Here is a 56,132-nt window from a genome sequence, read left to right on the forward strand (position 1 = left end):
TCAGCATCCGGGACATCGCGGGCCTGTACATCTACGAGAACACCCTCCGCGGAGTGGAGCTGACCGGAGCCGAGGTGCGCGACTACCTCGAGTTCTCGGCCCGCTACTTCGTGCAGACCGCCGAGGGCGCCGTGTTCGACCCCGAGACCGGCACCAACGCGACGACCGAGGACCGCCCCGACGGCATCCCGGACTACAACTACGACGCGATCTCGGGCCTGGACTACGTGATCGACGTCTCCCAGCCCGCCGGCTCGCGGATCCGCGGTCTCGCCCACGCCGACGGCACCCCCGTCGCCGACGACGAGCGCTTCGTGATGGCGGTCAACAACTACCGCCAGAGCGGCGGAGGCGCCTACCCGGCCGTCGCGCAGGCACCGCTCGTCTACGACGAGCGTCTCGAGATCCGCCAGCTCCTCATCGACTGGTCGACCGCCCGCGGCGTGATCGACCAGGCCGACTTCTACGACCCCAACTGGTCGCTGACGACGGAGCCCGCCGCCGAGGTCCCGGTCACCCCGGCGCCGACCGAGCCCGGCACCCCGACGGAGCAGCCCACCACCGCTCCGTCGCCGCATCCCACCACCACGGCGGCCCCCGTCGCGGGAGGCTCCGGCCCGGGCTCGCTCGCGAACACCGGCGCCGACGCGGCCGGCCTGATCGGCGGAGCCCTCGTGCTGCTGCTGTCGGGTCTCGCGCTGGTCGTCGCGCGACGCCGCCTCGCGGCCTAGCCGAGCAGGGCACGGGCGGCGGTCGGCGGGGTCTCCCGCCGACCGCCATTCGTCGTTCCGGAGGATCGCGGGACGATCGGGCCGCGGACCGGCGGCTCAGTCCCCGCGGCGTCGCGACCGGCGGGCCCGCCAGGCCGAGAACGCTCCGGTCGACCAGAGCGCCCAGATCACCAGCAGGGGCTGGAAGACGAGCCGCACCGCGCGCGCCGCGTCCGTCTCGAGGCCGAACGCCGGCGTCCGCGTCAGCAGCTGCGAGATGTTCCCCGGGAAGACCGCGACGAAGAACGCGGCCACCACGACTCCCACGATCACGCGCCACCGCACGAGCACGACGAGCACGAGCCCGAGCGCGATCTCGACGACGCCCGACGCGACGACCACCAGGTCCGGGTCGGCCGGCAGCCACGGCGGGACCTGCGCCTGGAAGGCCTGACGCGCGACCGTCAGGTGCGCCGTGCCGGCCGTGACGAGCAGCAGGCCCAGGAGGATGCGGGCGAGAGTGCGCGGGAGGGAGCGGCGTCCTCCGTCGTGAGCTGTGGCGGCGGTCATGCCCCCAGTCTGCGCTCGGAGCCCGCTCGCGCCGACCGCGAGCGCGTTCCGGCGGCGCCCCGTATCCTCGTTACCGCCCCGTCCGCAGACCGTGAAACGAGTTCCATGAGCACCCTGCCCCGCCTGATGGCCTTCGACCTCGACGACACCCTCGCCGCCTCGAAGTCCCCCGTCGACCCGGCGATGGCCGACCTCTTCGTGAAGCTGCTCCAGGCCACCGAGGTGTGCATCATCTCGGGCGGCCAGATCGGCCAGTTCCGGATGCAGGTGCTCGACCGCCTCGAGGGCGCCGACCCCGAGGTGCTCGCGAAGCTGCACCTCATGCCCACCTGCGGCACGCAGTACTACCGGTACGAGAACGGCGACTGGGCGCAGATCTACGCCGAGAACCTCACCGAGGACGAGAAGTCGCGCGCGCTCGCCGCCGTCGAGGAGAAGGCGAAGGAGCTCGGCTACTGGGAGTCCGAGACCTGGGGCCCGATCCTCGAGGACCGCGACTCGCAGATCACCTTCTCGGCCCTCGGCCAGTCCGCGCCCGTCGAGGTCAAGCAGGCCTGGGACCCGGACGGCGAGAAGAAGAACACCCTCCGCGAGGCCGTGCAGGCCGTGCTCCCCGACCTCGAGGTCCGCTCCGGCGGCTCGACGTCGGTCGACATCACCCGCAAGGGCATCGACAAGGCGTACGGGATGAACAAGCTCACCGAGCTGACGGGCATCCCTCTCGACGACATGATCTTCGTCGGCGACCGCCTCGACCCGGACGGCAACGACTACCCCGTCAAGGCGATGGGCGTCGAGTGCTTCGCCGTCGAGGGCTGGCACGACACCGCCGCGTACCTCCGCTCCTACGGCCTGTAGCCGCTCCGCGCGAGACGTTCCGGGATCCCCTGCTGCGGCGGGGGATTCCGTGCATCCGGGGGTCGTCGCAGGCCTCGGGCGCTGGACGTCGTGGGCGGTGCGCGTCCAGCTGCCGTCAGGCGTCGGCGCCCCCTCGCGGGTCCTGTGCACCCGCGCGTCCAGGCGCTGCGCAGGCGGGCACCGTCAGGCGTCCGGTGCTCCGTCGGGGCCTCGGGCGCAGCGCGTCCGGGCTCGGCCGGTTCGGGGGTCTGCGCGTCCGGGCCCTGCGCGTCCCGGCCGCTGTCAGACGTCCTCGTTCAGCGATCCGGACGCCGTGCCGTCGAGGGCGAGGCGGAGCCGTTTCGGCAGGTTCGCGACCACGATCGCGTGCGACTCCTCGATGAGCTCGAGCACCAGCTCGGGCTCGACGGTCCCGCCGGCGTCGACCGTCACCCAGTGCTTCTTGTTCAGGTGGTAGCCGGGCTCGATCCCGTCGACCCCCGCGACCAGGTGCACCACGTTCTCGGGCAGCGCCTTCACGCTCACGACCGGCCGCCCGAACCGCTCCGACTCGAGCGCGAACACCTTCCCCGCGACCTTCCACACCCGGATCCCCTCCCCGAACGGGAACCCCGCCTCCGCTCCCGGAAGCCCCTCGAGAAGCCGCTCCACCGCCCCGCCGTCCATCCCCCCATCCTGCCGCAGCCCTCTCGCGCCGCCTAGATCACCCGCCACCCGAGGCCGGCCTCGCGCCGAACGCACGTCCCACGTCCAGGGCCCGAAGCGGCTCGCGCCGAAGGCGCGGCCCGACCCTCCAGCACCCGCACCACGCTCGCTCCGAAGGCACGGCCAACTCCTCCACCCCGAGCAGGCTCGTGCCGCAGGCACGGCCGCCCGCACTCCCCCCGAGCAGGCTCGTGCCGCAGGCACGGCCTCACGCACTCCCCCCGACCAGGCTCGTGCCGCAGGCACGGCCCCCCGCTCAAGCCCCCCGCGGCCGCTCGTGCCGCAGGCACGGCGCCCACCCCACCAGCACAGGGCTAGGCGGCGTCCGGGTGCGGTTCTGGCAAGGCGGAGGAGGAAGCCGTAGCGGCGCTACGGCGCCCGACGACAACGCCGCCAGAACCGCACCCGGGCGGCGCCTAGTCGTTGCCGAGGATGATGATGGCGGCGGTAGGGGGTAACGCGTCCTCGTGGTACCGCTCGATCTCCTCGATGGCGATCGGGTCGGCCTGCTGGAGGAACTGGGTGAGGCGGGTGACCTCCTCGGTCTCGCCGATGGAGTCGGCGGCGCGGCGGAGGGCGTAGAGGGAGAGCAGGAATCCGCGGTTGGGTCCGTGGCGCCAGGGGATGGGGCCCTGGCCGCGCCAGCCGGCTCCGCGGAGGAGGTCGAGGCCGCGGTGGTAGCCGACGCGGGCGTAGGCGTAGGAGGGGAGGGCGGCGTCGATGCCCCAGACGCTGTCGGCGAGCAGTGCCCAGGCCAGCGGGGAGCGCGGGTGGGCGGCGGCGAGGGCGGCGAATTCGACGGCTCCCGGGTTCGCGTGCTTCGCGAGGGCCGCGGTGACCGCGGGCTCGTCGGGGAGGAGGGTCGGTTCGGGGCCCAGCAGGTTCTCGCCACTCATGCCTCCCAGGCTATCCCGCTCGCGGCTGTGCGGGTCCGGGGTCCGGCCGTCCGGCGCACGACGGTCGTCCCTCCACAGGGGCGTCAGCGGAGGGAGCCGGGCGGTTCGCCGGTCGTCGCCGTCGTGCGCGGGGGTGCCGCCGATAGCATCGACCCATGGCGACGAACCGCAGTGAAGTCGAGGCCTGGCTCACGGACATGGACGGCGTGCTGGTGCACGAGAACAAGGCGCTCCCCGGCGCGCCCGAGCTGATCCAGGAGTGGACCGATTCGGGCACGCCGTTCCTGGTGCTGACGAACAACTCGATCTTCACGCCACGGGATCTGGCGGCGCGGCTGCGCGGGTCGGGGCTGCACGTGCCGGAGGAGCGGATCTGGACGAGCGCTCTGGCGACGGCGGACTTCTGCGCGTCGCAGAAGCCGGGCGGGAGCGCGTTCGTGATCGGCGAGGCGGGGATCACCACCGCGCTGCACGAGGCGGGCTTCATCATGACGGAGACGGCGCCGGACTACGTGGTCGTGGGCGAGACCCGCAACTACAGCTTCGAGGCGATCACGAAGGCGATCCGCCTGATCGTCGCGGGTGCGCGCTTCATCGTCACCAATCCCGATGCGACGGGGCCGAGCGCCGAGGGCGTGCTCCCGGCGACGGGGGCTATCGCGGCGCTCATCACGAAGGCGACGGGCAAGGATCCGTACGTCGTCGGCAAGCCGAACCCGATGATGTTCCGCTCGGCGATGAACAAGATCGGCGCGCACAGCGAGAACACCGGGATGATCGGCGACCGGATGGACACCGACATCGTCGCGGGCATCGAGGCGGGCCTGCACACCGTGCTGGTGCTGACGGGGATCAGCGACGAGGCCGAGATCGAGCGCTATCCGTTCCGCCCGGACGAGGTGCTGAGCGGGGTGCACGAGCTCCTGTCGTCGGAGCCGCTGGAGTCGGAGTTCCCGCCGGATTCGGCGGTCTGAGTCCCGGCGGCCCGGCAGTGGGCCGGGCGCCGGTTCCTGACACGGCACCGCGGCTCGCGGGGGTCAGAAGCGGACGTGCTGCAGCACCCAGGCGTGCATGGCGACGGCTGCCGCCGCCGAGGCGTTGATCGACCGGGTCGAGCCGAACTGCGTGATCTCGAGCACGGCCTCCGAGGCGGCGATCGCCTCCTCCGAGAGGCCGGGTCCCTCCTGCCCGAACAGCAGGAGGCAGCGCTCGGGGAGCCGGTAGGTCTCGAGCGGCACGCTGCCGGGGACGTTGTCGACGGCGAGGAGGGGCACGTCCGCCTCCGCGGCCCACTGCACGAGGTCGGCCACCGTCTCGTGGTGCTGGACGTGCTGGTAGCGGTCGGTGACCATCGCGCCGCGCTTGTTCCACCGCCGCCGGCCGACGATGTGGACGCCCTCCGCGCCGAACGCGTTCGCGCTGCGGACGATCGAGCCGATGTTCATGTCGTGCTGCCAGTTCTCGATCGCGACGTGGAACGGGTGCCGCGTGCGGTCGAGCTCCGCGACGATCGCGTCCATCCGCCAGTAGCGGAAGCGGTCGACCACGTTGCGCGCGTCGCCACGCTCCAGCAGCTCCGGGTCGAGGCGGTCGTCCTCGGGCCGCTCGCCCTGCCAGGGGCCGACGCCGTTCGTGGTGAGCTCCACGGAGGCGGTGGGTCCGGTCGCGGGGGTCGCCTCGTTCTCCTGCACGACGAGCGATCCTACTGGGCGCTCCGCGGCTCGGCCGGGTGCACCGGGCCGGTGCCCGGCGGCGTCCTCCGAGGCCCGAGCGACGGCGCGCGTCAGGCCGCGGGGGTGCCGGCGAGGGAGCCGGTCAGCTCGCCGCCGCCCGCCCGGTCGACGAAGCAGTAGTAGCTGCGCTCGCCCGCGTCCCACTGCTCCTGGGTGACGGGGAACGCACCGGCGACCTGCACGTCGCCGTAGGTCTCGGCCGCGGCGACGTCCACGACGCCCTGCGCCTGGCAGAGCGAGGAGACGGTGACGGCCAGGGCGTCCTGGCCGGGGAACACCGCGTCTGTCAGCTCCGCGGTGGCGACGAGCTGGGCGGAGTGAGCTCCCGCGCAGTCCACGACGGTGAACTCCTCCGCCCAGACGGAGTCGAAGGGCTCGACGCACTCGCCGCCGAGGAGCGCGCTCCAGGCCCAGGTGCCGACGGGCAGCGGTCCGACGGTAGGGAGGGTCGCGGTCGGAGTGGGCGAGGGGGTCGGCTCCGCCGTGGGCGTCTCGCTGACGACCGGGGCGGCCTGCGGCTCGGCCCGGCCGCCGGCGCTCCCGACGGCGATGCCGATCGCGAAGAGCCCGGCGAGGAGGATCACCGCACCCGCAGCGATCAGGCCGATCAGGAGCCGGCGTCGGCTGAGCGTGCGCCATGCGGGCGCTCCGGCGGGCGCCGAGTCGCGCTCGCGGCTCTCGGGTCGGGACCGGGCGGAGCGGCGCTTCCGCGGCGGAGCGGCGTTGACGTGGGCGGCCGCGGGAGCGGTGCGGAAGGGCGCGGGCTCGGCGCGGTCGGCGGGCTCGGCGGCCGGCTCGAGGTTCCACGAGTAGGCGCCGGCGGTCTCGCGCCACAGCTCCTCGTCGCCGCCGTCCTCGTCGGGCTCGTCCTGCGGAGCGACGACCTGCTCCCACACGGGCGGCTGGTCCCAGTCCCCTCGCGGGTCGGGCCACTCGTAGACGGCGGGCGGAGTCGGCTCGCGCGGAGTCGGCGGGGTCGCGCCGACCGGGCGTCCGTCGGCGGGGTAGGGGACGCCGGAGCGGCCCGCCGGGTCGACGTCGGTCGAGGACCCGGCATCGGGCTCGTCGTCCGGCCGGTGGGCGCTGCGGAGTCCGGCGGGGGCGGTCGGCAGGTCGGCTGGAGGGTCGGTGTGCGGCAGGACCGGGCGCACGGAGTCCGCCCCGCGGCGGTGCACCTCGGTGCGGCCGGCATCGGTGGAGGCGTCGGAGCCGGAGCCGTCGGCGTTGTCGTCGCGGAGGGGGGCGAAGAACGCGTCGAAGGCGTCCTCGTCGGACACGTCCGCGTCGGAGGCACTCGTGTCGCGGGCAGTCGTCCCACCGGCACCCGCCTCGCGGACACCCGTCTCGCGGGCACCCGTCTCGCGGGCACTCGCCTCGCGGGCACCAGCCTCGTGCACTCCCATGGCGCGGGCTCCCGTGTCGGAGACTCCCGCGTCGTCGCCCGGAGAGCTCCGTCCCTCGGCGGAGACGCCGTCGCGGTCGGAGGAGCGCTCCGGCTCCACGACCGTTCCGCGGTCGGCGTCGGCGTCCTGCTCCTCCACCCGAGCGGAGTCGTCCGCGGGTTTCGGGAGGTCGCCGTCGGCCTCCTCGGCGGCGGGCGTCGCGCTCAGCACGGGCTCCCCCGGCCACAGGCCGACCGGAGCGGCAGGGGCACGGCGCGGCGCAGTGTCGGAGTCGCGGTCGCTCGAAGACGGTCCGGCCGCGTCGGCGGAGGAGGCCGACTCGCTCGCAACGCTCCGCTCCTCCGCTGACGCGTGGGCCTCGTCGGCTGCGGGCTCAGCAGGACCGGACGTCCGCTCCGCGCGCGACTCCTCCACGGGAGGGACGGGGCGGGGCGAGTCGAAGATGCTCTTCAGGCGGCCGCCGCTGAGCTGCTGGAGCAGCCACTCGCTGCTGCCGACGGGACGCTCCGGCTCGGGTCGCTCCGACTCGGCACGCTCCGGCTCGGAGGTCTCCGATCCGGCAAGCTCGGGCTCGCGGCCCTCCGGCTCCGGGTGCTCGCCGCCTCCCGGGCCCCCGCCGCGTCCCCCCTCGTCGACCATCAGCTCAGGCCGAGGTCGGCCAGACCGATCGCGGCGAAGTACGGGTAGCCGGCGTCCTCGATGATCTCGCGGGCACCGGTCGCGCGGTCGACGACGACGGCGACTCCTGCGATCTCGGCGCCGACCTCGAGCAGGGCCTCGATCGCCTTCAACGGCGAGCCGCCGGTGGTGGACGTGTCCTCGACGACGACGACGCGCTTGCCCTCGAGGTCGGGGCCCTCGACCTGCCGGCCGCGGCCGTGGTCCTTGGGCTCCTTGCGCACGACGAACGCGTCGTAGGCGAGACCGCGGACGGCGCCCTGGTGGAGGATCGCGGCGGCGATCGGGTCGGCGCCCATGGTGAGGCCGCCGACGGCGTCGACGCGCTCGATCGGCGCGATGAGGTCGAGCATGACCTGCCCGATCAGCGGCGCGACGCGGTGGTCGAGGCTCACGCGGCGCAGGTCGACGTAGTACGACGCCTTCTTGCCGCTCGTGAGGGTGAAGTCCCCGTGGAAGACGGCGTCGGAGCCGATGTACTCGATGAGCTGCTGGCGTGCGTCGGTCACGCGCCTACTCTACGGGGCGACCCCTCCCCCGCTCGGGAGCGCGCCCGCTGCGGCGTGCTCGCCCGCCTCGTCGCCTCCTCCGCGGAACTGTGTCATGTAGAGCTCGTAGTAGGCACCGCGCTGCTTCAGGAGCGCCTCGTGCGCGCCCTGCTCGACGATCCGGCCCGACTCCATCACCAGGATGGTGTCGGCGTCGCGGATCGTGGAGAGCCGGTGCGCGATGACGAACGAGGTCCGGTCGGTGCGGAGCGCGTTCATCGCATGCTGCACGAGCAGCTCCGTGCGGGTGTCGACCGAGGAGGTGGCCTCGTCGAGGATCAGCAGCGACGGGTTCGCGAGGAACGCGCGCGCGATCGTGATCAGCTGCCGCTCGCCGGCCGAGACGCTGCCGCCGTCGGCGTCCAGCACCGTGTCGTAGCCGTCGGGCAGCTGGCGCACGAAGCGGTCGACCATGGTGGCCTTCGCCGCGTCGACGATCTCCTCGTCGGTCGCGTCCAGGCGCCCGTAGCGGATGTTCTCGCGGATGGTGCCCTGGAAGAGCCACGCGTCCTGCAGCACCATGCCCACGCGCGAGCGCAGGTCGCCGCGCGCGAGGCTCGTGATGTCGACGCCGTCGAGCAGGATGCGCCCTCCGGTGAGCTCGTAGAAGCGCATGACCAGGTTGACCAGCGTGGTCTTCCCCGCCCCGGTCGGACCGACGATGGCGACCGTCTGCCCGGGCTGCGCCGAGAAGGTCAGGTCCTCGATCAGCGGCTGCTCCGGGTCGTACGAGAACGAGACGCCCTCGAACTCCACGTGGCCGTCGGTGCGCTGCGGGAGCGACGCGGTCGCCGTCTCCGGCTCCTGCTCCTCGGCGTCGAGCAGCTCGAACGTGCGCTCGGCCGAGGCGACGCCGGACTGCAGCATGTTCGCCATGCTCGCCAGCTGGGTCACCGGCTGCGTGAACTCGCGCGAGTACTGGATGAACGCGGTCGCGTCGCCGAGCGTCAGCTGACCTGAGGCGACTCGCAAGCCGCCGACCACGGCGATGAGCACGTAGGAGAGGTAGGAGACGAAGGTCATCGCGGGCATGATCATGCCCGAGACGAACTGGGCGCCGAACGAGGCGGTGTAGAGGCTGTCGTTGCGGCGGTCGAACTCCTCGAGCATCTCGCGGTCGCGGCCGAAGGCGCGGACGATCTCGAGCCCGGAGAAGGTCTCCTCGATGTGGCCGTTGAGCGCGCCCGTGTTCTTCCACTGGGCGGCGAAGAGCTTCTGGGAGCGGGCGCCGATCACGCCCGCGATCACGCCCGAGAGCGGGATCGAGATCAGCGCGATCAGCGCGAGCTGCCACGAGACGATGAACATCATCGCGGCGATGCCGATGATGGTGAGCACCGACTGCACCAGCTGCGAGAAGGCCTGCTGCAGCGCGGTCTGGATGTTGTCGACGTCGTTCGTGACGCGCGACATCACGTCGCCGCGCTGCCGGGTGTCGAAGAAGCGCAGCGGGAGGCGGTTGAGCTTGGCCTCGATGTCCTGACGGAGGCCGAAGACCACCCGCATCACGAGGCCGTTGAGGATGTAGCCCTGCGCCCACATGAGCACCGACGCGACGACGTACATCAGCAGCACGATGATGATCAGGCGGCCGAGGACCACGAAGTCGATGCCCGCGCCGGGCACGATGTCGGTCTTGGCCAGCATGTCGGCGAAGGTGCCGTTGCCCGAGGCGCGCTGCTGCTCGATGATCTGCTCGAGCGGGACGCCGGCGGGGAGCTGGGAGCCGATCACGCCGTTGAAGATCGTGTCCATCGCCTGCCCGAGGATCTTGGGCGCGATGACGGTGAGGACGACCGACAGCGAGACCAGGGCGACCACGAGGACCATCCGGGCGCGCTCGGGGCCGAGCAGCGAGAAGAGGCGCTTGGCCGAGGGCCAGAAGTTCTGCGCCTTGCGGGCGGGCGGCCCGTCCCCGAACATGCCGCCGTCGCCCTCGCCGGGCTCGAACTCGGGCTCGGGGGACGTCGTCTCCTCGGGGGCGGTGGTGTCGCGTGTGCGCGCCATCTCAGGACACTCCTTCGACGCTCAGCTGGGATTCGACGATCTCGCGGTAGGTCGCGTTCGTCTCGAGGAGCTCGTCGTGCGTGCCGCGGCCGACGACGCGGCCCGCGTCGAGCACGACGATCTGGTCGGCGTGGCGGATGGTCGACACCCGCTGGGCCACGATGATCACGGTCGCGTCGGTGGTGGCGTCGGCCAGCGACTCCCGCAGCCGCGCATCGGTCGCGACGTCGAGCGCCGAGAACGAGTCGTCGAACAGGTAGACCCGCGGCTTCGCGACGAGGGCCCGCGCGATGCAGAGCCGCTGGCGCTGCCCGCCGGAGACGTTGGTGCCGCCCTGCGAGACCGGCTCGTCGAGCCCGTGCTCCTTGCTCCGCACGAAGTCCTCGCCCTGGGCGATGCGCAGCGCCTCCCACAGCTCGGCGTCCGTCGCGTCGGGGCGGCCGAAGCGCAGGTTCGAGGCGATCGTCCCCGAGAAGAGGTAGGGGCGCTGGGGCACGAGCCCGATCACCTCGGCGAGCTGCGCCCGGTCGAGGGAGGAGACGGGCACGCCGTCGATCGTGACGGTGCCCTCCTGTGGGTCGAACAGGCGCGGCACGAGGCCGAGCAGGGTGGTCTTGCCGGCGCCGGTGGAGCCGACGACGGCCGTGGTGCGGCCCGGCTCCGCGACGATGTCGATGCCCGAGAGCACGGGGCGCTCGGCCCCCGGGTAGCCGAAGACGACCCCGGAGAACTCGACGCGGCCGCGCGCGGGCGGCGGGACTCCGCCCTGGGGCGTGGTGAGGCTGGTGCGGGCGTCGAGCACCTGCTGGATCCGCTCGGCGCAGACGACCGCGCGCGGGATCATCATCACCATGAAGACGCCCATCATCACGGCGGTGAGGATCTGGAGGAGGTACTGCAGGAACGCGGTGAGCGAGCCCACCTGCATCTGACCGGCGTCGACCCGCTGCCCGCCGAACCACAGCACGGCCGCGGTGGCCAGGTGCAGGATCATCATGATCGCGGGGAACATCAGCACGAAGATGTTGCCGACCTTGATCGACACCTCGGTGATCGCCGCGTTGGCCTTGCGGTACCGCTCGGACTCGAACGGCTCGCGCACGAAGGCGCGCACCACGCGGATGCCCGTGATCTGCTCGCGCAGCACGCTGTTGATCCCGTCGATCCGGTCCTGCATGAGGCGGAACAGCGGCAGCAGCAGGAACACCAGGAAGCCGACCACGACGAACAGCAGCGGCACCGACACCCAGACCAGCCAGGAGAGGCCGGCGTCCTCGCGCAGGGCGAAGACGATGCCGCCGACGCACATGATCGGCGCGGAGACCATGAAGTTGAGGGTCATCAGCACGAGCATCTGCACCTGCTGCACGTCGTTCGTGCCGCGGGTGATCAGGGTGGCCGTGCCGAAGCCGCCGACCTCGAGCCCGCTGAGCGAGTCGACGCGGCGGTAGACGTCGCGGCGCAGGTCGCGGCCGACGGACATGGCGGTGCGGGCGCCGAAGTAGACGGCTCCGATCGCCGCGGCGACCTGCACGACGCAGACCCCGAGCATGGTCATGCCGGTGCCCCAGATGAAGTCGGTGTCGCCGCGGCCGATGCCCTGGTCGATGATCTCGGCGTTGAGGCTCGGCAGGTAGAGCGTGGCGAGCGTCGCGACGAGCTGCAGCACGACGACGGCGGCCACCCAGCGCGCGTAGGGCTTCGCGTAGGCGGAGGCGAGGCGGAGCAGGATCATGGGTCCTCCGGAGGGGCGGAGCAGGAGCGGGAGGGGAGGGGACCGGGCTGGGGAGCGCGGAGCGCCGGGGAGCCCGTCGGGCCCGCACGGCGCGGGCGGCGGCGGCGTCCGGACGGCACGACGAACGGCCGGTCGGGACGGCGCTAGACAACCATCGACCACCGACACCGGTTCCGCAATCCGCCGAGGGGATGACTCCCCGGCCCGCGGCCGCCGGGACGCGCGGAGGACGCGCAGGAGACGTGTCGGCGGCGGCTCCTACACTTCCAGGATGCGCATCGCCACCTGGAACGTGAACTCCATCCGGGCCCGCACCGGCCGCGTCGTCGACTGGCTCGTGCGCGAGGACGTGGACGTCCTCGCCATGCAGGAGCTCAAGTGCAAGCCCGAGCAGTTCCCGCACGAGGCCTTCGCCGACGCCGGCTACCACGTCGAGATGGTCGGGCTCAGCCAGTGGAACGGCGTCGGCATCGCCTCGCGCCTGCCGATGGAGGACGTGCAGATCGGCTTCCCGGGCATGCCCGGTTTCGCGAAGGAGGCGGCGGCCGACGGCTCCTACCCGCTCGAGGCCCGCGCGATCGGCGCCACGGTCGACGGCGTGCGCGTCTGGAGCCTCTACGTCCCGAACGGCCGCGCGGTCGACGACCCGCACTACCTCTACAAGCTCGAGTGGCTCGCGGCCCTCGAGGCGAGCACCCGCGAGTGGCTGGCCGCCGAGCCCGACCTGCCGCTCGCCCTGGTCGGCGACTGGAACGTCGCGCCGCTCGACAGCGACGTGGGCGACCCGAGCCTCGGCCCCGGATCCACGCACGTCTCGATCCCCGAGCGCGCCGCCTTCGCCGCCTTCGAGGACGCGGGCCTGCGCGACGTCGTCCGCCCGCTCGTGCCCGAGGGCTACACCTACTGGGACTACAAGCAGCTCCGCTTCCCGCGCAACGAGGGGCTGCGGATCGACTTCGTGCTCGGCTCCCCCGCGTTCGGCGAGCTCGTCACCGGCGCCTCGATCCACCGCGACGAGCGCAAGGGCGACGCCCCGAGCGACCACGTCCCGGTGGTGGTCGACCTCGACCTGGAGACGACCCTCGACGACGACCGCCCGATGATCTTCTGAGCATGGCCTCGTCGAAGAAGAAGCGCGCGCGGGCCCAGGCCGCCTCGGCCGGCGCCTCCCGCCCCGCCGCCCGACCCGCGACGGCACGCCCTGCGACCGCCCGCCCTGCGACCGCCCGCCCCCGAGCCGCGCACGACGAGTTCCGGTCCGACGCCTACCGCTCGGTGGGCGAGATCATCGCCGCCGGGAAGCCGCGCCGGCGCCGCTGGGACCTCGTGCTCTCGATCCTCGGCTGCCTCGCCCTCGGCCTGCTCACGATCGTGCTCGGCTACCTCGCCGCGATCCTCTCGGTCTTCCCCGCGCAGTGCGAGGGCCAGAACTTCGCCTGCGACTTCGACCGGATCGACTGGGGCGTCTCGATCGCGCTGATCGGGCCGCCCGCGCTGACGCTGATCGCCGTGGCCGTGACGGTCGTGCGCTACCTCGTGGGCCGCCGCGCGTTCCTCGTGCCGGTCATCGGATTCGTGCTCTGCATCGCCACCGCGTTCCTCGCCTCCTCACTCGTGACGAGCTCGATCCCGGGTTCGGCGCTGGTCTAGCACCGACCCGGGGGGCGCGTCAGCGGTCGGAGCGGTCGGCGCTGGTCCAGCACGGACCCGGAGGCGCGTCAACGGTCGGCGTGCTCGGCGCTGGTCCAGCACGACCCGGGGCGCCGACCGCCGGCGAGGTCAGCCGCAGGCGGGCTCGTCGTTCAGCGTCACCGCGGTGGGGTTGATCATCGGGGTCACCCGCACGGTCTGGTCGCCGAAGCCGGAGGCGTCGCCGGCGCTGAACTGCACGTCGAACGTCTCGGACTGGCCGGGCGAGAGCTGCACGGCGACCTTCGAGACGGGACGGCCGAGGTCGTCGAGGCTCTCGGGTCCGTAGCCCGTGCCGTCGGCCCAGGCCGCACTCGACACCGTGGTCCCGGGAGGGCCGTAGACGTAGATGTTGGTGACGAAGTCGCCCAGAGGGTACGCACCGCGCCCGCCGGCCGCGGCGACGTAGCCGGGCAGCGTCCGAGCGACCGCCTTCGAGATCGTGTTGGTCACGGTGACGGAGGTGGTGAAGACCGCGCCGGAGGCGGCGCACCGGCCCGCGCTCGACTGCGTGACCGCCGTGCTCAGGTAGTAGTCCATCTTCGAGCCGCCCGAGGCGTCCTGGAAGAACACTCCGGTGGTCGTGCCGTCGGTCGTCGTCTGCGGCAGGACCCCCGCGATCGGCGTGGGCGCGAGGAGCGCCTGCTCGTCGGCGTCGGAGCTGTAGGCGAGGATGCGGCTCTCGTCGACCGCCTTCACGATCGCCGGGAGCATCTTCGTGGGCTCCATCTCCCCGCCGAGGATCTTCCCCAGGACCGTCGCGCTCGCCTCCGAGAAGAACTCGTCGGTGCGCTCGGCCACGACCGACTCCGGGTAGCGGAAGTAGACCTCGTTGAGCAGGGTCGAGACGGTGTTCTCGCTCGTGAGGACCGTGCCGTCGGTGAGGGTCACCGGCCCGGTCGAGCCGAGGAGGTAGGAGAGGGCGACGGGGTCGATCGCGAGGACGCCGTCGATCCTCTGCTCGGGGAACTTCTGCGCCCAGAACTGGGAGGCGATCGAGGCGGCCGTCGGGAAGTCGGGGCGGCTGGTCGAGACGTTGAAGGTCGTCGCCATGTTCTCGCCGATGGTGTCGAGCGCGCTCTGGTCGACGGTGACGGGAGCCAGACCGCGGAAGTCGCCGCTGCCCAGCTGACGGCCGATCGAGATCGCGCCGCCGTCGACGTCGAGCTGCATCACCGACGACGCGCCGCCGCCCAGAGCCTGCGACTCCGCCAGGTTCTGGAACATCACCAGATAGTGGCGCGGACCGGACGCTCCGAGGGAGTCGGGGAGGATCGCGGTGAGCGGCTCGACCTGGTCCATCGCCGCGGTCGCGGTGGCCAGCTGCGGAGTGAAGGAGTCGAGCGCGGAGGCGACCTGCGGCACCAGCGGGCCGCGGTCGATGCCCTCGACGCGGGTCTGCGCCGCGTCGACGACCTCCTTGGCGACGGTGATCTTCTGCGACAGCTCGGTGATCGCCGCGAGGTCGACCCTGCCGTCGACGGGCTTGAGGATGTCGAGCGAGGTCGTGGAGAGCGGCGTGACGATCCGGCCGGAGACGTCGTCGGCGATCTCGGTCGCGGCGCGGACCGCGGACAGGTTCGGCCCGAGGACGGGCACCACCTCCATCACCCGCCACACCGGGTCCTCGGTCTCGTCGCGCGCCTCGCCGGTGAGGGTCGCGATCCGGCCCGCGGTCTCCTCCGCACCGGAGGTGTCGAACGTCGTCAGCCTGTCCGTCACCTGCGACACCAGCGGGATCGCCTCGGTCAGCTTGTCGCGGACGGTCATCGCCTTGTCGTAGGTGCGCACGCCGAGGAGCACCGCGACGACGGCGCCGATCAGCAGGACCAGGAGGACGATCAGCGTGATCCAGAGGCCGCGACGGCGGCGCGGCCTGCCGCGGGCGGAGCGGTCGGCGGACGTGGTGGTGCTCATTCGAGAGAGCCTAAGCGACGGTCGGCGGAGTGCGACCGGGCCCGCGCCACCGGCCCCGTCCCAGGACGAGGGACACGCGACGTGGATGCGCGGGCCGTCCGGCGCCTCCGCCGGGACCGAGCGGGAGGCGGGGATGCTGCTCCGCTCAGCCCAGCAGGAGGGACACCCCGATGAGCACGGGCACCGCGGCGACCGTGGTCACGAGGGCCGTGTCGCGGGCGACGGCGACGCCCCGGTCGTAGCGCGAGGCGAAGGTGAAGATGTTCTGCGCGGTCGGCAGCGCGGCGGTCACCGTCACCACGAAGAGGTGCTCGGAGTCGAGGTGGAACGCGAAGCGCCCCAGCAGCAGCGCGACCGCCGGCATCACCAGCGACTTGAGCACGGAGGCGACGACCACCTCGACCCGCGCCGGCCCCGCCTCCAGCGGCCGCTGCCCGCGCAGCGACATCCCGAAGGCGATCAGCACCAGCGGGATCGACGCGTTGCCGATGATCGAGAACGGCTGCAGCACGGGCGCGGGAAGCTCCACGCCGGTGAGGGCGACCACGAGGCCGAGGGCGGAGGCGATGATCATCGGGTTCCGCAGCGGCTGCGTGAGGATCGCGCCGACCGAGGTCCGCCCGCTCGTCGAGACGTCGAGCAGCGTCAGGATCGTCGGCGCGAGGACGATCAGCTGCAGGAGGAGCGTCGGGGCCACCCACTGCGGATCGCCCAGCACGTAGATGGCGACCGGCAGTCCGATGTTGTTGGCGTTGACGTAGGAGGAGGCCGCGGTCCCGATCACCGTCTCCGGCAGCGGGCGGGGGAAGAGCAGCCGCGAGGCCAGCACGTAGAGCAGGGCGACGGTCAGCACCGTCAGGAGCGAGACGAGCAGGAACGAGGAGAAGAGGACGGAGACGTCGGCCCGCGACAGCACGGTGAACAGCAGCGCCGGCGTCGTGACGAAGAAGGCGATCCGCGACAGGATCAGCCGGCTCTCGGGCGGGACGATCCGGAACCGCGCGATCAGGTAGCCGACCGCGATGACGACCCCGATGATCGAGAAGCCGGTGAGCACGCCCTCCACGCCGCCGCCTCCCCGCCGCGGCCCGTCCGCTGTCGCGCCTCCACCCTAGGCAGTGGCCGGGGCGTTGCAGCGCCGGCGCGACGCACCTACGGTGTGCGGCATGCCGCATCTCGAGGTCCCCGGCGCGAGCCTCCACTGGGAGGCGGACGGCCACGCCTCCGCGCCCGCCCTGCTGCTCGTGCACGCGGGCATCGCCGACCTGCGGATGTGGGACCCGCTCGTCCCCGACCTCTCCCGCGACCGGCTGGTGGTCCGCTACGACGTCCGCGGCGCGGGCGGAACGAGCACGGAGGACGTGGAGTACGACCCGCGCCGGGACGCCCTGGACGTGCTCGACCACCTCGGCGTCGAGCGCGCGGTGGTCATCGGCTGCTCGCGGGGCGGAACGCTCGCGCTCGACCTGGCGCTCGAGCATCCGGAGCGGGTGACCGGCCTGGTCGTGATCGCGCCGGGCCTGGCGGGCTTCGACTACCCCGCGCTGACGGCGGAGGAGGAGCGGCGCTTCGGGGAGGTCGAGGCGCTGGAGCTCGCGGGCGAGCGGGAGGCGGCGGCGATCGTCGAGGCGGAGCTCTGGGCCGTGGGTCCCGACCGCTCCGCGGACGACGTCGCTCCGGAGTTCCTCGCGCGGGTCCGGGAGCTCGCGCTCACCGGCGTCGGCCACGAGGAGGAGGCCCCCCGCCCGATCGAGCCCTCCGGGCCGGCGGGCGAGCGGCTCGGGGAGATCGCCGTGCCGACCCTCGTCGTGGCGGGCGCGCACGACCTGTCGGAGTCGCTGCCGGTGTGCGAGCACCTCGCCGCCGAGGTGGGCGGTGCCGAGCTGCACGTGCTCGAGGACGCGGCGCACCTGCCCGGCCTCGAGCACCCGGAGGAGTTCCTCGCGGTGCTGCGGCCGTGGCTGGAGCGCCACGGGATCTGATCAGGCCACGGCAGCCAGGTCGAACGCCCAGTCCACGTAGAGCTCCGGCGGCTCGCCCTGCTCGACGAGGTCGATCCGGTCGAAGCCGGCCTCGACGCAGGTCGCGCCGGCGTCCAGGTCGCTCTCCGCCACGAAGGCGTGCACGAAGCGGGGCACGGGGAACGCAGCCGCCTCCTCGAGCAGCATCCGCACGGAGTCCGCGGTGATGCCGCGGGCGTGCGGAGCGATGCTCCACGCCGCCTCGTAGGCGACGACGCCGCGCGAGCAGCCGTACCAATAGCCGATGGAGCCGACGGAGAGTCCGTCCAGCTCGACCACGTAGAAGAACGCGTCACCGTCCGCCCAACCGCGCAGGTAGCGGTCGTGGCGCACGAGGATCTCGCTCTCGCTCTCGAGTCCGCCGCCCGCGTGCGCGAGGGTGTCGCGCAGGACGGACGCGTCCGCCTGCGGCCAGGGGAGCAGGCGGAGGTTCTCGGGGTGGTGGTCGATGCTGGCTGTTCTCTGGTCGCTTCCGGGTTCGGGTCCCGTCACGCGCTCCGATCCTCTCTCTCAGGATGGCTCGCCGATCGAGCGCGCCGCCAGGGTGTTCGGCGCGCCTGTCCGATCGGATGTCTCCGCACTCGGGATGCGGACACGGTGTCGCCCCATCTTCGACCCGATCAGGGGAGGGAAACGGAAGCGGTGAGGAATCTAGCCCCGGACGGGGGGTGGCACCTGCACAACACCTGGGCAACCGCTGATTGCGGGGCCTCCGAGGGGCGGCGGAGACGTGCGCCCACCCCTGCGAGATCGCCGCTTCAGTCCGCCGAGACGCAAGAAAAGCGCGCGCACGAGCCCATACGCTCGGAGTCGGAGCGCGTTCCGCTCCTGCAGCCCCGTATCACCAGCGTGAGGAGGATCACCATGTCGCAAGCCGTGCAGAGCACCGTCGTCGGAGAACCCGAGGTCGTCGAGGACCGCGTGGAGGAGTCCGCCGCCTGGCTCGACCTGAAGGCGGCCGCCGCCGCGCTGCAGCCGCTCCAGTCCCAGGACGGCTCGCTCGCCGAGCCCGAGCGGCTCGAGGAGGCGCGCACCCTCGTCGAGCGGATCGTCGCCGGCGTCCGCACCCTCGCCCCCGCGTTCCCGCACGACGCCGCGTACCTCGACGCGCTGGTCGTCGACCTCGAGCGCTGGAGCGCCGGCGGACTCGGCCTGCCCGACTTCCTCGACTCGCTCACCGCGTTCCAGCCGCAGCTCGAGCGCGTCGACGGCCGCCGCCACCTCGTCGTCTTCCCCATGTACACCCAGAACGGCAGCCGCGACCGCCACGTCGAGGCCGTCCTCGTCGAGGTCGTCTGGCCGCGGTTCGTCGCCGAGCTGGAGGCGGGCGACTACTCCAACGCCCTCTTCGTGCCCGTGCGCTTCGTCGACTTCACCGCCGGCTACGACACCGACAGCGCCGTGCTGTTCCCCGAGACGGTCGCGATGCGCTCCGTCCCGTCCTTCACCTGGGGTGCGATCTTCGCCGACCGCGAGGCGGCCCGGTTCCGCCGCGTCGTCACGGAGGCGGCCCGGATCACCCGTCTCGAGCTCCCGGAGGACGCGCAGCGCCTGCTGGCCGACCAGCGCCTGGCGGAGGAGTCCTTCGTGATGTGGGACCTCATCCACGACCGCACCCACATGCGCGGCGACCTGCCGTTCGACCCGTTCATGATCAAGCAGCGGATGCCCTTCTTCCTCTACTCGCTGGAGGAGCTGCGGTGCGATCTCACCGCCTTCCGCGAGGCCGTCGCCATCGAGCGCCGCCTCGGCGCGCTCGACCGCCGCGAGGACGAGGAGGAGGCGCTGGCCGAGCGCTCGCGCTTCGTGCAGTACGCGATCCTGTTCGACCGGCTCTTCCGCTTCCCGCTCACCGGGTCGCGGGTGCGCAACTACGACGGCCTCGGCGGCCAGCTGCTCTTCGCCTGGCTGCACCAGCACGGCGTCCTGCACTGGACCGACACCCGGCTGGCGTTCGAGTGGGACGGCGTCGCCGACGTGGTCGTCGCCCTCTCGGACGCGATCGACGAGCTCTACTGGCGCTCGATCGACCGGCCGAAGACGGCGCACTGGCTTTCCGCGCACGAGCTGATCGCGGCCACTCTCACTCCGCACCCCGCCTCCGCCTGGGCCCGCGGGCTCCCGGACGAGGTGCTGCTCGGCGCCCCGCGCGGCCTCACCGACGCGGTGCTGGACGACGAGTTCCCGCTGTCGATGTTCTACGAGGCCCTCGGGAAGAAGATGGGCGACGTCATCGCCTCGACCCGGGGCATCACCGGCCGGGACTGACGTCGCGCCCGGGAGGCGGCGGGGTGCGCTCCTCCGCCTCCCGGGGCCCCGTCCGACCGGCGTCGGTTAGCGTGGGGCGCATGCCCTCAGGTGACGGAGCCGCGGACCCGCTCGACGCGGGCTGGATCCGGCGAGCGCCGAGCCGGGCCGGATACGTGCGCGACGCGGTCACCGCGGGGATCCTGCTGGTGGCGACGGTCGTCTCCGTCGCGCTGTACTCCTCGGCGGGATTCCCGGACGCGGCGCACCCCGTCGTCAGCGCCCACTGGGCCGTCCTGATGACCCTGCCCCTCGCGCTGCGCCGCCGGTTCCCCGCGAGCGTGGCGGCCGGGCTCTCCGTCGTCTACGCGCTCGGGATCGTGCTCCAGGTGCCGGAGTCGCTCTTCGGCCAGATCTGCCTGTTCCTCGCGCTCTACACGGTCGGCGCGTGGGGCCGGAACCGGCGCACGGCGCTCGTCGTCCGGGTGGCGATCGCGGTGGGGATGCTGGGCTGGCTGCTCACCACCCTCGCCACGGGCGAGTACTTCGGCAGCTCCGTGCCGGTCGACGACTCCCCCGGCCTGCTCTCGCCCTACGCGGCGGAGTCGGCCCTCGCGGTCGTCTCGAACCTGCTCTACTTCGGCAGCGCCTACGTCTTCGGCGAGGCGTCGTGGCAGTCGGCCCGCCGGCTGGAGGCGCTCGAGACGCGCACGGCCGAGCTCGACGACGAGCGGGAGCGCTCCTCGCGGCAGGCCGTGTCCTCCGAGCGGCTGCGGATCGCGCGCGAGCTGCACGACGTGGTCGCGCACCACGTCAGCGTGATGGGCGTGCAGGCGGGAGCGGCGCGGCGGGTGCTGGCGCGGGATCCGGAGCGGGCGGCGGCCTCGCTCAGCGCCATCGAGGGCGACGCGCGCTCGGCGATCGAGGAGCTGCACCGCATCCTGGTCGCGCTGCGCGCCGAGGACGCGGTCCCGAATCCGCTCACCGACGCCGCGTCCACCCGCGGCGTGGCCCAGCTCGAGGAGCTGGTCGCGGCGTCCAGCGGGTCGGGCCTGCCCACCGTCTTCCTCACCCTCGGCACGCCCCGCGAGATCCCCGCGACGGTGGGGCTCAGCCTCTACCGCATCGCGCAGGAGTCGCTCACGAACGTCCGCAAGCACGCGGGGCGCGGCGCGCACGCCGAGGTGCGCCTCCGCTACGCCCCCGACGCGGTCGAGCTCGAGATCGCCGACGACGGCGGGTCCGGCCCGCACCCGAGCGCTCCCGCCTCCTGCGGACTGGGGCACACCGGCATGAGCGAGCGCGCGGCCGCGGTCGGCGGCTGGATCGAGATGGGGCCGAGGGGCGGAGGGTACCTCGTGCACGCCCGGGTGCCGCTGTCCCCCGTCCGGGCGAGCGTGCCGGACGCCGACGACCCGGTACCGTCGTCGGAGACGTCGCGGGGGCGTCAGGAGCGAGCGAGCGGGGGCCGCCCATGACCGAGCACGTGCGCGTGCTGCTCGTCGACGACCAGGAGCTCGTCCGCGTGGGCTTCCGCATCATCCTCGAGTCGGAGCCGGGGATCGAGGTGGTCGGCGAGGCCCGCACCGGGCTCGAGGCCCTGCAACGCGCCTCCGAGCTGCGCCCCGACGTGATCTGCATGGACGTGCAGATGCCCGGCCTCGACGGCCTGGCCGCGACCCGCGAGATCGTGGCCGACCCGCGCCTGTGCTCGCGGGTGCTCATCCTCACCACCTTCGACCGCGACGACTACCTCTTCGAGGCGCTCTCGGCCGGCGCCAGCGGGTTCCTGCTCAAGAACGCGTCGCCGGAGGAGCTGGTCGAGGCCGTGCAGGTGGTCGCCCGCGGCGACGCGATGCTCGCCCCCGACGTCACCCGGCGCGTGATCGAGCGGTTCGCGTCCGTGCCCGAGCGCACGCCGGCCGCCGCCGACCACTCCGGAGTGGCCGACCTGACGGACCGCGAGCGCGAGGTGCTCGTGCACCTGGCGCGGGGCTGGTCGAACGCCGAGATCGCGGCCGAGCTGTTCGTGGGCGAGGCGACCGTGAAGACGCACGTCTCGAAGATCCTCATGAAGCTCGGCGTGCGCGACCGGCTCCAGGCGGTCGTGTTCGCCTACGAGCACGGGATCGCGGTGCCGGGGCGCCCCTGAGCGGTGGGCACCGTGGTGGACGGGTCGGAGGTGCTCGACGCCGGGGCGGTCAGCGCCGGGGCTGGCTCGAGGCCGGGCGCGGCGGGGTGCGGCGGACGAACTCCATCCGGATCTCCGGCACGATCTTCCGGTCGAGCACGACCGTCATGTAGCGGCCGTCGACGCGGGCGCCGATCGCGACCACGTCCGGATCGGTGTCCACGCGGTAGCCGCGCAGCGCCTCCCCGTCCACGATCACCGGAACGCCCCGCACGACGTCCTCGTCGCGGAGGGCGGCGGCGACCACCGGCATCCCGCCGCGGCGGCTGCGCACGCGGCCCGGGAAGGTGTTGCGGAGCACGTCGCCCATGTGAGCCGCGAGGCGGGACTCCAGGGGACGGCTGCGCTCGGCGGGGATCGGCACGGAGGTGCGGACCGCCTCCCAGAGCACCGGGTACCGCATCCGCGTCACCTGGTCGACCATCCACGGCGGCAGGTGGTCGTTCTCGGCGCGCTCGATCGCGCGCTTCTGCTCGGGGGTCAGCGGGACGTGGTTGACGGGGTCGGCGCGGTTGCGCGGGTTCTTGTAGAACGAGTACGAGAGCGAGATCTCGACGAAGCGTCCGAGCGCCATCGTCTGCGCTGCGGCGAACTCCTCCAGCCTCGGCTGGGGCGCGAACGCGAGGACGGGATCGCCGAAGCGAGCCGCGATCTCGTCCACCCCGGGAGGGGCGGGCATGTCGCGGACAGCTCCCGTCGTGTCCATGCGCATACGTCAAGAGTGGCCTGCCTCCCAGCCGATACCAACTTCTTGACGGAGATCGGCTTTCGGGTCGTCGTCCGTTCACCTGCCCGAAACATGCGGGAGGCAGGAGGGGTGTCTCGGAGGGCGCCTCCGGGGCTCCTCCGGGCGGCGGGCTGCGAAGATGGAGGGATGAGCGCTCTGCACGATCCCGACGTCCGCGGCTTCGCCTCCGACAACTACTCCGGAGTGCACGACGAGGTCCTCGCCGCGATCGCCGCGGCCAACGGAGCGCACCAGATCGCCTACGGCGAGGACGTCTACACCGAGCGCCTGCAGGAGGCGTTCCGCCGCGAGTTCGGCGAGCAGGCCCAGGCCTTCCCCGTCTTCAACGGCACGGGCGCCAACGTCACCGGCCTGCAGTCGATGCTGCCCCGGTGGGGCGCCGTCGTCTCGGCGGGCACCGCGCACATCACCTCCGACGAGGGCGGAGCGCCCGAGAAGGTCGGCGGGATCAAGATCCTCACGGTCCCCACGCCCGACGGCAAGCTGACCCCGGCGCTGGTCGACCAGGAGGCGTGGGGCTTCGGCGACGAGCACCGCGCCCAGCCGCTCGTGGTTTCGATCACCCAGTCCTCCGAGCTCGGCACCGTCTACACCCCCGAGGAGGTGCGCGCGCTCGCCGACCACGCGCACGGCCTCGGCATGCGGCTGCACATGGACGGGGCGCGCATCGCGAACGCCGCGGCCGCCCTCGGCCTGCCCCTGCGCTCCTTCACGACCGACGCGGGCGTCGACGTGCTCTCGTTCGGCGGCACCAAGAACGGCATCCTGCTCGGCGAGGCGATCGTCGTGCTCGACCCGGCGGCCTCGACCGGGCTGACCTTCCTCCGCAAGACCAACATGCAGCTGTCCTCCAAGATGCGCTTCATCTCGGCGCAGCTGCTCGCCCTGCTCGGCGACGGCGGCGAGGAGGAGCCCCTGTGGCTCCGCTCGGCCCGGCACGCGAACGCCATGGCGGCGCGCCTGCGCTCGGGGCTCGAGGAGGCGATCGCCGCCGGACGGATCACCGGGCTCGAGTTCACGCAGCAGACCCAGGCCAACGCGGTGTTCGCGACGCTGCCGCCCGGAGTCGCGGACCGGCTCCGCACCGCCTACCGCTTCTACGACTGGAACCCGGCGACCGGCGAGGTCCGCTGGGTCTGCTCCTTCGACACGACGGAGGACGACATCGACGCGTTCACGGCCGCGATCGAGCGCGAGCTGGCCGCGTGAGGGCCCGCCTCCCGCGCCTGGCGACGGTCGGCGCCGCGCTCGCCGTTCTCGTCGCGCTGACGGGTTGCACGTCGGCCGAGCGCTCGGACGTCGCGGCCACCCCGTCGGCGTCGGAGACCGCCGCTCCGACTCCCTCCGCGACTCCGACGCCCTCGCCCACGGCCACGGCCTCGACCCGCCTGGGCTGCGACTCCCTCCTCCCCGCCACGCGGGCGGCCTCGGCGCTGGGGGTCTCCCGCAGCGCTCTCGAGGGCAGCCGCGAGGTGACGACGCGCTCCTCGGGCGAGCTGATCCGCGAGGCCGCGGAGGAGAACGGCGGAGTGCTCCGCTGCGCCTGGTACGACGAGGACGCCTCGATCACCGCGGCCGCGGTCGACGACGCCGCCGAGGCGTTCGCCGGCCGTCCGGGCCCGCGCCTCGAGACCGGCGTCGAGGCCTACGGCTCCTGCACCGACGGCAGCTGCGACCTGGATCTGCTCGCCGGCGCCACCTGGGTGACGCTGCAGCTGCGAGGCGCCCCCGCGGCCGTCGACCTCGCCGCGCTGGCGACCGGCACCGCCTCCGCCGCGCTCGGCAGCCTCGACGAGCCGGTCACCGCGACGGCGCCCGTCTGCACCGAGGTCCTGACGGCCGAGCAGCTGTCCGGTGCCGCCGGTCTCGCGCAGGCGACCGCGGGGACGGGGACCGGGACGCCGACCACCGCGTCGGCCGCTGCCGCCGCCCGGGCCGGGTACGCCTCCTGCAGCTGGAGCGACGCCTCCAGCGCCGCCTACTCGGGCGTGACGGTCGACGCGCTCCCGAACGGCGACGACGGCTGGCGGAACCTCTCGCTGACCTCGGGCCTGGCGATCCCGCTCGAGCCGCTCGACGGCTTCGGCGAGAAGGCCCTCACCGGCTGCGCGGCGGGCGTCTGCGAGATCGACGCGCTGGCCGACGACGTGTGGTGGCGCGTGACCGTCACCGGCGACGCGGCGAAGGCCGAGGCCGTCGCCCGCGCCGTGCTCGCGAACGCCTGACCCGGGCGCCCCGCTCCTCCTCCGCGAGCGGGTCAGCGCCAGTACTCGTACCAGGACGACTCGCGGCAGCCGAGGGACGCGTAGAGGCGGCGGGCGCCGGCGTTCTCGGCGAGCACCTGGAGCCAGAAGCGCGCGACGCCCCGGCCGGACGCGTCCTCGAGGAGGGCGCGGATCACGGCGGAGGCGAGCCCGCGGCGCCGGGCGTCCGGGCGGGTCGCCAGGGCGAAGAGGCCGCCCCAGAGCTCGCCGTCCGGCGCCGTGACGAGCGCGAGGCGGCCGGTCGCGGCCGGGCCGTCCCCGTCGACGGCGAGAGCGTAGGAGGAGGGGCAGCCCGCGAGGATGCGCTCGGCGACCGCACGCTCCTCCGCGCCACCGCGACCGTCCACCGACCACCAGAGGGCGAGCCAGTCCTCGTCGGGAGCCGGGGCGAGGCGGACGCGAGGCTGCGGCGCGGGCCTCGGCGGCACTGGCCTCGACGGCGCGGACCCCGACGTCGTGGACAGGGCGGCGAGCGCCTCCTGCACCGAACCCGTCAGCACGAGCGTCCGGTCGATCGGCGCGGCGCCCCGCTCGGCGAGCAGCCCGGTCAGACCGGCGGGGCTCGGCGGCCCGATCTGCACGAGGGGCGCGATCCCGTGCTCGCGGGCGAACGCCTCCGCCGCGTCGAGCGCCGCCTCCTGGTCGACGACGTCGCCGGACGCGAGCACCGAGTTCGCGCGCTTGGTGACTCCTGCGGAGGCGCGCAGCTCCCACGCGCCGAGGGGGCGCCGCACGAGCGCGGGCCAGGCGTCGGCGGCGAGGCGGTCGAGCAGGCGCGGATCCATCGGGCCACGGTAGCGGGAGCGGCGCCGGAGCCCTGTGGACGCCCCCGGAAACGGCTCCGGCCCGCAGGATCCGCCGCGGACGAGCCGAGCGGGATCCTGCGGGCCGGAGGCCGTGGAGGGACGAGCCCTACATGTTGATCATGTGCCCCTTGAGGCCGTGGAAGCCCTCCTGCAGCGCCTCCGACAGCGTCGGGTGGGTGTGCACGTTGCGGGCCAGCTCGGTCGCCGTGAGGTCCCACTTCTGGGCGAGCGTGAGCTCGGGGAGCAGCTCCGAGACATCCGGGCCGATCATGTGGGCGCCGAGGAGCTCGCCGTACTTCTTGCTCGCGATGAGCTTCACGAAGCCGGTGGGCTCGCCGAGGCCGTGGGCCTTGCCGTTCGCCATGAAGGGGAAGGTCGAGACGGTGATCTCGTGTCCCTCGTCCGTCGCCTGCTTCTCGGTGAGGCCGAAGGAGGCGATCTGCGGCTGGCAGAACGTCGCGCGCGGCATCATCCGGTAGTCGCCCAGGGTCTGGGTCTCGGCACCGGCGAGGGTCTCGGCGGCGACGACGCCCTGCGCCTCCGCGACGTGCGCGAGCTGCAGCTTCGCGGTGACGTCGCCGATGGCGTAGATGTGCGGCACGTTGGTGCGCATGTGGTCGTCGATCGCGATCGCGCCGCGCTCGGTGAGCTCGACGCCCGTCTTCTCGAGGCCGAAGCCCTCGGTGCGGGGGACCCAGCCGATCGACATGAGCACCTTGTCGACCTCGAGGGTCGACTGCGTGCCGTCCTTCGCGGTGTAGGTGACCGTGACGTAGCCGTCCTTGTCGACGACCGACTCGACCTTGGTCGAGGTCAGGATCTCGACGCCGAGCTTCTTGTACTGCTTCTGGATCTCCTTGGAGACGTCCGGGTCCTCGTTGGGGAGGGCGCGGTCCATGAACTCGATGATCGTCACGTCGACGCCGTAGTTCTTGAGGACGTACGCGAACTCCATGCCGATCGCGCCCGCGCCCACGATGGCCATCGTGTCGGGGAGCTCGCGGGTCATGATCTGGGTCTCGTAGGTGACGACGTTCTCGGAGAGCTCGACGCCGGGGAGGAGACGGACGCTCGCGCCGGTCGCGATGATCGCGTCGTCGAAGGTCAGCGACTCCGTGCCGCCCTTGCTCAGCTGCACGTCGAGGCCCTGCGGGCCGGTGAAGGAGCCGACGCCGTCGAACTCGGCGATCTTGTTCTTCTTCATCAGGAAGTGGACGCCCTTGGTGCGGCCGTCCGCGACCGAGCGGCTGCGGTCGAACGCCGCGCCGAAGTCGAACGAGACGTCGCCCGAGATGCCGAACTGCTTCGCCTGGGTGTGGAAGAGGTGGGCGAGCTCCGCGTTGCGCAGCAGCGCCTTGGACGGGATGCAGCCGACGTTGAGACAGACACCGCCCCAGTACTGCTTCTCGACGACGGCGACGGACTTGCCGAGCTGGGCGGCGCGGATCGCGGCCACGTATCCGCCGGGGCCTGCCCCCAGGACGACGACGTCGAAGTGCTGGGCCATGGATGATCCTCCAGAGTCGTGGATGGTGGTGCGCGGGGTGACCACGCCGTCTCCCACCGTACCGTTCCGGGGCTCGGAGGCGGCCCGCTCCTCCGTGGGCGAACGCGCGCGCGGGCGCCTGCCGTGCACGCGCGGGAATGCCCGCGGGGCGGGGACGGTTGGGCTCCACGGGCGACGGAGCCCCTCCCCCAGTCCCCCGCACGGAAGAAGCCCCGCGATGTCCGCCACCGCCTCCCGCACCGCCAGCACCAGCGCCCCGATCCTCGACGTCCTCGCGGAGCGCTGGAGCCCCCGCTCCTACGACGCGACCGCGACCGTCTCCGACGAGACCCTCGCGTCCCTCCTCGAGGCCGCGCGCTGGTCCCCGTCCGCCAGCAACTCGCAGCCGTGGCGCTTCATCGTCGCCCGCCGCGGAACCGACGAGTTCGACCGCATCGTCGCGACGCTCGCCGGCTTCAACGGCGCCTGGGCCGGCTCCGCCGCCGTCCTCGTCGTCGCGCTCGCCGAGACCGTCGACTCCGAGGGGAAGCCGCGCCCCTGGGCCGTCTACGACCTCGGCCAGTCGATCGCCCACCTCAGCGTCCAGGCGCACCACGAGGGCCTGCACGTGCACCAGATGGCCGGCTTCGACAAGGACGCCGTCCGCGCCGCGTTCGGCGTCGACGAGCGCTTCGACCCGGTGACGATCGCCGCGGTGGGAGTCGCGGCCGACGCCGACGCGCTGGCGAACGAGACCCTCCGCGAGCGCGAGACCGCGCCGCGCACCCGCCTGCCCCTCGAGGAGCTCGTGCTCGTCCAGGCGTAGCCCTCCGGCGGAAGGCCTCCCCCGTCCGCGGACCGGGGAGGCCTTCCGCGTCCCACCCCCTGTGTTACTCCCCGTGTCGGTCCCCGCTGTGCCGCCGGGAGCCTCTCCGTACGATCGGACGATCCGCCCGCCCGTCCCGCTGCCCGGAGAGACATGCCCGCCACCCCCGCCGCCCGCACGAGCCTGGCCTTCGACGCCGAGCTCGGCCAGTCGGCGTTCCCCGTGCGCTTCGAGGGGGTCGGCCGCACCTTCGCGCCCGGGTCCCCCGTACTGACGGACGTGACGCTCGAGGCCGCCGCGGGCGAGGTCATCGCGATCCTCGGCCCGAGCGGCTGCGGCAAGTCGACGCTGCTGCGCATCGCGGCGGGCCTGGACACCGCCTCCGAGGGGTCCGTCCTCATCGACGGCGCCCCCGTCTCCGGCATCGACCCGCGCTGCGCGGTGGCGTTCCAGGAGCCGCGGCTGCTGCCCTGGCGGAGCATCGCCGACAACGTCGCGCTCGGCCTGCCGCGCGGCACCCCGCGCCCGGCCGCCCGCGCCGCCGTCGACGAGCTGCTCTCGCTGGTCGGCCTCACCGCGCACGCCCGCTCGCGGCCCCGCGAGGTGTCCGGAGGCATGGCCCAGCGCGCCTCCCTCGCCCGCGCCCTCGCCCGGAACCCCGGCGTGCTCCTCCTGGACGAGCCCTTCGGGGCGCTCGATGCGCTGACCCGCCTGCGGATGCAGGACCTGCTGCTCGACGTGCACGCGGCGGCTCCGGCGACGATCCTGCTCGTCACCCACGACGTCGACGAGGCCCTGCAGCTGGCCGACCGCATCGTGCTCCTCGGGCGCGACGAGCCCGGAGGCGTCTCGCGCATCCAGCGGATCGTCACCGTCCCCGGCGCGCGGCCCCGCGACCGCGGCTCGGCGGAGCTCGCCGAGCACCGGGCCGAGCTCCTCGCGGGGCTGGGCATCGAGCGGCACTGACCCCGGGCGGATCGACCCGCGTCCCTCCACCCGGGCGGCACGGTCCGGGCGGCACGACCTCCCTCCCCAGCCGCCTCCTCCTCCCGCTCTCCACCGCACGAGCACCTCCCCGCACGCCCCTCCCCTGCAGCGTCCACACTCGCTGTCACCGCATCCCCGAAGCCGAGGCCCCCATGTCGTTCACCAGCTCCCCGCTCACCCGCCGCACCGCTCTCGCCGGTCTGCTCACCGCCGCCGCCGTCCCGCTCCTCGCGGGCTGCGTGCAGGGCGAGGGCGGAGGAGGAGCGGCGGCCGCGACCGCCGACGCCGCCTCCGGAGGAACCCGGGGCGGCACGCTCACGCTCGACTTCGCGACCTACAACCCGCTGAGCCTGGTCATCAAGGAGAAGGGCTGGCTCGAGGCCGCCCTCGCCGAGCAGCAGGTCACCGTCGCCTGGGTGCAGTCGGCCGGCTCCAACAAGGCCAACGAGGCCCTGCGCGCCGGAGCGATCGACGTCGGCTCCACCGCCGGCTCCGCCGCGCTGCTCGCCCGCTCGAACGGCTCGCCGATCAGGACGATCGACATCTTCTCGCAGCCGGAGTGGTCGGCCCTCGTCGTCCCCGCCGGCTCGGCGATCACGTCGGTCGAGCAGCTCAAGGGCAAGCAGATCGCGGCCACCAAGGGCACCGACCCCTACTTCTTCCTGGTGCAGGCGCTCGAGGCCGCCGGGCTGGGCATCGGCGACGTGACGGTGCAGAACCTGCAGCACGCCGACGGCTGGGCGGCGCTGCAGAACGGCTCCGTCGACGCCTGGGCGGGCCTCGACCCGATCATGGCCGGCGCCGAGGCGGCCGGGGCGACCCTGCTCTACCGCAACGTCGACTTCAACTCCTACGGCCTGCTCAACGCGACCGAGAGCTTCCTCGCCGAGAAGCCGGACCTCGCGCAGACCGTCGTGAACGCGTACGAGCACGCCCGCGCCTGGGCGCTCGAGAACCAGGACGAGACGGCGAGCATCCTCGCCTCCGTCGCCGGCCTCGACGTGGCGGTGGCGACGACGGTCATCACCGAGCGCAGCAACCTCGACGTCGACAACGTCCCCGGCTCCGCGCAGACCGACGTGCTCGCCGTGATCGGCCCGATCTTCGTCGAGAACGGCGACGTCGCCTCGCAGCAGCAGGTCGACGACGCGCTCGACTCGCTGCTCGACGACACCTACGCCTCGGCGGCCGACCCGAGCGCCATCGGCGCCTGAGGGTCCGGCCCTCCGCCCCCGACCCCGTGATCCGAGGAGACCGACGATGACGATCCGCGACGACGACACCGCGACCGACGCCGATGTGCTGCGGCGGAGCGCGCTGTCCGCGCCGATGCCGGGTGAGCCCGGACTCGTGACGGCGGGCCCGTCGGTCGCGGCCTCCCAGCGCCGCCTCCGCGAGGACCGCTCCCACCCGCTCACCACGCGACGGTGGTTCGTGGTCGCGGGAGGCGCGATCCTGCCCGTGCTGCTGCTCGCCGCCTGGCAGATCGCGACGACGACCGGGATGGTCTCAGTGGCGGTCTTCCCCTCGCCCGCGATGGTCTGGGCGGCCGGCGTCGACCTCGCCCAGCGCGGCGACCTCGGCCAGGACGTCGCCATCTCGACGCAGCGCGTGCTCATCGGGTTCGCGCTCGGCTCGGCGCTCGGGCTCGTGGTCGGCGCGCTCTTCGGGCTCTCCCGCGTCTGGGAGGTCGTCCTCGGGCCGACCCTCGGCGCGATCCGGGCGGTCCCGTCGCTGGCCTGGGTCCCGCTGCTGCTGCTCTGGATGGGCATCGGCGAGGAGTCGAAGATCACGCTGATCACGATCGGCGCGTTCTTCCCGGTCTTCACCACGGTGGCCACGGCGCTCGGCCACGTCGACCGGCACCTCGTCGAGGCGGGCCGCGCTTTCGGCCTCTCGGGCGTCCGGCTCTTCACGGCGGTGCAGCTGCCCGCGGTGATCCCCTCCGTGATCTCCGGGCTGCGCCTCGCGCTCGCCCAGTCGTGGCTGTTCCTGGTCGCCTCCGAGCTCATCGCCTCCTCGATGGGCCTCGGCTTCCGCCTCATCGACAGCCAGAACAACGGCCGGATCGACCGGGTGTTCCTGGCGATCGTCCTGCTGGCCGTGCTGGGCAAGCTCACCGATGCCGTCGTCGGCGTGTTCCAGCGCTACGCCGTGAGGAAGTGGGCGTGAGCGCCGGGGAGGGAGCTCCGAGCGTGGGCGGGACGATCGCCAACCTGCTCGACGAGCACCGCCGGTTCCCCCCGCCCGCAGCCTTCGCCGCGCAGGCGAACGCGGGCGCGGAGGAGTACTCGCGCGCCGCCGCCGATCCGGTCGCGTTCTGGGAGGAGGCGGCCCGCCGCCTCGAGTGGGCGGAGCCGTGGCACACCGCCCACAGCTGGGAGCCTGCCGCTCCGCTGCCCGACGGCTCGCTCTCGGTGCCGCGCACGACCTGGTTCGAGGGCGGACGGCTGAACGTGGCCGTCAACTGCGTCGACCGCCACGTGGACGCGGGACGCGGCGGGAAGACCGCCCTCCACTTCGAGGGCGAGCGCGGCGACCGGCGGTCGATCACCTACGCCGAGCTCCAGCGCGAGGTCTCCCGCGCCGCGAACGCGCTGACCGCGCTCGGGATCGGGAAGGGCGACCGCGTCGTCGTCTATCTCCCGGTGATCCCCGAGACCATCGTCATCACGCTCGCGATCGCGCGGATCGGAGCGATCCACTCGCTCGTCTTCGGCGGCTTCTCCGCCGAGGCGGTGCGGTTCCGCGTGGAGGACACCGGCGCGAAGCTCCTGGTCACCACGGACGGGCAGTTCCGGCGCGGAGCGGCGGTGCCGGTGAAGGCGGGCGCCGACCGGGCGGTCGAGGGCGTCGCGTCGATCGAGCACGTCCTCGTCGTCCGCCGCACCGATGAGACCGACGTCCCGTGGACCCCGGGCCGCGACGTCTGGTGGCACGAGCTGGTCGACGCGCAGAGCGACGTCCACGAGGCCGAGGCCTTCGACTCCGAGACGCCGCTGTTCATCATCTACACCTCCGGCACGACCGGGAAGCCCAAGGGGCTGGTGCACACCAGCGGCGGCTACCTCACGCAGGCCTCCTGGACGCACTGGGCGGTGTTCGACGCGAAGCCGGACGACGTGCACTGGTGCACCGCCGACCTCGCCTGGGTCACCGCGCACACCTACGAGATCTACGGACCGCTCTCGAACGGGCTCACCCAGGTCATCTACGAGGGCACCCCGAGCACCCCGCACACCGCCCGGCACTTCGAGATCATCGAGCGGTACGGGGTGACCGTCTACTACACGGCGCCGACGCTGATCCGGACGCTGATGACCTGGTTCCCCGAGGGCGTGCCCGACCGGTACGACCTGTCGAGCCTGCGCCTGCTCGGCACCGTCGGCGAGTCCATCAACCCCGAGGCCTGGGTCTGGTTCCACGAGGCGATCGGCGGCGGGCGCTGCCCGATCGTCGACACCTGGTGGCAGTCCGAGACCGGCGCTGCGGTGATGTGCCCGCTGCCGGGCGTCGCGACCCTCAAGCCGGGCTCGTCGCTCGGAGCACTGCCCGGGCTCGGCGTCCTCGTGGTGGACGAGCACGGCGAGCGGGTGCCGAACGGTTCCGGCGGGTACCTCGTGGTCGACCGGACCGGGCCGGCGCTCGCCCGCACCGTGTGGGGCGACCCGGAGCGGTACCGCGACTCCTACTGGGCCCGCTACGCGTCCCAGGGGTGGTTCTTCTCCGGGGACGGCGCGAAGTACGACGCCGACGGCGACGTCTGGGTGCTCGGCCGCGTCGACGACGTCATCAACGTCTCCGGGCACCGCCTGTCCACGATCGAGATCGAGTCGGCACTCGTCGCCCATCCGGCCGTCGGCGAGGCCGGAGTCGTCGGAGTCGCCGACGCGACGACCGGCCAGGCCATCGCGGCGTTCGTCATCCCCTCCGACGAGGCCGTCGACCGCGCCGAGGAGGACCCGGCCTACTGGACAGCTCTCGGCACGACGCTCTCGGCGCTCCTGCGCGACCACGTGGCGGTCGCGATCGGTCCGATCGCCAAGCCGCGCGACGTGGTGGTGGTGCCGGATCTGCCCAAGACCCGCTCCGGCAAGATCATGCGGCGGCTGCTCGGCGACATCCGCGACGGCCGCCCGCTCGGAGACGTGACGAGCCTCCAGGACGACACCGTCCCGGCGCGCATCGCCCGCATCGTCGCCGAGCGCGGGTAGGCGCCGCGCCGAGCGGACGCGGCGGGCGGCCCCTGTTTCGGGGAGGCGTCGGGAGCCTGCGCGTCCGCGGCGAGGAGGGGCCGCCGGGGAGCATCCGGAGTAGCGTGAAGCCGTGCGCGACGTCCAACAGCAGATCATCTCCGAGCTCCACGTCTCCCCCGCCGTCGATCCGGCCGTCGAGGTCGAACGGCGCAGCGGATTCCTCGCCGACTACCTCCGCAGCACCGGCGCGAAGGGCCTCGTCCTCGGCATCAGCGGCGGCCAGGACTCGAGCCTCGCCGGGCGCCTCTGCCAGCTCGCGGTCGAGCAGGTCCGCGCGAGCGGCGGCAACGCCTCCTTCATCGCGGTCCGCCTGCCGTACAAGGTGCAGGCCGACGAGGAGGACGCCCAGCTCGCCCTCACGTTCATCCGCCCGGACCGCCAGGTCGTCTTCGACATCCACCAGGGCGTCGACGGCGTGGCCGCGGCGTTCGGCGACGCGGTCGACGAGCCGATCAGCGACTTCGTGAAGGGCAACGTGAAGGCGCGGATGCGGATGATCGCGCAGTACGCGATCGCCGGCCAGGCCGGGATGCTCGTCGTCGGGACCGACCACGCGGCCGAGGCGGTCACCGGCTTCTTCACGAAGTACGGCGACGGCGGCGCCGACGTCCTCCCGCTCACCGGTCTCACCAAGCGGCAGGGCCGCTCGCTCCTCGAGCACCTGGACGCACCGGCCCGGCTCTACGAGAAGGCGCCGACGGCGGACCTGCTCGACGACAACCCCGGCCAGACCGACGAGACGAACCTCGGGCTCACCTACGCCGACCTCGACACGTACCTCGAGGGTGGCGAGGTCGACCAGGCCGTCGCCGAGGCCATCGAGGCGCGGTACGCCGCGACCGAGCACAAGCGCCAGGTGCCGCTGTCGATGTTCGACGACTGGTGGCGCTGAGCCGCCGCTGACCGCTTCCAGCGGCCGGCAGCTCAGGACCGCACGGGGCCCCGCTGAGGCGGGGCTCCCGTGCGTCCGGCGCGGAACCGATGCGAGGACCGGACCCGCCGCGGTATCAGGAGTCGGCGCGGGCGTTGTAGACGAGCACCTCGCCGGTGTCGACGGAGGCGCGGTAGGCGCGGAACACGTCGAGGGCCTCGTCGCGGAGCACGCCGTCGACGACCTCGATGCCGCGGGCCTCGAACTGCGCGGCCCAGTCCTCGCGCATCGGCCCCTCGTCGAAGGTGCTGATCTCCTCGAGCTCGGGGCCGGAGCCCGCGACGACCAGGCGGCGCACCCCCGACCACATCGTCGCTCCGTAGCACTGCACGCACGGGCGCCAGTTGACGACCAGGTCGTGCGCGGGGAGGCCCTCGCCGCCGAGGTCCCAGGTGCCGAGCGCGGTCTGCGCGAGACCGAGCGCCGTCACCTCGGCGTGGCCGGACGAGACCCCGCTGCCGAGGACGACGTTCACTCCGACCGAGACGAGACGACCGGAGTCGCGCTCGACGACGATCGCCGCGAACGGGCCGCCGTTCCCCTCGCGGAAGTTGCGGTCGGCGAGCGCGTGCACGAGGGCCATCCGGTCCTCGAGGCTCGGGAGGACCTCGGGGACGTCGCGGAGGGCGTCACCGATCCAGGCGGGCAGGGCGATCTCGTAGCGGGTGGCGAGGCGGTCGATGTCCATGGGTCCTCCGGGAGACGGGGCGGGGCGGGGCGGCGGGTCGGCGGGTCGGCGGGGCGGAGACGGATGCGCGGCAGGCACGGCACGGGCGACGCGCGGATGACGACGGCCGTCGCCCCTCAGCCTCGCAGTCCCGAGCGCCGGAGACGGAATCGGCCCGGCGCGTCGACGCGGAGGTCAGGCGAGGAGGGCCTCGCCGAGCGCCGCGGCCTGCGCCGCCCAGAAGCGCTTCGCCACGCCGGTCCGGCGGAACAGGGCGTCGAAGCCGTGGAAGGCGCCCTCCACGATCTCGAGCCCGCACGGCACTCCGGCCGCGCGCAGGCGCTCGGCGTAGCGGACGTCCTCGTCGTGGAAGAGGTCGAGGCCGCCGACGCCGATCCAGGCCGGCGGCAGGCCCGTGAGGTCGTCGCGGCGGGCGGGGGCGGCGTAGGCCGTGACGCCGGGGCCGCCGGGCTCGCCGGCGAGGTAGGCGGTCCAGCCGAAGCGGTTGCTGCCCGGGGTCCAGACGCGGACGCCGCGCGGCGGAGGACCGGGCCGGGTGACGGTGCGGTCGTCGAGCATCGGGTAGACGAGCAGCTGGAACGCGGGCTGCGCTCCTCCGCGGTCGTGGGCGAGGAGGGTCGCACCCGCGGCGATGCCGCCGCCCGCGCTCGCGCCTCCGACGGCGATGCGCGCCGGGTCGACGCCGCGCTCCTGCGCGTGCTCGACGAGCCAGTCGAACGCGGCCAGCACGTCCTCGACGGCAGCCGGGGCCGGATGCGCGGGCGCGAGGCGGTAGTCGACGGAGACGACCGTGATGCCCAGGGTGCGGGCGAAGTCGATGCAGGGCGCCTCGTCCTGGAGGTGGCTGCCGAGCACCATGCCGCCGCCGTGCACCCAGAGGAGCGCGGGAGCGGTACCGCGGAGGATGCGCGGCCGGTAGCTGCGGGCCCGGACGGGAGCGGCTCCGGCGACGGGGATCTCGACGTCGTCGACCACGATGTCGGGCGGGGCCTCGCCTCCCTCGGCGGCGCGTCGCGTGGCGAGGCGCAGCAGTCGCGGGCCGAGGACGATCGGCGGGAGGAAGCGGCCGAGCGCGAGGTCGGGGTGGAAGAGGGGCGCCGTCGCGGCGGTGCGGGCTGACGCGGTCATGCGCGGGAGGCTACTCCTCGCGGCCGTGCCGGCGCCCCTCCGCGGGACTACGGACGCACGAGGGTCTTGATCGCGCGGCGCTCGTCCATGGCGGCGTACGCCTCGGCGATCTCCTCGAGGGGCAGCTCGAGGTCGAAGACCAGACCGGGCTCGATCGCGCCGCTGAGCACGTCCGGCAGCAGCTCGGCCATGTAGCCGCGGACCGGCGCGACTCCGCCGTTGACGCCCACGTTCGAGCCGAACATCTGACGGACGGGCAGCTCGGGGCCTCCGTTGGGGACGCCGACGTAGCCGACCATGCCGCCGGGGCGGGCGGAGTCGAGGGCCTGCTGCATCGACTCCTTGGTGCCGACGCACTCGAGCACGCAGTCGGCGCCGATCCCGCCGGTCAGCTCGCGGACGCGCGCGACGCCCTCGTCGCCGCGGGTCTCGACGATGTGGGTCGCCCCGAAGCGGCGGGCGAGGTTCTGCCGCGACTCGTGCCGCGACATCGCGATGATCGTGGTCGCGCCGAGGCGCTTGGCCGCCAGGACGGCGCAGAGGCCGACCGCGCCGTCGCCGACGACCGCGACGGTCGAGCCCGCGGTGACGCCGGCCGAGACCGCGGCGTGGTGGCCGGTCCCCATCACGTCGGCGAGGGTGAGCAGGCTGGGGATGAGCGCCGGATCCGGGTCCATGCCCACGCGGAAGAGCGTGCCGTCGGCGAGGGGCACGCGCACCTTCTCGCCCTGGGCGCCGTCCGCGAAGCCCTCCTCGCGGACCTCGGCGCCCCACCAGCCGCCGGTGAGGCACGAGGTGGAGACGCCGTTGGCGCAGTTCGCGCAGGTGCCGTCGCAGACGTAGAACGGGGCGATCACGAAGTCGCCGACCGCGACGTCGTGCACGTCGTCGCCGATCTCCTCGACGACGCCGACGAACTCGTGGCCGATGCGGTGCGCCTCCTTGGTGGGCGTGACGCCGCGGTAGGGCCAGAGGTCCGAGCCGCAGACGCAGGCCGCGGTGACGCGGACGATCGCGTCGCGCCCCGTCGAGAGCTGCGGGTCGGGGACCTCCTCGAGTCGGATGTCGCGCTCGCCGTGGATGAGTGTTGCTCGCATGGGTGCTCCTGGTCGGGAGGGGGATGGGGTCGGCGTCCACGGTACGCCCGCGACCGGCCGCGGGCGCCGGAGAGGCGGGGGCTTGCACGAACGCGCGCCGACGCGGCCCAGGTGGAGAGCCGGGGCGCGGCCGGGGGCGGTCCGGCGCCGGGCGGGAGGCGTCCTGCCGGAACGGAGGGGCCCCGCAGCAGCCCTGCGCCGCGTCACGGCTGCGCCTCCGCCCAGCCGTCGCGCCCGATCACGACGTGCGCGAGGAACCGCAGGCCGCACGCCTCTGCCCCGTCGGCGATCGCCCGCGTCGCCGCACGGTCGGAGGGGAGCACCACGGCCTCGCCCGCGTGGCTGTGCGCCAGGCCGATGCCCGCCGCGCCGCGCGCCAGCACCTCGGCGAGCACGGCGGCGACGGGGATCTCGGCGTGCGCCGGGGCTCCGTCGGCCAGCGTGAGGACGTCGCGGACGGCTCCGGACTCGGCGAGCGCCACCGCCAGCACGGTCTCGACCGGCCGGGCGGCCAGCAGCGGAGCGACGAGCCCGGCCAGGCCGGCGGCGTCGGTCACGCGGGCGGCGCGCGAGGCGCGGTTCATCCTCCGCCGCAGCTCGAAGGAGGCGACCAGACGGCAGGCGGCGACCTCGCCGACTCCGCGGTGCCGCATCAGATCGGCTACCCCGGCCCGGGCGACGGCGTCGATGCCGCCGAAGCGCGCGAGGAGGCGCTGCGCGACGACGGTCGCGTTGGCGCCGCGGACGCCGGCCCCGATGAGCACGGCGAGGGTCTCGGCGTCGGTGAGCGCCTCCGGTCCGTAGGCGCGGAGGCGCTCCCTCGGCCTCTCCTCGGGAGGGAGGTCGGCCATGCGGGGGCCGGGCGTTTCGAAGGACATGCCGCCGACGCTACGGAGCCCGCCGGACGGGCGCGCCGCGGATCCCGCGACTGTGGACGACTCCCGCCCTCGCGCGCCCTGTGGAGGGAACTTCCGTCGCCACCCGCGCGCTCCTCTCCCCTGCGAGTACGCAGAAGTCGGACTCGCGACAGGGTTCGAGCACCCCGGTCAGTCCGTCGCGGGCATCCCCGCCGTCACCGACAGGCTCTCGCCGTCCGGCGCCACGTCCACCAGCACCACGTCCCCGTCGCGCACCGTGCCGCCGAGCAGCGCCGTGGCCAGCTGGTCGTCGATCGCCCGCTGCATCAGCCGGCGCAGCGGCCGCGCGCCGTACTGCGGGTCGTAGCCGCGCTCGGCCAGCCACCCGCGGGCCGCGGGCGTCACCGCCAGGTCGAGCCGTCGCTCCGAGAGCCTCCTCGACAGCCGGTCGACGTACAGCGACACGATCTCGCCGAGCTCGGTGCGGTCGAGCGCGTCGAAGATCACGATGTCGTCGAGCCGGTTCACGAACTCGGGCTTGAAGGCCTGCCGCACCATCTGCTGGACCGCCTCCTCCTTCTGCGGCCGTGACAGCGCCGGGTCCACGAGGAACTGCGACCCCAGGTTGGAGGTGAGGATGAGGATCGTGTTGCGGAAGTCGACCGTCCGCCCCTGGCCGTCGGTGAGCCGGCCGTCGTCGAGCACCTGGAGCAGGACGTCGAACACCTCGGGGTGCGCCTTCTCGATCTCGTCGAGGAGCACCACCGAGTACGGGCGGCGGCGGACCGCCTCCGTGAGCTGGCCGCCCTGCTCGTAGCCGATGTAGCCGGGAGGGGCGCCGACCAGCCGCGAGACGGCGAACTTCTCGCCGTACTCCGACATGTCGATGCGGACCATCGCCTTCTCGTCGTCGAAGAGGTGGTCGGCGAGCGCCTTCGCCAGCTCGGTCTTGCCGACGCCGGTCGGCCCGAGGAAGAGGAAGGAGCCGGTCGGCCGGTCGGGGTCGGAGATGCCCGCGCGGGTGCGGCGCACCGCGTCCGCGACGGCCGACACCGCCTCGTCCTGGCCGATCAGTCGGCGGTGCAGCTCGGTCTCGAGGTGCAGCAGCTTCTCGGTCTCGCCCTGCAGGAGACGCCCGACGGGGATCCCCGTCCAGGCGGCGATCACCGCGGCGATGTCGTCGGCCGTCACCTGCTCGTTGACCATGCGGCCCTCGGCCGGCTCCTCCTCCGCCTCGGCGGCCGCGAGCTCGCGCTCGATCACCGGGATGTCGCCGTAGAGCAGCTTCGACGCGCGCTCGAGCTTCCCCTCGCGCTGCGCGCGCTCGGCGGCGATCCGCAGGGCGTCGAGCCGGTTCTTGAGCTCGCCGACGCGGTTGAGGGAGGCGCGCTCGCGCTCCCAGCGCTCCTGCAGCTCCTCGAGCTGGGCGCCGCGGCGGGCCAGGTCCTCGCGCAGCTTCTCCAGCCGCGCCTTCGAGGCCTCGTCCTTCTCCTTCTTCAGCGCCAGCTCCTCGAGCCTCAGCCGGTCGACGGAGCGGCGCAGCTCGTCGATCTCGACGGGAGCGGAGTCGATCTCCATGCGCAGCCGCGACGCGGCCTCGTCGATCAGGTCGATCGCCTTGTCCGGCAGCTGGCGGGAGGTGATGTAGCGGTTCGAGAGCGACGCGGCGGCGACCAGGGCGGAGTCGGCGATCGCCACCTTGTGGTGCGCCTCGTAGCGCTCCTTCAGCCCGCGGAGGATCGCCACGGTGTCCTCGACGGTCGGCTCGCCGACGAAGACCTGCTGGAAGCGGCGCTCGAGAGCGGCGTCCTTCTCGATGTACTGGCGGTACTCGTCGAGCGTCGTCGCGCCGATCATCCGCAGCTCGCCGCGCGCCAGCATGGGCTTGAGCATGTTCGCGGCCGCCACCGACCCCTCGCCGCCGCCCGCGCCCATCAGCGTGTGCAGCTCGTCGATGAAGGTGATGATCCGGCCGTCGGACTCCTCGATCTCCTGGAGCACGGCCTTCAGCCGCTCCTCGAACTCGCCGCGGTACTTCGCTCCGGCGATCAGGGCCGAGAGGTCGAGGCTGACGAGCTGCTTGCCCTTGAGGCTCTCGGCGACGTCGCCCGCGACGATCCGCTGGGCGAGCCCCTCGACGACGGCGGTCTTGCCGACGCCGGGCTCGCCGATGAGGACGGGGTTGTTCTTGGTGCGGCGCGTGAGCACCTGGCTGACGCGCCGGATCTCGGCGTCCCTCCCGATCACCGGGTCGAGCTTGCCGCTCGCCGCGATGGCGGTCAGGTTGACGCCGTACTGCTCGAGTGCGGACTTCTCGTCCTGCTGGGGCATCCGACCGGCCTGCATGATGGTGGTCTCCTCCGTGGCTCGAAAGTTGAGTTCGACGGACTCAACTTTACTCCCGCGACGGCTCCGGCGGTCAGGCCGTCAGAAGATCGCTGTCGCGGCCCTGGAGCGTCTCGAGCGCGTTCCGGAGGATCGAGCGCAGCCGGAACTCGTCGATCCCGGTCAGCGCCGAGATCTCGGCCTGCGAGAAGCCGCCGGCCGCAGCCAGCAGCAGGAGCTCGCGGTCCGGGCAGTCGAGGGCGAGCAGGCCGCTGCCGAGCGGACGCCGGGCGAGCTCGTGCGCGGTGCCGAGGGTCTCGCAGAGGACCTCGAGCACCCACAGCACGGGCTCCGGCGAGCGGGCGCCCTCGCGGGAGCGGCGCCAGACGGCGGTGAAGACGTCGGTGCAGAGCCGGTCGCGGCCGGCCGGGTCGGCCTGGACTGTGCCGACGCACGCCGAGACGAGGCCGCCGAAGCGGTCGACGAGCTCTCCCAGAGCGGAGGCGTCCCCCGTGGCGGAGCGGGCCAGCAGACGGGCGGCGTCCTGCGTCAGCGGCGGACGCACCCGTCCTCCGGTCGCGTCCTCGCCTCCAGCACTCACAGGCCTCAGCGTGTCACCGACTCCGGGACGGCGGGACCAGTTGCGCGGAAGGGGGGTGACATGTAAGGAGCGGATCCGCTATCCGACATCAGAGGCGCGGCCAGCGCGCGCGGGCGAAGCAGAAGAGCCCGTAGGCGATGAGCCCGACGGCGACGAAGCCGAGGAGGAGCACACCTGCCGGCAGCTCCACGAGCGACTTCAGCGCCTCGTCGAGCCCGCCCGCCTGCTCCGGATCATGGGTGACGGCGGCGACGATCAGCAGCACGCCGAGAGCGCCGAGGACCACGCCCTTGGCGACGTAGCCGGCGACGCCGAGCACGGTGACGACGGTGCCCGCCGTACCGCCCGGCTCCGCGACGTTCTCGAGGAACTTCCTGCTCGCTCCGCGGTACACGAAGACGCCGCCGACCGCGAGGACGGCCAGTCCCGCGATCACGAGCAGCACGACTCCGCCCGGCGCCGAGAGCACCTGCGCGCTCGCGCTCTCGGACGACTCGGACGAGCTCGACCCGCCGCCCGTCGCGAACTTCAGCGCCGTCACGCCGAGGGCGCCGTAGACGACGGCCTTGCCCGCCTCCTTCAGCCGGCTGCCCCAGGTCTTCAGGGCGCTCTCGCGCGGGCGGACGAGGAACGCCTCGAGCAGCCCCCACAGCGCCAGGCCGAAGAGGCCGACCGTGCAGATCCAGAGGATCACCAGACCGCCGGGCTGCGCCGCGACGGCGCCGAGAGCACCGCTCTGGTCGGCCTCGCCTCCGCCGCCGCGGGCCACGCCGAGGGCGATCACTCCGATCAGGAGGTGGACGAGGCCGTTCGCCGCGAAGCCGCCGCGGGCGAGGGTCCGCACCGCCCGGGAGTCCTGGATGTCGTCGGCGGTGCGCTGGGCGTCGGCGGTGCTCGGAGTGTTCACAGGGTGGACGCTACGCGTTTCCACACCCCCGCGCCCGGCGCTCCGCCGTTCGGAGGTGCTCCCGGAGCCGGTTCTCCACACCTTTCCACAGGGTTGTCCACAGCTGTGGAATCGCTGGAAGGACGAGCGGATCACACGTCGACGGCGCGGACGAGTCCGTCCTGCACGCCGCCCAGCCAGTCGTAGACGCTGCGGATCGCGGCCGCGCTCCCCTCCTCCGGGACGACGTCGTCGGTGTCGTCGATCCCCAGCCGCACGGCCAGAGCGAGCCGCATGTCGGTCAGTGCGCGGAGCCAGGCGATCGCCTGCGGCTCCTCGAGACGGACCGCGACCTCGCCCAGCCCCTCGAAGATCCGGCCGTGACTCGTGCCGTCGCCGGCGTCGAGGGCCGCCGTGACGGCGCGGGCGTCGTCCATCTTGCGGGCGGCGAGGTCCGGAGCGGTGAAGCGGCGGAACTCGTCGGCCGCCTCGGCGTCGTCGCGGTAGGCGTCGGGCAGGAGGCGCGCGAGCGCCGGATCGGAGCGGGCCTCCTCCGAGGACGCCCCGCGGTCGAGCAGCTCGAGCATCTCGCCCGCCAGGTGGCGGAGGATCCCGGCCTCCTCGCGGTCGAAGCGGGCGACGGCCGCCCCGGAGGAGTCGCGGCGGAACGCGCGCATCAGCCGAGTCCTCGGATGCCGCGAGCGGGGTGCTCTCCGGTCTCCGCCGCCGCGGGGCGCAGCGGGGCGCTCACGCGTCGGCCTTCTGCAGCGTCGCCCACAGGCCGTAGCCGTGCATCGCCTCCACGTGCCGCTCCATCTCCTCGCGGTTGCCGGTCGCGACGACCGCGCGCCCCTCGGTGTGCACCTGCAGCATCAGCCGCTCCGCCTCGGCCCGGCCGAAGCCGAAGTAGCTGCGGAAGACGTACGAGACGTACGACATCAGGTTGACCGGATCGTCCCAGACCAGCACGATCCACGGGACCTCGGCCGCCGATCGGGTCGCCAGGCGCTCGTCCGCGCGCTCGATCGTGTCCGCCATCCCTCCAGCGTAGGCCGCAGCGCGGACGGACGCCCGGGCGCGCGGGCCGGAGCGTGCTGCCCGCAGCCCGCGAGTGACCAGGAGTCGTCGCACTCGGCGCGGGTGCGACGACTCCTGGACAGTCGGAGCAGAGGCAGCAGCGCCGCCCGCCCTAGGCCGACAGGCGCGGCAGGACCTCCCGGGCGAAGAAGTCGAGGTGGTCGAGGTCCTGCAGGTCCATGAACTGCAGGTAGACGCGCTCGCAGCCGGCCTCGCGGAGGGACTCGAGGCGGTCGACCGCCTCGTCGACGGCGCCGGCCACTCCGTGCTCGCGCAGCTCGGCGGGCTCGCGGCCGATCGCCGCCGCACGACGCGTGAACTCCGCCTCGTCCCCTCCGCCGACCGCGATCAGCGCGACCGAGTGCACCAGCGACGAGGGCTCGCGCCCGATCGCCCGGCACGCCTCGTCGACGCGCTCGAAGGCCCCCGGGATCGCGTCGAACTCGGGGAAGGGCAGATTGAACTCGCTCGCGAACCGCGCCGCGAGCGCCGGGGTGCGCTTGGGGCCGCCGCCACCGACGATCACCGGCAGCGGCAGGCGGGCGGGCTTGGGCAGGGCAGGGGAGTCGGTCAGCGTGTAGTGCTCGCCGGCGAAGGAGTAGCGCTCGCCGACCGGCGTCGACCACAGGCCGGTCACGATCTCGAGCTGCTCCTCGAGGAGGTCGAAGCGGCGCGGAGGGAAGGGGATGCCGTACGCGGCGTGCTCCTGCTCGAACCAGCCGGTGCCGAGGCCGAGCTCGGCACGGCCCCCGGACATCGCGTCGACCTGGGCGACCTGGATCGCGAGGATCCCCGGCGGCCGGTAGGTGACGGAGGAGACGAGGGTGCCGAGCGCGATCCGCTCGGTCTCGCGGGCGAGGCCGGCGAGTGTCGTCCACGCGTCGGACGGGCCCACGCCGGGGTCGCCGTCCCCCATCCGGAGGTAGTGGTCGGAGCGGAAGAAGCCGTCGTAGCCGAGGCTCTCGGCGGCCTGCGCGACGGCGAGGAGGTCCTCGTAGCTCGCGCCCTGCTGGGGTTCGGTGAACACTCTGAACTGCACGGGTCCAGCCTCCCGCACCGGGGCCGGATCATGCCAGCCCGGCTCCCCCGGCCGGGGCCGCCGACGGGCCCCCGTGTACCGTGGACGGTTGCCGCCGACGAGAGGACCCCATGTCCGAGCACCCGTCCTCCCCGGACACCGCCCCCGCCACCGCGGGCACGACCGCCCCTCCGCACCGCCTCGCACGGTGGGTCTTCTGGCCCGCCGCCGTCCTCACGCTGTCGATCGCGGCCTTCGCGATCCTCGCGCCCGACGCCGCGACCTCCGTGTTCTCGACGCTGCAGACCACCGTCGTCAACACGTTCAGCTGGTACTACGTGCTGATCGCCGCGGTCTTCGTGGCCTTCGCCATCTGGATGGGCGTGAGCCGCTTCGGCGACATCAAGCTCGGCGCCGACGACGACGAGCCCGAGTTCTCGATGCTCGCCTGGATCTCGCTCCTCTTCGCCGCCGGCATGGGCATCGGCCTCGTCTTCTACGGCGTCGCGGAGCCGCTCACCCACTTCGCCACTCCGCGCCCGGGCGTCACCGGCACCGAGACGCAGCTCGCGCAGAGCGCGATCTCGCAGACCTACCTGCACTGGGGCGTCCACGCCTGGTCCATCTACGTGGTGGTCGGCCTCGCCCTCGCGTACGCGATCCACCGCCGCAAGCGGCCGGTGTCGATCCGCTGGGCGCTGGAGCCGCTGCTGGGCCGCCGGGTCCGCGGCGGCTGGGGCAACGCGATCGACGTGGTCGCCCTGGTCGGCACCATGTTCGGAGTCGCGACCTCGCTCGGCCTGGGCGTCACCCAGATCTCGGCGGGCCTGGAGGCGAGCGGCATCGTGGAGTCGTCGCTCACCGTGCAGATCGTGGTCATCGCCGTGGTCACGGGCCTGACCGTCTTCTCGCTGATCTCGGGCGTGGGCAAGGGCATGAAGTGGCTCTCGACCGGCAACCTGCTGCTCGCCGCCGCGCTCCTCGTCTTCGTGCTCGTCGCCGGCCCGACCCAGTTCCTCCTCCGCGAGTTCGTGCAGTCGCTCGGCAACTACCTGCAGAACTTCATCGGCCTGACCTTCACGGTCAGCGCCTACGCCGGCCGCGAGGGCGAGCAGTGGCAGGCCTCGTGGACCACGTTCTACTGGGGCTGGTGGATGTCGTGGGCGCCGTTCGTCGGCATCTTCATCGCCCGCGTCTCGAAGGGCCGGACGGTCCGCGAGTTCGTCGGCGGCGTGCTGCTCGTGCCGACGATCATGACCTTCCTCTGGTTCAGCGTCCTCGGCGGCACGGCCATCTACCGGGAGCTCTACGGCGACGGCGGCCTGGTCGGCGCCGACGGCTCGGTCGACACCAACCTGGCACTCTTCTCGATGCTGCAGGGACTGCCCGCGGGCTCGGTGCTGACCATCGGCGCGATCCTCCTCATCGGCGTCTTCTTCGTGACCTCCGCCGACTCCGGAGCGCTGGTGATGTCGATGATCGCGACCGGCGGCGAGCCGGAGCCGCGCAACCGCATCCGCGTGTTCTTCGCCGTCGCGACCGCGCTGCTCGCCCTGTCGCTCCTGGTCGCCGGCGGCCTCGACGCCCTGCAGACCGCGGCGATCCTCTCGGCCCTGCCGTTCAGCGTCGTGATGATCCTGATGTGCGTCGCGACGGTGATCGCCTTCCGCCGCGAGATCCGCGCGTACGACAAGGCCCGCCGCAAGGCGTTCGTCGGCGACATCGGCACGTTCTACGGCCTCGAGGTCGAGGATCCGGCGGAGCGCGAGCCCGCCCACCCGATCAAGCGCCTCGCGAACCGCCTGAAGCCGGGGTCGAAGGAGTAGTCGGCTCGGAGGAGCAGCCAGGTCGGACAAGGCCGGGCGCCGCTGGGGCGCCCGGCCGGCCGATCAGCTGGGCGACGGGATGAAGGGGTGCTCCGGCGGGTCCTGGTCGTCGCCGAGGCGGGCGTCGGCGCCCTGGTCGAGCGCCTCGTCGATCGACTCGGGGTCGTCGATCTCGGCCGGGTCCTCCGGCGGGACCGGCAGGGAGTCGCCGTCGGGGCGGGTGGTGTCGGTGACGTCCTCGGGGGCGTCGAAGCCGAAGCTGCTCATGGTTCCCTCTCCGCGGTGCGCCCGGGAGGCGGCGCCGCTGCGGGCAGCCTAGGTCGCGTCCCCGGAGGCGGTCACGGACTTGACGGGGCACCCGAGGGGCCCCGCGGGGTCGGCCTGCTCCGGAGGAGCCTCCGCCCCGGCAGCCGTCAGTGCACGTACTCGAGCAGGTCGGCTCCGAGGGTGCGCATGCCCTCCAGCACCGCGAGGCGGTAGTGCAGGGTCGTGTCGTCGAACTGGGTGGCGACCGCGTAGGCGACTCCGGCGCGCGGGCCGCGGAGGACGCCGGCCTCGGCGCGGACGCCGACGTCGGTGCCGGTCGCGTTGACGAGCAGGACCCCGTGGTCGGGGTGGCGGTGCGCGAGCGGGTCGAGCCCGAACGAGGCGGCGACCATCGAGAGGTCGGTGCCGAGCGAGAGCCAGCCGATCACCCGCGAGCTCACGGCGGCGTCGACGATCTCGCCGTTCGCGAGGGTGGCGAGCAGCCAGGTCAGCTCGCGGGCGGAGCCGATCGAGAGCTGCGGCGCGTCGTCCGGGCCGCGCTCGTCGCGCACGACGTCGAGCAGGGCGGTGCGGGAGAGGCCGAGTGCCTCCGCCCGCTCGCGCACGGCGTCGAGGCCGACGCGGCGCAGCAGGACGTTGGTCGCGAGGTTGTCGCTGGAGGCACCGACGAGGGCGGCGAGGTCGGCGATCGGCATCGACGGCACCTGGAGGTGCTGCCAGAGCCCGGAGCCCGAGACCGCGTCCGCCGCGGTCCGGTCGACCAGGCGCAGGTTCTCCTGCGGCTCGTTCGCCAGCCGGGCGGCGACCTCGATCAGCAGCACGACGGTGCCGAGGGAGGCGGTGGGCATCGAGACGGAGTCGTCGACCGCGAACAGGGTGCGGCCGGTCGCCAGGTCGACGGCGCGCGCCGAGACGACGACCCCGTCGATCGCGAGACGTCCGAGGGCGTCGAAGCCGCGCTGGAAGTTCTCGCGGTCGCCGCCGCCCTTGTGGCGCCCCCGGCGGTTGCGTCGGCTCTCACGGCGGGTCTCGCTGGTGGGGATCACCACGGGTACGGCCCCTCTACGGGTCGGGAGTGCGGTCGTGCGGAGGGGGGACCTGGGTCCTCACGCGCCGGCAGGACGCGCGATCGGCGGACGACCCCGCGGCATCGGTCGGCTCTCGATGCCCGGGGCTCCTCGTCCGTGGTGCGGAGGTGGTCGGCGGCGACTACCAGATGGAGACGCGCTCGCTCGGGGAGAGCCAGAGGGCGTCGCCTTCGGAGACGTCAAAAGTAGCGTAGAACTCGTCGATGTTCCGGACGATCTGGTTGCAGCGGAACTCGGCCGGAGCGTGCGGATCGATGGCGAGGAGGCGGATCGTCTCCTCGTCGCGCGACTTCTGCTGCCAGGCCTGCGCCCAGGAGAGGAAGAAGCGCTCGGCGCCGGTCAGGCCGTCCACGACGGGCGGCTCCTCGCCGTCCAGCGAGAGCAGGTACGCCTTCCAGGCGATGCCGAGACCGCCGAGGTCGCCGATGTTCTCGCCGATGGTCAGGGCGCCGTTCACGTGGTGCCCGGGCGTGGTCGCGGGAGCGAGCGCGTCGTACTGCGCGATGAGCGCCTTCGTCCGCTCCTCGAACGCGGCCCGGTCCTCCTCGGTCCACCAGTCGGTGAGGCGGCCGTCGCCGTCGAAGCGCGAGCCCTGGTCGTCGAAGCCGTGGCCGATCTCGTGGCCGATGACGGCGCCGATCGCTCCGTAGTTCGCGGCGGGGTCGCGGGCCTCGTCGAAGAAGGGGAACTGCAGGATCGCGGCCGGGAAGACGATCTCGTTGAAGCCCGGGTTGTAGTAGGCGTTGATCGTCTGCGGGGTCATGAACCACTCGTCGCGGTCGAGCGGGCGGCCGATCTTGCCGAGCTCGCGGGCGAACTCGAACTCGGCCACGCGGCGGGCGTTGCCGAGCAGGTCGGCCGGGTCGATCGAGAGGGCGGAGTAGTCGCGCCAGCGCACCGGGTAGCCGATCTTGGGCGTGAACTTCGCGAGCTTCTCGAGTGCGCGCTCGCGGGTGGCGGGGCTCATCCACTCCAGGTCGACGATGGAGCGGCGGTACGCCTCGATGAGGTTCGCGACCAGCACGTCCATCGCGGCCTTCGCCGTCTCGGGGAAGTGGCGGGCGACGTAGGTGCGGCCGACCGCCTCGCCGAGCGAGCCCTCGACGAGCGAGACGGCGCGCTTCCAGCGCTCCCGCTTCTGCGGGGTGCCGGTGAGGGTGCGGCCGTAGAAGTCGAAGTTGGCGTCGACGAAGCCGCTGGACAGGTAGGCCGCGGCTCCGCGGATCACCTGCCAGGACAGCCAGTCGCGCCAGGCCGGGAGCCGGTCCTCGGTGAGCAGGCCCGCGAGACCCTGGAGGAAGCTCGGCTGGCGGACGACCACCTCGGCGAGCGCCCCCTCCGGAGCGCCCATCGCGGTGAGCCAGACGCCGAGGTCGACGCCCGCGGCGAGCTCCTCGACCTCGGACCAGGAGCGGAGGTTGTAGGTCGCCTGGCTGTCGCGGCTGCGGACCTTGTCCCAGTGCGCGGCGGCCAGGTCGGTCTCGAGGGCGACGATGCGCTCGGCGCGGGCCTCGGCGGCGTCGATGCCGGCCAGCGCCAGCATCCGCGCGACGAACGGCGTGTAGGCCTCGCGGACGGAGGCGAACTCCTCCTCGCGGTAGTAGCTCTCGTCCGGCAGGCCGAGGCCGCCCTGGTTGACGAAGACGAGGTAGCGCTCGGGGCTGCCCGGGTCGTTGTCGACGAAGAGGCCGAAGAGCCCGGGGACGCCGGTGCGCTCGAAGGCGCCGACCGCGCGGAGCAGGCCGGGGATCGAGTCGACCCGCTGCACGGCGGCGAGGTCGTCGGCGATCGGGGCGGCGCCGAGCTCCTCGGCCCGCTCCTCGTCCATGAAGGAGGCGTAGAGGTCGCCGAACAGGCGCTCCTCGGTGCCGTGCTGCGCGGTCTGCGCCTCGACGATGATGTCGCGCACGGCCTTCTCCGCCTCCTCCTGGAGGACGTGGAAGGAGCCGTAGCGCGCCTTGTCGGCGGGGATCTCGGTGCGGTCGATCCAGAGCCCGTTGACGTGCCGGTAGAGGTCGTCCTGCGGGCGCGTCGCGGGGTCGAGTTCGGAGCGGTCGATACCGGAGCGAGGCGTCGTCGAGGTCATGGCGGACAGCCTACGTCGGGGCGCCGACACGGTGGCGCGAGGTGCGGCGGGTCGAGCGCGGAGCCGCGGAGGGCGGGCGCGGAGCCGCGGACGGGAGTGCCCGGCGCGGAGCCGCGGGAGGGCCGGGCGCGCCACCGTCCGGCTCGCGGGAGCGGGGTGCTCCTGCGAGCCGGACCCGGCCGACGGGGACGCCGGAGCGTCAGCGCCCGAGCTGCTCCTCGACGTACGCGCGGATCGGCGTGGTCGGCCGCCCGATCAGGCGGGCGAGCGAGCCGTCGGTCCCGCCGAGGAGGCCGTCGGCGATGTTCGCGTCGAGGCCGACGACGAAGCCGACTCCGCCCTCCGGGACGCCGGCGCCGGTGAGGACGCGGGCGTGCTCGTCGGAGGAGACGTGGCCGATCGCGGCGTCGCGTCCGGCGACCTCGGCGACGATCGCGGCCAGCTCGTCGAAGCTCCAGGCGGTGTCGCCGGAGAGCTCGTGCACGGTGCCGACCAGGGACGGGTCGGTCAGGGCGACCGCTGCGGCCTCGGCGTAGTCGGTGCGCGCGGCGCTGGCGACGCGGCCCTCGCCGGCGCTCGAGAGGGTGCTGCCGGTGGAGGCGAGCTCGGCGACGGTCTGCTCGTAGTTCTCGTTGTACCAGCCGTTGCGGAGGACGACGGCGGGGACTCCGCTGGCGGCGATCGCCTCCTCCGTGGCCTTGTGCTCGGGGGCGAGGATGAGCGCGCTCGTGGTCGCCTTCGGGGCGCTCGTGTAGACCAGGCGCGCGCCGGCGCGGACGGCGGCGTCGATCGCGGCGGTGTGCTGCGCGACGCGCCTGCCGACCTCGGAGCCCGAGACGAGGAGGACGGCCTCGGCGCCGGAGAAGGCGGCGTCGAGCGAGGCGGGGTCGTCGAAGTCCGCGACGGCGGTGCGGACGCCGAGGTCGGCGGCGAGCGCCTCGAGCTTCGCGGCGTCGCGGCCGGTGGCGACGATGTCGGAGGCGGCGGTGCCGCGGGCGAGCAGGTGCTCGACGGCGAGACGGCCGAGGTGGCCGGTGGCTCCGGTGACGACGAGGGTCATGAGGGGTCCTTCCTGACGGGTGGGGGCGGGCGGGGTCCGCCGCCAGGAGGGTGCAACCGGCGCATCCTCCTCCTGCTTCCCGGAATGCAGTACCCACTATTTCGTTAGTACAGACATCACCCCTGTCCCGAGGAGCACCCATGACGATCGCCGACTCCCCCCTGCTCGCCGGGGACGTCTACTCCGCCGACTGCCCGAGCCGCGAGGTCTTCGGGCACGTCACCAGCAAGTGGGGCGTCCTGGTGCTCGCGGCGCTCGCTCCGGGCACGCTGCGCTGGGGCGCTCTGCGCCGCCGGATCGGCGGGATCAGCGAGAAGATGCTCGCCCAGACGCTGCGGATCCTGGAGGAGGACGGCTTCGTGCACCGCGAGGCGCGGCCGGTCGTCCCGCCGCACGTCGAGTACCGGCTGACGCCGCTGGGAGCGGAGCTGGCGGAGCGGCTGCTGCCGGTCGTCGAGTGGATCGCGGGGAACGTCGGGGCGGTCCTGGAGGCGCGCTCGGAGGGCCGCCGGGAGGGAAGGTGAGCCTCACCTTCTTGTGAGAACGTTCACGTCCCGTTCAGGGAGGAGCCTCCACCCGGCGGCATCGGCGCCCCCTCCCCCTGCTTGCCTCGATCGCGTCTCCTGCTCGTGATCGAAGGACCTCCATGTCAGACACCGCCCGCCGCCCGCTCCTCCTCCCGATGGCCGGCCACGTGCGCGGCAAGCGCAGCCCCGTCACCTGCGCGCTGAAGTGCGCCAACGCCTGCTCCACCGCGACCTGCAACACGTCGCACAACAGCTACTTCCGCGACATCGTCTCGTCGCAGCTCTCCCGCCGCAGCGCCCTCGGCCTCGGCCTGGCCGGCGCGGTCACCGTCGCCGTCGCCTCCGCCGGAGGAGCGCCCACCGCCGAGGCGGCCGTGGCGACCGCGGCCGACGGCTCGCCGCTCGCCTTCACTCCCATCGCTCCGGTGCCGTACACGGTCGACCGGTTCACCGTCCCCGAGGGCTTCGCCTGGCAGCCGATCATCCGCTGGGGCGACCCGCTCTTCGCCGACAGCCCCGCCTTCGACATCGCCGACCAGACGGAGGCCGCCCAGGCCGCGCAGTTCGGCTACAACAACGACTACACCGACATCGTCGAGATCCCGGGCTCGAAGCGCCTCCGCGCCCTGCTCGTCGTGAACCACGAGTACACGAACGAGAGCATCATGTTCCCGGCCGCGCAGCTCGAGGCGGAGCCGGAGCGCGTGCGCGCCGTCGGCCGCGCCGCCCACGGCCTCAGCGTCGTCGAGCTGGTCCGCACCGCGGTCGACCGCCCGTGGGCCTACGTCCGCGGGGGCGAGCGCAACCGCCGCTACCTGCTCGACACCCCCTACGAGGTGACCGGCGCCGCCGCCGGCACCGACCTGCTGAAGACGGTCGCCGACCCCGAGGGCCGCACCGTGCTCGGCACGCTCGGCAACTGCTCCGGGGGCACGACGCCGTGGGGCACGATCCTCTCGGGCGAGGAGAACTTCAACGGCTACTTCCGCGCCGTCGGCACGAGCGACGCCGAGAAGCGCTACGGCCTCGCCGACTCCGAGACCTCGCGCCTCTGGGAGCTCGACGACCCCCGCTTCGACGCCCGCACCCCGGGCTACGAGAACGAGCCGAACCGCTTCGGCTGGATCGTGGAGTTCGACCCCTTCGACCCCGACTCCACGCCGAAGAAGCACACGGCGCTCGGCCGGCTCAAGCACGAGGGCGCGAACGTCATCATCGCCCCGGACGGCCGCGTGGTCGCGTACCAGGGGGACGACGAGCGCTTCGACTACCTCTACAAGTTCGTCTCGACGAAGCGCTACATCGAGGGCGACCGCGCCCACAACAAGACCCTGCTGGAGGAGGGCGACCTCTACGTCGCCCGCTTCACCGGCGACTCCCCCGTCGCCGAGATCACCGGCACCGGGGCGGTCCCCTCGGACGGCGGCTTCGACGGCATCGGCGAGTGGCTGCCCCTGGTGCTGAACGGCGCCTCGACGATCGCCGGGATGAGCGTCGCCGAGGTGCTCGTGCACACCCGCCAGGCGGCGGACGCCGCGGGCGCGACCAAGATGGACCGCTGCGAGGACGTGCAGCCCAGCCTGGTCAGCGGCCGGATCTACGTGGCCTGCACCAACAACTCCGCCCGCGGCACCGAGGGCGCCAAGGAGGGCGCGACCGAGGTCAACCCGCGCACCGAGAACCGCGACGGCCACATCGTCGAGATCATCGAGGACGGCGGCGACCAGACCGGCCGCACCTTCACCTGGAACCTGCTGATGCTCTGCGGCGACCAGGCGCAGGGCGACGTCGTCTACTTCTCCGGCTTCCCGGCGGACCAGGTCTCGCCGATCTCGTGCCCGGACAACCTGGCCTTCGACTCGGTCGGGAACCTCTGGATCTCGACCGACGGCGCCCCGAGCGGCATCGGCTACAACGACGGGCTCTTCAAGGTCGCGCTCGAGGGCGCGACGCGCGGCAGGGTGGAGCAGTTCCTCTCGGTGCCCCGCGACGCCGAGACCTGCGGACCGATCGTCCACGACCTCGACCAGCACGTGTTCGTGGCGGTGCAGCACCCGGGCGAGGAGGGCACCTTCGAGGCGCCGACCTCGTTCTTCCCGGACTACGGATCGACGGCGGCGGGAGCGGTGGCGGCACCGCGTCCGACCATCGTGCAGATCCTGCCGGCGTCGCAGGTCGTGGCGCCGACTCCGACGCCGACCGCCGGGCCGACCACGGCACCGACGACCCCGCCGACCACCGCGCCCACGGCGACTCCCACCACGGCACCGACCGCCGGGCCGACTGCGGCGCCCACCGTTGCTCCGTCCCCGGTGCCCACGACCGCGCCGACCGGCACGCCGACCCCGCTGCCCGTCGGCGGCTCGGGCGGCGGGCTGGCCTCGACCGGAGTCGAGAGCGTCGGCCTGATCGCGGGCGCCACCGCGCTCCTGGCCGCGGGCGCCACCGCGCTCGGACTCGGAGCGCGCCGCCGCGCGGCCGCCGAGGGCGAGGACGACCAGCAGGCGTGAGGCCGGACAGGGCCCGGGACCGATCACAGGATCGGGGCCCGGGCCCTGTCGCGCTCGGGGACCCGCCGCTCAGGCCCCCGGGACCGGCGGGCCGGTGCGCCAGCGGAGGATCGCCGCGGCGTCGGCGTCGTGCGGCAGCGTCACCACGTCGACCCCCTCCGGAGCGGTGCGGGAGTCGGTGACGAGCACGCGCGCGTCCGTGAGCACGGCGGCGCGGGCCAGCGCGAGGGCGGCGTCGACGGAGTCGATCACCTCGGCACCCAGCGCCTCCTCCGGGGCCGACGCGACCCACGGCTCCGCGGCGAGCGCCAGCAGAGCGCGCTCGCGCAGCCGGCCGGGGTCGAGTACCAGCGTCTCGACCTGTGCCGAGGCCAGCGCCGTGACGATCGCGCCGAGCGAGTACTCGACGGTGCGGCGCGGCTCCCCGGTGCGCAGGGCGTCGAGCACGTCCTCCTTCTCGCGCAGCAGGATCCGGTCGAGCTGCTCGTCGACGAACCGCTCCAGCGCCCCCTCCTCGCTGCCGGCGGCCCGCGTGTTCACGGGCTCGACGGCCAGGATCGCGGCGCTGCTCGGCGAGAGCTGCTGCGCGAGCAGCTGCCGGGCGTGGATGTCCCCCGCGACGACCAGCAGGCACGGCCGGTGCACGCGCACGAGCTCGTCCACCGCGGCGGCGAGCTCGGCCTGCGTGCGCCGCCAGATCTCCTCCGCGTGGTGGTGGAACCGGTCGTGCCTCCAGCCGCCGGCCTGCGCCTTGTGGAGGGTGTCGGTGCGGCCCTGCACGGCCTGCTCGGCCTCGGGACGCTGCGCGCCCAGGCGGTGCAGGCGGATCTCGCCGCCGTCCCGCGAGGTCTCGACGACGAGGACGCGCAGGTCGGGCCGGTGCTGCAGCAGCGGCACGATGTCGGGGAGCGGGCTGTAGGAGACGCCCTCGGGCGCGACCGGCCGACCCGGCAGCACCTCGTTCAGCACGACCCTCCCGTCCACGGCGACCGCGAAGAGGCAGCAGCCGCCCTGGGGGCGCCCGGCCCCCTCGAGCAGAGCGGTGAGGGCCCGGATGTCGGCCTGGGGCGCACCCTGGCGGGCGAGCTCGTCTCCGAGGGACGTGGCGCGCTCGAGCGAGATGTCCGGCGGATCCCCGGAGTCGATCGCGAGGTCGACGTAGAGCTGCGACACGGGCCGGGAGTCGCGGAGGAGCTCGGCCAGGGTCGGGAGAGCGGGGGTGGTGGTCACCATCGGGTCGTCCTTTCCTGTCGTGTCCCGACAGTGTCGGACGGCAGGAGCGGGAGGAGGGACGGGGTTGACTGCTCGCGCGCGCCTCAGAGCAGGCGGCGGGCGGAGGCCCAGGCGGTGAGCTCGTAGCGGGAGGAGAGCTGCAGCTTGCGGAGGACGGCGGAGACGTGGGACTCGACCGTCTTGACCGAGATGAAGAGCTCGGCGGCCGCCTCCTTGTAGGCGTAGCCGCGGGCGATCAGGCGCATCACCTCGCGCTCGCGGGCCGAGAGCCGGTCGAGCTCGTCCACCGACTCCGCCTGCTCGCCCGCCAGCGCCCCGAAGGCGTCGAGCACGAAGCCGGCCAGGCGCGGCGAGAACACGGCGTCCCCGCCCGCCACCGCGAGCACGGCCCGGCTCACCTCGGCTCCGGAGCTGGCCTTGGTGATGTAGCCGCGGGCGCCTGCGCGGATCACGCCGACCACGTCCTCCGCAGCGTCCGAGACGCTCAACGCCAGGAAGCGCGACGACGACCCGGCGCTGCGCCGCAGCACCTCGGCCCCGCCTCCGCCCGCACCGCCCGGCAGGTGCACGTCGAGCAGCACCACCTCGGGCGCGAGCGAGGCGACCAGGCCGACGGCGGAGTCGACGTCGGCCGCCTCCCCGACGACCTCGAGCTCGGGGGAGAGGTCGGCCCGCAGGCCGGAGCGGAAGATGGAGTGGTCGTCGACCAGCAGCACGCGGGTCACCGCTCGACCTCCGCGGGGAGCCGCAGATGCACCTCGGTGCCGGTGCCGCCGACTCCGGGGCGCACGGTCGCGCTGCCGCCCGCGCGCGCCATCCGGCCGATGATCGACTCGCGGATGCCGAGGCGGTCGCCGGGCACCTCGTCGAGGACGACGCCGGGGCCGCGGTCGCGCACGAACACGTCGACGCCCTGCACGGAGGACTCGAGGTACACCGAGACGTCGCCGCCCGCGTGCCGGGCCGCGTTCAGCACGGCCTCGCGGGTCGCGGCGAGGAGCGCGGCGGCGCCGGGGACGGACACTCCGACGGCCACCACCTCGAGGTGCACGGGGTAGTCGAGCTCGACGGCGGCGGCGATCGCCCGGACCTCGGCGGCCAGGTCGTTGGCGACCGGGACGTCGCGCTCGAACAGCCAGTCGCGCAGCTCCCGCTCCTGGGCGCGGGCGATGCGGGCGACCTCGCTCGAGGCTCCGGCGCGGTTCTGGATGAGCGCGAGGGTCTGCAGCACGGAGTCGTGCAGGTGCGCGGCGATCTCGGCCCGCTGCTCCTCGCGCACGCGGGCGGCGCGCTCGCCCATCAGCTCGGACCAGAGGGTCACCACCCGGGGCGCGGCCAGCACGCCGGCGGCGATCAGCAGCACGCCCACGGCGAGCACCGCGTTAAGGGCGCTCGGGCGGCCGGTGAGCACGGCCGCTCCGGCGAGCACCAGCAGCGCGCAGGAGGCGAGGCGCACCGCGGAGCCGTACCGGGCGGGGCGGACGGCGTCGCCGCGGTCGAGCCCGAGGCTCCAGCCGACGGCTCCTCCCGCGAGCAGGCCGACGGCGACGAGCGCGCGCGTGATGTCGGCGTCGTCGCCGCTGTCGACGGTGATCAGCACGGCGAGCGCCGCGACGGCGGCGGCGAGGGTCAGCAGGCCGGCCACG

General features: G+C 73.4%; 51 protein-coding genes (2 of these 51 running past the window's edge). 20 read left to right on the forward strand and 31 right to left on the reverse strand.

Annotated elements, in window-relative coordinates; genetic code table 11:
• A protein-coding gene (locus C5D36_RS07645; RefSeq protein WP_104295559.1) for a bifunctional UDP-sugar hydrolase/5'-nucleotidase crosses the window boundary here: on the forward strand, positions 1–731 show its final stretch. It extends 1,294 nt beyond the left edge of the window; 731 of the gene's 2,025 nt are visible here — the last part of the coding sequence; its start codon lies off the left edge, out of view; the stop codon is at positions 729–731.
• A 96-nt stretch (positions 732–827) separates the two neighbouring features.
• Here the strand turns inward: C5D36_RS07645 and C5D36_RS07650 are convergent, their stop codons facing one another.
• Entirely contained in the window at positions 828–1,280 is a 453-nt protein-coding gene (locus tag C5D36_RS07650) for a DoxX family membrane protein (protein WP_104295560.1), read from the reverse strand.
• Between the two features lie 105 nt (positions 1,281–1,385).
• Here C5D36_RS07650 and C5D36_RS07655 point away from each other — a divergent pair, with 105 nt between their 5' ends.
• Positions 1,386–2,138 (forward strand): HAD-IIB family hydrolase, encoded by a 753-nt coding sequence (locus tag C5D36_RS07655; RefSeq protein WP_104222786.1) that lies wholly within the window; start codon positions 1,386–1,388, stop codon positions 2,136–2,138.
• A 282-nt stretch (positions 2,139–2,420) separates the two neighbouring features.
• Here C5D36_RS07655 and C5D36_RS07660 read toward each other — a convergent pair whose 3' ends face one another.
• Complete coding sequence (locus C5D36_RS07660) at positions 2,421–2,804, reverse strand: MmcQ/YjbR family DNA-binding protein (RefSeq protein WP_104258040.1); 384 nt, start codon at positions 2,802–2,804, stop codon at positions 2,421–2,423.
• Positions 2,805–3,259: 455 nt separating this feature from the next.
• Positions 3,260–3,739, reverse strand: coding sequence for a DUF3151 domain-containing protein (locus C5D36_RS07665; protein WP_104234388.1), 480 nt, complete (start codon positions 3,737–3,739; stop codon positions 3,260–3,262).
• Positions 3,740–3,894: 155 nt separating this feature from the next.
• Between C5D36_RS07665 and C5D36_RS07670 the strand changes: the two genes are divergently transcribed.
• Positions 3,895–4,713, forward strand: a complete 819-nt coding sequence (locus C5D36_RS07670) for an HAD-IIA family hydrolase (protein WP_104225721.1) — start codon at positions 3,895–3,897, stop codon at positions 4,711–4,713.
• Positions 4,714–4,776: 63 nt separating this feature from the next.
• Here C5D36_RS07670 and C5D36_RS17140 read toward each other — a convergent pair whose 3' ends face one another.
• From C5D36_RS17140 to C5D36_RS07690, 5 genes are all read right to left on the reverse strand, one after another.
• Positions 4,777–5,430 carry a TrmH family RNA methyltransferase gene (locus C5D36_RS17140; RefSeq protein WP_374953772.1) on the reverse strand — a complete coding sequence of 218 codons (654 nt, stop codon included), beginning with the start codon at positions 5,428–5,430 and terminating at the stop codon, positions 4,777–4,779.
• 92 nt (positions 5,431–5,522) lie between these two features.
• The gene (locus C5D36_RS17145) at positions 5,523–7,514 is read right to left on the reverse strand and encodes a hypothetical protein (protein ID WP_258062890.1); all 1,992 of its coding nucleotides are present in this window, start codon (positions 7,512–7,514) and stop codon (positions 5,523–5,525) included.
• Positions 7,514–8,062: an orotate phosphoribosyltransferase gene (gene pyrE / locus C5D36_RS07680; RefSeq protein ID WP_104295561.1), complete on the reverse strand. Its 549-nt coding sequence runs from the start codon at positions 8,060–8,062 to the stop codon at positions 7,514–7,516. Before pyrE ends, C5D36_RS17145 begins: the two co-directional genes overlap by 1 nt.
• 9 nt (positions 8,063–8,071) lie before the next feature.
• Complete coding sequence (locus C5D36_RS07685) at positions 8,072–10,108, reverse strand: ABC transporter ATP-binding protein (protein ID WP_104282750.1); 2,037 nt, start codon at positions 10,106–10,108, stop codon at positions 8,072–8,074.
• Between the two features lies 1 nt (position 10,109).
• Positions 10,110–11,843 carry an ABC transporter ATP-binding protein gene (locus tag C5D36_RS07690; protein WP_104295562.1) on the reverse strand — a complete coding sequence of 578 codons (1,734 nt, stop codon included), beginning with the start codon at positions 11,841–11,843 and terminating at the stop codon, positions 10,110–10,112.
• 271 nt (positions 11,844–12,114) lie between these two features.
• Between C5D36_RS07690 and C5D36_RS07695 the strand changes: the two genes are divergently transcribed.
• Both C5D36_RS07695 and C5D36_RS07700 read left to right on the forward strand, forming a co-directional pair.
• A complete protein-coding gene (locus C5D36_RS07695) occupies positions 12,115–12,954 on the forward strand; it encodes an exodeoxyribonuclease III (protein WP_104295563.1) in 840 nt (279 codons plus the stop codon).
• Between the two features lie 2 nt (positions 12,955–12,956).
• On the forward strand, positions 12,957–13,493 hold the full coding sequence (locus C5D36_RS07700) for a hypothetical protein (protein WP_104295564.1): 537 nt from the start codon (positions 12,957–12,959) through the stop codon (positions 13,491–13,493).
• A 129-nt stretch (positions 13,494–13,622) separates the two neighbouring features.
• On the opposite strand, the gene C5D36_RS07705 is transcribed toward C5D36_RS07700, so the two are convergent.
• The gene (locus tag C5D36_RS07705) at positions 13,623–15,449 is read right to left on the reverse strand and encodes a DUF4012 domain-containing protein (RefSeq protein ID WP_104295565.1); all 1,827 of its coding nucleotides are present in this window, start codon (positions 15,447–15,449) and stop codon (positions 13,623–13,625) included.
• A 145-nt stretch (positions 15,450–15,594) separates the two neighbouring features.
• Positions 15,595–16,515: an AEC family transporter gene (locus C5D36_RS07710; protein WP_104222809.1), complete on the reverse strand. Its 921-nt coding sequence runs from the start codon at positions 16,513–16,515 to the stop codon at positions 15,595–15,597.
• A 100-nt stretch (positions 16,516–16,615) separates the two neighbouring features.
• Between C5D36_RS07710 and C5D36_RS07715 the strand changes: the two genes are divergently transcribed.
• Positions 16,616–17,431: an alpha/beta fold hydrolase gene (locus C5D36_RS07715; RefSeq protein WP_104295566.1), complete on the forward strand. Its 816-nt coding sequence runs from the start codon at positions 16,616–16,618 to the stop codon at positions 17,429–17,431.
• On the opposite strand, the gene C5D36_RS07720 is transcribed toward C5D36_RS07715, so the two are convergent.
• Positions 17,432–17,962, reverse strand: coding sequence for a hypothetical protein (locus tag C5D36_RS07720; RefSeq protein WP_104260956.1), 531 nt, complete (start codon positions 17,960–17,962; stop codon positions 17,432–17,434). It abuts the gene before it with no gap.
• 372 nt (positions 17,963–18,334) lie between these two features.
• Here C5D36_RS07720 and C5D36_RS07725 point away from each other — a divergent pair, with 372 nt between their 5' ends.
• The 3 genes from C5D36_RS07725 (at position 18,335) to C5D36_RS07735 (ending at position 21,869) form a co-directional block, all read left to right on the forward strand.
• The gene (locus C5D36_RS07725; protein ID WP_104295567.1) at positions 18,335–19,738 is read left to right on the forward strand and encodes a DUF6421 family protein; all 1,404 of its coding nucleotides are present in this window, start codon (positions 18,335–18,337) and stop codon (positions 19,736–19,738) included.
• Between the two features lie 80 nt (positions 19,739–19,818).
• Complete coding sequence (locus tag C5D36_RS07730) at positions 19,819–21,195, forward strand: sensor histidine kinase (RefSeq protein ID WP_104234378.1); 1,377 nt, start codon at positions 19,819–19,821, stop codon at positions 21,193–21,195.
• On the forward strand, positions 21,192–21,869 hold the full coding sequence (locus C5D36_RS07735) for a response regulator transcription factor (protein ID WP_104295568.1): 678 nt from the start codon (positions 21,192–21,194) through the stop codon (positions 21,867–21,869). The genes C5D36_RS07730 and C5D36_RS07735 overlap by 4 nt, the downstream gene beginning before the upstream one ends.
• Positions 21,870–21,918: 49 nt before the next feature.
• On the opposite strand, the gene C5D36_RS07740 is transcribed toward C5D36_RS07735, so the two are convergent.
• Positions 21,919–22,614 carry a hypothetical protein gene (locus tag C5D36_RS07740; RefSeq protein ID WP_104239200.1) on the reverse strand — a complete coding sequence of 232 codons (696 nt, stop codon included), beginning with the start codon at positions 22,612–22,614 and terminating at the stop codon, positions 21,919–21,921.
• Between the two features lie 168 nt (positions 22,615–22,782).
• Between C5D36_RS07740 and C5D36_RS07745 the strand changes: the two genes are divergently transcribed.
• The gene (locus tag C5D36_RS07745) at positions 22,783–23,865 is read left to right on the forward strand and encodes a low specificity L-threonine aldolase (RefSeq protein WP_104256598.1); all 1,083 of its coding nucleotides are present in this window, start codon (positions 22,783–22,785) and stop codon (positions 23,863–23,865) included.
• Positions 23,862–24,881, forward strand: a complete 1,020-nt coding sequence (locus C5D36_RS16800) for a hypothetical protein (protein ID WP_181072813.1) — start codon at positions 23,862–23,864, stop codon at positions 24,879–24,881. Before C5D36_RS07745 ends, C5D36_RS16800 begins: the two co-directional genes overlap by 4 nt.
• 32 nt (positions 24,882–24,913) lie before the next feature.
• On the opposite strand, the gene C5D36_RS07755 is transcribed toward C5D36_RS16800, so the two are convergent.
• Positions 24,914–25,705 (reverse strand): GNAT family N-acetyltransferase, encoded by a 792-nt coding sequence (locus tag C5D36_RS07755; protein WP_104295569.1) that lies wholly within the window; start codon positions 25,703–25,705, stop codon positions 24,914–24,916.
• A gap of 127 nt (positions 25,706–25,832) precedes the next feature.
• On the reverse strand, positions 25,833–27,233 hold the full coding sequence (lpdA, locus tag C5D36_RS07760; RefSeq protein ID WP_104222818.1) for a dihydrolipoyl dehydrogenase: 1,401 nt from the start codon (positions 27,231–27,233) through the stop codon (positions 25,833–25,835).
• 217 nt (positions 27,234–27,450) lie between these two features.
• Here lpdA and C5D36_RS07765 point away from each other — a divergent pair, with 217 nt between their 5' ends.
• The 6 genes from C5D36_RS07765 (at position 27,451) to nadE (ending at position 34,173) form a co-directional block, all read left to right on the forward strand.
• Positions 27,451–28,038 (forward strand): nitroreductase family protein, encoded by a 588-nt coding sequence (locus C5D36_RS07765; RefSeq protein ID WP_104239204.1) that lies wholly within the window; start codon positions 27,451–27,453, stop codon positions 28,036–28,038.
• A 153-nt stretch (positions 28,039–28,191) separates the two neighbouring features.
• Entirely contained in the window at positions 28,192–29,004 is an 813-nt protein-coding gene (locus C5D36_RS07770; RefSeq protein WP_104222820.1) for an ABC transporter ATP-binding protein, read from the forward strand.
• Between the two features lie 173 nt (positions 29,005–29,177).
• Positions 29,178–30,239: an aliphatic sulfonate ABC transporter substrate-binding protein gene (locus C5D36_RS07775; RefSeq protein WP_104266599.1), complete on the forward strand. Its 1,062-nt coding sequence runs from the start codon at positions 29,178–29,180 to the stop codon at positions 30,237–30,239.
• Between the two features lie 46 nt (positions 30,240–30,285).
• Positions 30,286–31,197 carry an ABC transporter permease gene (locus tag C5D36_RS07780; protein WP_258062887.1) on the forward strand — a complete coding sequence of 304 codons (912 nt, stop codon included), beginning with the start codon at positions 30,286–30,288 and terminating at the stop codon, positions 31,195–31,197.
• Between the two features lie 23 nt (positions 31,198–31,220).
• On the forward strand, positions 31,221–33,239 hold the full coding sequence (gene acs / locus C5D36_RS07785) for an acetate--CoA ligase (RefSeq protein WP_104295578.1): 2,019 nt from the start codon (positions 31,221–31,223) through the stop codon (positions 33,237–33,239).
• A 112-nt stretch (positions 33,240–33,351) separates the two neighbouring features.
• A complete protein-coding gene (gene nadE / locus C5D36_RS07790; RefSeq protein WP_104234371.1) occupies positions 33,352–34,173 on the forward strand; it encodes an ammonia-dependent NAD(+) synthetase in 822 nt (273 codons plus the stop codon).
• A 115-nt stretch (positions 34,174–34,288) separates the two neighbouring features.
• Here nadE and C5D36_RS07795 read toward each other — a convergent pair whose 3' ends face one another.
• The 10 genes from C5D36_RS07795 to C5D36_RS07840 form a co-directional block, all read right to left on the reverse strand.
• A complete protein-coding gene (locus C5D36_RS07795) occupies positions 34,289–34,900 on the reverse strand; it encodes a nucleoside deaminase (RefSeq protein WP_181072815.1) in 612 nt (203 codons plus the stop codon).
• A gap of 174 nt (positions 34,901–35,074) precedes the next feature.
• Positions 35,075–36,028: an alpha/beta hydrolase gene (locus tag C5D36_RS07800; protein WP_104250696.1), complete on the reverse strand. Its 954-nt coding sequence runs from the start codon at positions 36,026–36,028 to the stop codon at positions 35,075–35,077.
• Positions 36,029–36,075: 47 nt separating this feature from the next.
• Positions 36,076–37,125 (reverse strand): zinc-dependent alcohol dehydrogenase family protein, encoded by a 1,050-nt coding sequence (locus C5D36_RS07805; protein ID WP_104250697.1) that lies wholly within the window; start codon positions 37,123–37,125, stop codon positions 36,076–36,078.
• A gap of 203 nt (positions 37,126–37,328) precedes the next feature.
• Positions 37,329–38,003 carry a RadC family protein gene (locus tag C5D36_RS07810; protein WP_104250698.1) on the reverse strand — a complete coding sequence of 225 codons (675 nt, stop codon included), beginning with the start codon at positions 38,001–38,003 and terminating at the stop codon, positions 37,329–37,331.
• Positions 38,004–38,171: 168 nt separating this feature from the next.
• A complete protein-coding gene (locus C5D36_RS07815) occupies positions 38,172–40,313 on the reverse strand; it encodes an ATP-dependent Clp protease ATP-binding subunit (protein WP_374953255.1) in 2,142 nt (713 codons plus the stop codon).
• A gap of 88 nt (positions 40,314–40,401) precedes the next feature.
• Positions 40,402–40,908: an RNA polymerase sigma factor gene (locus C5D36_RS07820; protein ID WP_146079687.1), complete on the reverse strand. Its 507-nt coding sequence runs from the start codon at positions 40,906–40,908 to the stop codon at positions 40,402–40,404.
• Between the two features lie 88 nt (positions 40,909–40,996).
• Positions 40,997–41,815, reverse strand: coding sequence for a DUF1206 domain-containing protein (locus tag C5D36_RS07825; protein WP_104222827.1), 819 nt, complete (start codon positions 41,813–41,815; stop codon positions 40,997–40,999).
• Positions 41,816–41,946: 131 nt separating this feature from the next.
• Positions 41,947–42,471, reverse strand: coding sequence for a DUF2017 domain-containing protein (locus C5D36_RS07830; protein ID WP_104225742.1), 525 nt, complete (start codon positions 42,469–42,471; stop codon positions 41,947–41,949).
• 70 nt (positions 42,472–42,541) lie between these two features.
• Complete coding sequence (clpS, locus tag C5D36_RS07835; protein WP_104222829.1) at positions 42,542–42,832, reverse strand: ATP-dependent Clp protease adapter ClpS; 291 nt, start codon at positions 42,830–42,832, stop codon at positions 42,542–42,544.
• A gap of 151 nt (positions 42,833–42,983) precedes the next feature.
• Positions 42,984–43,910 (reverse strand): LLM class F420-dependent oxidoreductase, encoded by a 927-nt coding sequence (locus C5D36_RS07840; RefSeq protein WP_104295570.1) that lies wholly within the window; start codon positions 43,908–43,910, stop codon positions 42,984–42,986.
• 110 nt (positions 43,911–44,020) lie between these two features.
• Here C5D36_RS07840 and C5D36_RS07845 point away from each other — a divergent pair, with 110 nt between their 5' ends.
• Positions 44,021–45,715 carry a BCCT family transporter gene (locus tag C5D36_RS07845; RefSeq protein WP_104258185.1) on the forward strand — a complete coding sequence of 565 codons (1,695 nt, stop codon included), beginning with the start codon at positions 44,021–44,023 and terminating at the stop codon, positions 45,713–45,715.
• 63 nt (positions 45,716–45,778) lie between these two features.
• On the opposite strand, the gene C5D36_RS07850 is transcribed toward C5D36_RS07845, so the two are convergent.
• The 4 genes from C5D36_RS07850 to C5D36_RS07865 form a co-directional block, all read right to left on the reverse strand.
• Positions 45,779–45,982 (reverse strand): hypothetical protein, encoded by a 204-nt coding sequence (locus tag C5D36_RS07850; RefSeq protein ID WP_104222832.1) that lies wholly within the window; start codon positions 45,980–45,982, stop codon positions 45,779–45,781.
• Between the two features lie 146 nt (positions 45,983–46,128).
• On the reverse strand, positions 46,129–47,031 hold the full coding sequence (locus C5D36_RS07855) for a serine hydrolase (RefSeq protein ID WP_104222833.1): 903 nt from the start codon (positions 47,029–47,031) through the stop codon (positions 46,129–46,131).
• 160 nt (positions 47,032–47,191) lie between these two features.
• A complete protein-coding gene (locus tag C5D36_RS07860; RefSeq protein WP_104295571.1) occupies positions 47,192–49,156 on the reverse strand; it encodes a M13 family metallopeptidase in 1,965 nt (654 codons plus the stop codon).
• Between the two features lie 199 nt (positions 49,157–49,355).
• Positions 49,356–50,216, reverse strand: a complete 861-nt coding sequence (locus tag C5D36_RS07865; RefSeq protein WP_104256662.1) for an NmrA family NAD(P)-binding protein — start codon at positions 50,214–50,216, stop codon at positions 49,356–49,358.
• Between the two features lie 140 nt (positions 50,217–50,356).
• On the opposite strand from C5D36_RS07865, the gene C5D36_RS07870 reads away from it, so the two are divergent.
• Both C5D36_RS07870 and C5D36_RS07875 read left to right on the forward strand, forming a co-directional pair.
• Positions 50,357–50,740 carry a helix-turn-helix domain-containing protein gene (locus tag C5D36_RS07870; RefSeq protein WP_104256663.1) on the forward strand — a complete coding sequence of 128 codons (384 nt, stop codon included), beginning with the start codon at positions 50,357–50,359 and terminating at the stop codon, positions 50,738–50,740.
• A 122-nt stretch (positions 50,741–50,862) separates the two neighbouring features.
• Entirely contained in the window at positions 50,863–53,253 is a 2,391-nt protein-coding gene (locus tag C5D36_RS07875) for a PhoX family phosphatase (protein ID WP_104295572.1), read from the forward strand.
• 69 nt (positions 53,254–53,322) lie between these two features.
• On the opposite strand, the gene C5D36_RS07880 is transcribed toward C5D36_RS07875, so the two are convergent.
• The 3 genes from C5D36_RS07880 to C5D36_RS07890 form a co-directional block, all read right to left on the reverse strand.
• Positions 53,323–54,486: a Vms1/Ankzf1 family peptidyl-tRNA hydrolase gene (locus tag C5D36_RS07880; RefSeq protein ID WP_104262602.1), complete on the reverse strand. Its 1,164-nt coding sequence runs from the start codon at positions 54,484–54,486 to the stop codon at positions 53,323–53,325.
• A gap of 83 nt (positions 54,487–54,569) precedes the next feature.
• Positions 54,570–55,211: a response regulator transcription factor gene (locus C5D36_RS07885; RefSeq protein WP_104239467.1), complete on the reverse strand. Its 642-nt coding sequence runs from the start codon at positions 55,209–55,211 to the stop codon at positions 54,570–54,572.
• A protein-coding gene (locus C5D36_RS07890; RefSeq protein ID WP_181072817.1) for a sensor histidine kinase crosses the window boundary here: on the reverse strand, positions 55,208–56,132 show its 3' portion. It continues 248 nt past the right edge of the window; only the last 925 of its 1,173 coding nucleotides appear in the window; the start codon falls outside the window, past its right edge; its stop codon occupies positions 55,208–55,210. Before C5D36_RS07890 ends, C5D36_RS07885 begins: the two co-directional genes overlap by 4 nt.

Source organism: Rathayibacter sp. AY1C6, from assembly GCF_002931535.1.
Classification (GTDB): domain Bacteria; phylum Actinomycetota; class Actinomycetes; order Actinomycetales; family Microbacteriaceae; genus Rathayibacter.

Bases quoted from the DNA above. Each gene is read 5' to 3' on its own strand.
- C5D36_RS07650 (WP_104295560.1), bottom strand. From the start codon at position 1,280: ATGACCGCCGCCACAGCTCACGACGGAGGACGCCGCTCCCTCCCGCGC.
- C5D36_RS07655 (WP_104222786.1), top strand. From the start codon at position 1,386: ATGAGCACCCTGCCCCGCCTGATGGCCTTCGACCTCGACGACACCCTC.
- C5D36_RS07660 (WP_104258040.1), bottom strand. From the start codon at position 2,804: ATGGACGGCGGGGCGGTGGAGCGGCTTCTCGAGGGGCTTCCGGGAGCG.
- C5D36_RS07665 (WP_104234388.1), bottom strand. From the start codon at position 3,739: ATGAGTGGCGAGAACCTGCTGGGCCCCGAACCGACCCTCCTCCCCGAC.
- C5D36_RS07670 (WP_104225721.1), top strand. From the start codon at position 3,895: ATGGCGACGAACCGCAGTGAAGTCGAGGCCTGGCTCACGGACATGGAC.
- C5D36_RS17145 (WP_258062890.1), bottom strand. From the start codon at position 7,514: ATGGTCGACGAGGGGGGACGCGGCGGGGGCCCGGGAGGCGGCGAGCAC.
- C5D36_RS07685 (WP_104282750.1), bottom strand. From the start codon at position 10,108: ATGGCGCGCACACGCGACACCACCGCCCCCGAGGAGACGACGTCCCCC.
- C5D36_RS07690 (WP_104295562.1), bottom strand. From the start codon at position 11,843: ATGATCCTGCTCCGCCTCGCCTCCGCCTACGCGAAGCCCTACGCGCGC.
- C5D36_RS07695 (WP_104295563.1), top strand. From the start codon at position 12,115: ATGCGCATCGCCACCTGGAACGTGAACTCCATCCGGGCCCGCACCGGC.
- C5D36_RS07700 (WP_104295564.1), top strand. From the start codon at position 12,957: ATGGCCTCGTCGAAGAAGAAGCGCGCGCGGGCCCAGGCCGCCTCGGCC.
- C5D36_RS07705 (WP_104295565.1), bottom strand. From the start codon at position 15,449: ATGAGCACCACCACGTCCGCCGACCGCTCCGCCCGCGGCAGGCCGCGC.
- C5D36_RS07715 (WP_104295566.1), top strand. From the start codon at position 16,616: ATGCCGCATCTCGAGGTCCCCGGCGCGAGCCTCCACTGGGAGGCGGAC.
- C5D36_RS07725 (WP_104295567.1), top strand. From the start codon at position 18,335: ATGTCGCAAGCCGTGCAGAGCACCGTCGTCGGAGAACCCGAGGTCGTC.
- C5D36_RS07730 (WP_104234378.1), top strand. From the start codon at position 19,819: ATGCCCTCAGGTGACGGAGCCGCGGACCCGCTCGACGCGGGCTGGATC.
- C5D36_RS07735 (WP_104295568.1), top strand. From the start codon at position 21,192: ATGACCGAGCACGTGCGCGTGCTGCTCGTCGACGACCAGGAGCTCGTC.
- C5D36_RS07740 (WP_104239200.1), bottom strand. From the start codon at position 22,614: ATGGACACGACGGGAGCTGTCCGCGACATGCCCGCCCCTCCCGGGGTG.
- C5D36_RS07745 (WP_104256598.1), top strand. From the start codon at position 22,783: ATGAGCGCTCTGCACGATCCCGACGTCCGCGGCTTCGCCTCCGACAAC.
- C5D36_RS07755 (WP_104295569.1), bottom strand. From the start codon at position 25,705: ATGGATCCGCGCCTGCTCGACCGCCTCGCCGCCGACGCCTGGCCCGCG.
- lpdA (WP_104222818.1), bottom strand. From the start codon at position 27,233: ATGGCCCAGCACTTCGACGTCGTCGTCCTGGGGGCAGGCCCCGGCGGA.
- C5D36_RS07765 (WP_104239204.1), top strand. From the start codon at position 27,451: ATGTCCGCCACCGCCTCCCGCACCGCCAGCACCAGCGCCCCGATCCTC.
- C5D36_RS07770 (WP_104222820.1), top strand. From the start codon at position 28,192: ATGCCCGCCACCCCCGCCGCCCGCACGAGCCTGGCCTTCGACGCCGAG.
- C5D36_RS07775 (WP_104266599.1), top strand. From the start codon at position 29,178: ATGTCGTTCACCAGCTCCCCGCTCACCCGCCGCACCGCTCTCGCCGGT.
- C5D36_RS07780 (WP_258062887.1), top strand. From the start codon at position 30,286: ATGACGATCCGCGACGACGACACCGCGACCGACGCCGATGTGCTGCGG.
- C5D36_RS07795 (WP_181072815.1), bottom strand. From the start codon at position 34,900: ATGGACATCGACCGCCTCGCCACCCGCTACGAGATCGCCCTGCCCGCC.
- C5D36_RS07800 (WP_104250696.1), bottom strand. From the start codon at position 36,028: ATGACCGCGTCAGCCCGCACCGCCGCGACGGCGCCCCTCTTCCACCCC.
- C5D36_RS07805 (WP_104250697.1), bottom strand. From the start codon at position 37,125: ATGCGAGCAACACTCATCCACGGCGAGCGCGACATCCGACTCGAGGAG.
- C5D36_RS07810 (WP_104250698.1), bottom strand. From the start codon at position 38,003: ATGTCCTTCGAAACGCCCGGCCCCCGCATGGCCGACCTCCCTCCCGAG.
- C5D36_RS07815 (WP_374953255.1), bottom strand. From the start codon at position 40,313: ATGCCCCAGCAGGACGAGAAGTCCGCACTCGAGCAGTACGGCGTCAAC.
- C5D36_RS07830 (WP_104225742.1), bottom strand. From the start codon at position 42,471: ATGCGCGCGTTCCGCCGCGACTCCTCCGGGGCGGCCGTCGCCCGCTTC.
- clpS (WP_104222829.1), bottom strand. From the start codon at position 42,832: ATGGCGGACACGATCGAGCGCGCGGACGAGCGCCTGGCGACCCGATCG.
- C5D36_RS07845 (WP_104258185.1), top strand. From the start codon at position 44,021: ATGTCCGAGCACCCGTCCTCCCCGGACACCGCCCCCGCCACCGCGGGC.
- C5D36_RS07850 (WP_104222832.1), bottom strand. From the start codon at position 45,982: ATGAGCAGCTTCGGCTTCGACGCCCCCGAGGACGTCACCGACACCACC.
- C5D36_RS07860 (WP_104295571.1), bottom strand. From the start codon at position 49,156: ATGACCTCGACGACGCCTCGCTCCGGTATCGACCGCTCCGAACTCGAC.
- C5D36_RS07865 (WP_104256662.1), bottom strand. From the start codon at position 50,216: ATGACCCTCGTCGTCACCGGAGCCACCGGCCACCTCGGCCGTCTCGCC.
- C5D36_RS07870 (WP_104256663.1), top strand. From the start codon at position 50,357: ATGACGATCGCCGACTCCCCCCTGCTCGCCGGGGACGTCTACTCCGCC.
- C5D36_RS07875 (WP_104295572.1), top strand. From the start codon at position 50,863: ATGTCAGACACCGCCCGCCGCCCGCTCCTCCTCCCGATGGCCGGCCAC.
- C5D36_RS07880 (WP_104262602.1), bottom strand. From the start codon at position 54,486: ATGGTGACCACCACCCCCGCTCTCCCGACCCTGGCCGAGCTCCTCCGC.